The sequence below is a fragment of the Burkholderia pyrrocinia genome, from assembly GCF_018417535.1.
GTDB classification, from domain to species: Bacteria; Pseudomonadota; Gammaproteobacteria; order Burkholderiales; family Burkholderiaceae; genus Burkholderia; species Burkholderia pyrrocinia_E.
In genome coordinates, this window is the sequence record NZ_CP070977.1 from 3,711,285 (window position 1) to 3,766,843 (window position 55,559).

54 protein-coding genes and 1 tRNA gene (2 of these 55 cut by a window edge) are annotated in these 55,559 nt (G+C 67.4%); 30 read left to right on the top strand and 25 right to left on the bottom strand.

Annotated features, from left to right (window positions below):
• Positions 1-1,747 carry the 5' portion of a biosynthetic peptidoglycan transglycosylase gene (locus JYG32_RS17240; protein ID WP_213264189.1) on the bottom strand. The gene continues 1,361 nt to the left of window position 1, outside the view, so only the first 1,747 of its 3,108 coding nucleotides appear in the window; its start codon is at positions 1,745-1,747; its stop codon lies off the left edge, out of view.
• Between the two features lie 420 nt (positions 1,748-2,167).
• Here JYG32_RS17240 and JYG32_RS17245 point away from each other — a divergent pair, with 420 nt between their 5' ends.
• Entirely contained in the window at positions 2,168-2,560 is a 393-nt protein-coding gene (locus tag JYG32_RS17245) for an MAPEG family protein (RefSeq protein ID WP_174382203.1), read from the top strand.
• Between the two features lie 9 nt (positions 2,561-2,569).
• On the opposite strand, the gene JYG32_RS17250 is transcribed toward JYG32_RS17245, so the two are convergent.
• Complete coding sequence (locus tag JYG32_RS17250) at positions 2,570-2,752, bottom strand: hypothetical protein (protein ID WP_249744562.1); 183 nt, start codon at positions 2,750-2,752, stop codon at positions 2,570-2,572.
• Between JYG32_RS17250 and JYG32_RS17255 the strand changes: the two genes are divergently transcribed.
• Positions 2,751-3,125, top strand: coding sequence for a porin (locus JYG32_RS17255; protein ID WP_433960832.1), 375 nt, complete (start codon positions 2,751-2,753; stop codon positions 3,123-3,125). The genes JYG32_RS17250 and JYG32_RS17255 overlap by 2 nt on opposite strands.
• Before the next feature lie 145 nt (positions 3,126-3,270).
• Positions 3,271-3,555 carry a PAAR domain-containing protein gene (locus JYG32_RS17260; RefSeq protein WP_213264190.1) on the top strand — a complete coding sequence of 95 codons (285 nt, stop codon included), beginning with the start codon at positions 3,271-3,273 and terminating at the stop codon, positions 3,553-3,555.
• 37 nt (positions 3,556-3,592) lie between these two features.
• Here JYG32_RS17260 and JYG32_RS17265 read toward each other — a convergent pair whose 3' ends face one another.
• Positions 3,593-3,904 (bottom strand): cupin, encoded by a 312-nt coding sequence (locus tag JYG32_RS17265; RefSeq protein WP_174382205.1) that lies wholly within the window; start codon positions 3,902-3,904, stop codon positions 3,593-3,595.
• A gap of 71 nt (positions 3,905-3,975) precedes the next feature.
• Positions 3,976-4,659 carry a DJ-1/PfpI family protein gene (locus JYG32_RS17270; RefSeq protein ID WP_174382206.1) on the bottom strand — a complete coding sequence of 228 codons (684 nt, stop codon included), beginning with the start codon at positions 4,657-4,659 and terminating at the stop codon, positions 3,976-3,978.
• Positions 4,660-4,776: 117 nt separating this feature from the next.
• On the opposite strand from JYG32_RS17270, the gene JYG32_RS17275 reads away from it, so the two are divergent.
• Together JYG32_RS17275 and JYG32_RS17280 are read left to right on the top strand one after the other, a co-directional pair.
• Entirely contained in the window at positions 4,777-5,748 is a 972-nt protein-coding gene (locus tag JYG32_RS17275; RefSeq protein ID WP_213264191.1) for a GlxA family transcriptional regulator, read from the top strand.
• A 174-nt stretch (positions 5,749-5,922) separates the two neighbouring features.
• On the top strand, positions 5,923-6,897 hold the full coding sequence (locus JYG32_RS17280) for a LysR family transcriptional regulator (protein ID WP_213264192.1): 975 nt from the start codon (positions 5,923-5,925) through the stop codon (positions 6,895-6,897).
• Between the two features lie 169 nt (positions 6,898-7,066).
• On the opposite strand, the gene JYG32_RS17285 is transcribed toward JYG32_RS17280, so the two are convergent.
• From JYG32_RS17285 to JYG32_RS17300, 4 genes are all read right to left on the bottom strand, one after another.
• Positions 7,067-7,143, bottom strand: a tRNA-Met gene (locus tag JYG32_RS17285).
• 156 nt (positions 7,144-7,299) lie between these two features.
• On the bottom strand, positions 7,300-8,958 hold the full coding sequence (locus tag JYG32_RS17290) for an MFS transporter (protein ID WP_213264193.1): 1,659 nt from the start codon (positions 8,956-8,958) through the stop codon (positions 7,300-7,302).
• A 220-nt stretch (positions 8,959-9,178) separates the two neighbouring features.
• Positions 9,179-10,732, bottom strand: coding sequence for a sensor histidine kinase (locus tag JYG32_RS17295; RefSeq protein WP_213264194.1), 1,554 nt, complete (start codon positions 10,730-10,732; stop codon positions 9,179-9,181).
• Positions 10,733-10,749: 17 nt separating this feature from the next.
• Positions 10,750-11,478 (bottom strand): response regulator transcription factor, encoded by a 729-nt coding sequence (locus JYG32_RS17300; protein ID WP_174382211.1) that lies wholly within the window; start codon positions 11,476-11,478, stop codon positions 10,750-10,752.
• Positions 11,479-11,666: 188 nt separating this feature from the next.
• On the opposite strand from JYG32_RS17300, the gene recA reads away from it, so the two are divergent.
• The 9 genes from recA (at position 11,667) to JYG32_RS17345 (ending at position 20,856) form a co-directional block, all read left to right on the top strand.
• The gene (gene recA, locus JYG32_RS17305; protein WP_213264195.1) at positions 11,667-12,737 is read left to right on the top strand and encodes a recombinase RecA; all 1,071 of its coding nucleotides are present in this window, start codon (positions 11,667-11,669) and stop codon (positions 12,735-12,737) included.
• A complete protein-coding gene (gene recX, locus JYG32_RS17310) occupies positions 12,737-13,606 on the top strand; it encodes a recombination regulator RecX (RefSeq protein WP_174382213.1) in 870 nt (289 codons plus the stop codon). Before recA ends, recX begins: the two co-directional genes overlap by 1 nt.
• Before the next feature lie 146 nt (positions 13,607-13,752).
• Positions 13,753-14,391 (top strand): DUF2889 domain-containing protein, encoded by a 639-nt coding sequence (locus JYG32_RS17315; RefSeq protein WP_174382214.1) that lies wholly within the window; start codon positions 13,753-13,755, stop codon positions 14,389-14,391.
• Positions 14,392-14,459: 68 nt separating this feature from the next.
• Positions 14,460-15,626, top strand: coding sequence for an ADP-forming succinate--CoA ligase subunit beta (gene sucC / locus JYG32_RS17320; protein ID WP_034178934.1), 1,167 nt, complete (start codon positions 14,460-14,462; stop codon positions 15,624-15,626).
• Positions 15,627-15,690: 64 nt separating this feature from the next.
• Positions 15,691-16,572 carry a succinate--CoA ligase subunit alpha gene (sucD, locus tag JYG32_RS17325; RefSeq protein WP_034178933.1) on the top strand — a complete coding sequence of 294 codons (882 nt, stop codon included), beginning with the start codon at positions 15,691-15,693 and terminating at the stop codon, positions 16,570-16,572.
• 157 nt (positions 16,573-16,729) lie between these two features.
• Positions 16,730-17,434, top strand: coding sequence for a TerC family protein (locus JYG32_RS17330; protein WP_213264196.1), 705 nt, complete (start codon positions 16,730-16,732; stop codon positions 17,432-17,434).
• Positions 17,435-17,531: 97 nt separating this feature from the next.
• On the top strand, positions 17,532-18,128 hold the full coding sequence (locus JYG32_RS17335; RefSeq protein ID WP_174382216.1) for a pilin: 597 nt from the start codon (positions 17,532-17,534) through the stop codon (positions 18,126-18,128).
• A gap of 144 nt (positions 18,129-18,272) precedes the next feature.
• Entirely contained in the window at positions 18,273-20,051 is a 1,779-nt protein-coding gene (locus JYG32_RS17340; protein WP_213264197.1) for a PglL family O-oligosaccharyltransferase, read from the top strand.
• 454 nt (positions 20,052-20,505) lie between these two features.
• Positions 20,506-20,856 carry a TonB family protein gene (locus JYG32_RS17345; RefSeq protein WP_089446333.1) on the top strand — a complete coding sequence of 117 codons (351 nt, stop codon included), beginning with the start codon at positions 20,506-20,508 and terminating at the stop codon, positions 20,854-20,856.
• A 121-nt stretch (positions 20,857-20,977) separates the two neighbouring features.
• On the opposite strand, the gene JYG32_RS17350 is transcribed toward JYG32_RS17345, so the two are convergent.
• From JYG32_RS17350 to moaC, 6 genes are all read right to left on the bottom strand, one after another.
• A complete protein-coding gene (locus tag JYG32_RS17350; protein ID WP_213264198.1) occupies positions 20,978-22,189 on the bottom strand; it encodes a hypothetical protein in 1,212 nt (403 codons plus the stop codon).
• A 31-nt stretch (positions 22,190-22,220) separates the two neighbouring features.
• On the bottom strand, positions 22,221-23,498 hold the full coding sequence (locus tag JYG32_RS17355) for a WD40/YVTN/BNR-like repeat-containing protein (RefSeq protein ID WP_174382220.1): 1,278 nt from the start codon (positions 23,496-23,498) through the stop codon (positions 22,221-22,223).
• Positions 23,499-23,670: 172 nt separating this feature from the next.
• Positions 23,671-24,822, bottom strand: coding sequence for a WD40/YVTN/BNR-like repeat-containing protein (locus JYG32_RS17360; RefSeq protein WP_174382223.1), 1,152 nt, complete (start codon positions 24,820-24,822; stop codon positions 23,671-23,673).
• A gap of 79 nt (positions 24,823-24,901) precedes the next feature.
• Positions 24,902-25,768, bottom strand: a complete 867-nt coding sequence (locus JYG32_RS17365; RefSeq protein WP_174382221.1) for a hypothetical protein — start codon at positions 25,766-25,768, stop codon at positions 24,902-24,904.
• Complete coding sequence (locus JYG32_RS17370) at positions 25,761-28,448, bottom strand: type VI secretion system Vgr family protein (protein WP_213264199.1); 2,688 nt, start codon at positions 28,446-28,448, stop codon at positions 25,761-25,763. Before JYG32_RS17370 ends, JYG32_RS17365 begins: the two co-directional genes overlap by 8 nt.
• A 114-nt stretch (positions 28,449-28,562) precedes the next feature.
• Positions 28,563-29,051, bottom strand: a complete 489-nt coding sequence (gene moaC, locus JYG32_RS17375; RefSeq protein WP_213264200.1) for a cyclic pyranopterin monophosphate synthase MoaC — start codon at positions 29,049-29,051, stop codon at positions 28,563-28,565.
• 178 nt (positions 29,052-29,229) lie between these two features.
• On the opposite strand from moaC, the gene JYG32_RS17380 reads away from it, so the two are divergent.
• Complete coding sequence (locus JYG32_RS17380; protein ID WP_213264201.1) at positions 29,230-30,924, top strand: M48 family metalloprotease; 1,695 nt, start codon at positions 29,230-29,232, stop codon at positions 30,922-30,924.
• 39 nt (positions 30,925-30,963) lie between these two features.
• Here the strand turns inward: JYG32_RS17380 and JYG32_RS17385 are convergent, their stop codons facing one another.
• From JYG32_RS17385 to JYG32_RS17410, 6 genes are all read right to left on the bottom strand, one after another.
• The gene (locus JYG32_RS17385; protein ID WP_213264202.1) at positions 30,964-31,551 is read right to left on the bottom strand and encodes a DUF2946 family protein; all 588 of its coding nucleotides are present in this window, start codon (positions 31,549-31,551) and stop codon (positions 30,964-30,966) included.
• Positions 31,544-32,581 (bottom strand): hydrolase, encoded by a 1,038-nt coding sequence (locus JYG32_RS17390; protein ID WP_213264203.1) that lies wholly within the window; start codon positions 32,579-32,581, stop codon positions 31,544-31,546. Before JYG32_RS17390 ends, JYG32_RS17385 begins: the two co-directional genes overlap by 8 nt.
• Before the next feature lie 34 nt (positions 32,582-32,615).
• Positions 32,616-33,062: a nuclear transport factor 2 family protein gene (locus JYG32_RS17395; RefSeq protein ID WP_034178922.1), complete on the bottom strand. Its 447-nt coding sequence runs from the start codon at positions 33,060-33,062 to the stop codon at positions 32,616-32,618.
• A 115-nt stretch (positions 33,063-33,177) separates the two neighbouring features.
• Positions 33,178-34,215, bottom strand: coding sequence for a lipopolysaccharide heptosyltransferase II (gene waaF, locus JYG32_RS17400; RefSeq protein WP_174384202.1), 1,038 nt, complete (start codon positions 34,213-34,215; stop codon positions 33,178-33,180).
• A 130-nt stretch (positions 34,216-34,345) separates the two neighbouring features.
• Complete coding sequence (locus tag JYG32_RS17405; RefSeq protein ID WP_006749970.1) at positions 34,346-34,540, bottom strand: zinc-finger domain-containing protein; 195 nt, start codon at positions 34,538-34,540, stop codon at positions 34,346-34,348.
• A 50-nt stretch (positions 34,541-34,590) separates the two neighbouring features.
• Positions 34,591-35,514, bottom strand: a complete 924-nt coding sequence (locus JYG32_RS17410) for a branched-chain amino acid transaminase (RefSeq protein ID WP_047898927.1) — start codon at positions 35,512-35,514, stop codon at positions 34,591-34,593.
• A 194-nt stretch (positions 35,515-35,708) separates the two neighbouring features.
• On the opposite strand from JYG32_RS17410, the gene JYG32_RS17415 reads away from it, so the two are divergent.
• The 3 genes from JYG32_RS17415 (at position 35,709) to JYG32_RS17425 (ending at position 38,261) form a co-directional block, all read left to right on the top strand.
• Positions 35,709-36,464 carry an AzlC family ABC transporter permease gene (locus JYG32_RS17415; protein ID WP_174384203.1) on the top strand — a complete coding sequence of 252 codons (756 nt, stop codon included), beginning with the start codon at positions 35,709-35,711 and terminating at the stop codon, positions 36,462-36,464.
• Entirely contained in the window at positions 36,461-36,784 is a 324-nt protein-coding gene (locus JYG32_RS17420; protein WP_174384204.1) for an AzlD domain-containing protein, read from the top strand. The genes JYG32_RS17415 and JYG32_RS17420 overlap by 4 nt, the downstream gene beginning before the upstream one ends.
• Positions 36,785-37,064: 280 nt before the next feature.
• Positions 37,065-38,261, top strand: coding sequence for a phosphoglycerate kinase (locus JYG32_RS17425; RefSeq protein ID WP_213264204.1), 1,197 nt, complete (start codon positions 37,065-37,067; stop codon positions 38,259-38,261).
• A gap of 157 nt (positions 38,262-38,418) precedes the next feature.
• Here the strand turns inward: JYG32_RS17425 and JYG32_RS39455 are convergent, their stop codons facing one another.
• Positions 38,419-38,547 carry a hypothetical protein gene (locus tag JYG32_RS39455; protein ID WP_283842722.1) on the bottom strand — a complete coding sequence of 43 codons (129 nt, stop codon included), beginning with the start codon at positions 38,545-38,547 and terminating at the stop codon, positions 38,419-38,421.
• Between JYG32_RS39455 and pyk the strand changes: the two genes are divergently transcribed.
• The 6 genes from pyk to JYG32_RS17455 all read left to right on the top strand — a co-directional run bounded on the left by pyk (position 38,546) and on the right by JYG32_RS17455 (position 45,346).
• Complete coding sequence (gene pyk / locus JYG32_RS17430) at positions 38,546-39,982, top strand: pyruvate kinase (RefSeq protein ID WP_174383843.1); 1,437 nt, start codon at positions 38,546-38,548, stop codon at positions 39,980-39,982. The two genes, JYG32_RS39455 and pyk, sit on opposite strands and share 2 nt — an antisense overlap.
• A 319-nt stretch (positions 39,983-40,301) precedes the next feature.
• Positions 40,302-41,366: a class II fructose-bisphosphate aldolase gene (fba, locus tag JYG32_RS17435; RefSeq protein ID WP_047898922.1), complete on the top strand. Its 1,065-nt coding sequence runs from the start codon at positions 40,302-40,304 to the stop codon at positions 41,364-41,366.
• 233 nt (positions 41,367-41,599) lie between these two features.
• Complete coding sequence (locus tag JYG32_RS17440) at positions 41,600-42,490, top strand: phosphoribosylaminoimidazolesuccinocarboxamide synthase (protein WP_213264205.1); 891 nt, start codon at positions 41,600-41,602, stop codon at positions 42,488-42,490.
• 16 nt (positions 42,491-42,506) lie between these two features.
• Positions 42,507-43,028, top strand: a complete 522-nt coding sequence (gene purE / locus JYG32_RS17445; protein WP_006413303.1) for a 5-(carboxyamino)imidazole ribonucleotide mutase — start codon at positions 42,507-42,509, stop codon at positions 43,026-43,028.
• Positions 43,029-43,109: 81 nt separating this feature from the next.
• A complete protein-coding gene (locus tag JYG32_RS17450) occupies positions 43,110-44,306 on the top strand; it encodes a 5-(carboxyamino)imidazole ribonucleotide synthase (protein ID WP_174383845.1) in 1,197 nt (398 codons plus the stop codon).
• 11 nt (positions 44,307-44,317) lie between these two features.
• Complete coding sequence (locus tag JYG32_RS17455; RefSeq protein WP_213264206.1) at positions 44,318-45,346, top strand: L-threonylcarbamoyladenylate synthase; 1,029 nt, start codon at positions 44,318-44,320, stop codon at positions 45,344-45,346.
• Positions 45,347-45,468: 122 nt separating this feature from the next.
• Here the strand turns inward: JYG32_RS17455 and JYG32_RS17460 are convergent, their stop codons facing one another.
• From JYG32_RS17460 to dacB, 3 genes are all read right to left on the bottom strand, one after another.
• Positions 45,469-46,605: an SGNH/GDSL hydrolase family protein gene (locus JYG32_RS17460; RefSeq protein WP_213264207.1), complete on the bottom strand. Its 1,137-nt coding sequence runs from the start codon at positions 46,603-46,605 to the stop codon at positions 45,469-45,471.
• A 94-nt stretch (positions 46,606-46,699) separates the two neighbouring features.
• Complete coding sequence (locus tag JYG32_RS17465; RefSeq protein ID WP_213264208.1) at positions 46,700-47,614, bottom strand: sterol desaturase family protein; 915 nt, start codon at positions 47,612-47,614, stop codon at positions 46,700-46,702.
• Positions 47,615-47,984: 370 nt separating this feature from the next.
• Positions 47,985-49,517, bottom strand: coding sequence for a D-alanyl-D-alanine carboxypeptidase/D-alanyl-D-alanine endopeptidase (gene dacB / locus JYG32_RS17470; protein WP_213264209.1), 1,533 nt, complete (start codon positions 49,515-49,517; stop codon positions 47,985-47,987).
• 201 nt (positions 49,518-49,718) lie between these two features.
• Between dacB and JYG32_RS17475 the strand changes: the two genes are divergently transcribed.
• The 6 genes from JYG32_RS17475 (at position 49,719) to JYG32_RS17500 (ending at position 55,100) form a co-directional block, all read left to right on the top strand.
• Entirely contained in the window at positions 49,719-50,381 is a 663-nt protein-coding gene (locus JYG32_RS17475) for a response regulator (protein WP_041490448.1), read from the top strand.
• A 3-nt stretch (positions 50,382-50,384) separates the two neighbouring features.
• A complete protein-coding gene (locus tag JYG32_RS17480; RefSeq protein ID WP_213264210.1) occupies positions 50,385-51,731 on the top strand; it encodes an ATP-binding protein in 1,347 nt (448 codons plus the stop codon).
• 111 nt (positions 51,732-51,842) lie between these two features.
• A complete protein-coding gene (locus JYG32_RS17485; RefSeq protein ID WP_213264211.1) occupies positions 51,843-53,327 on the top strand; it encodes a DegQ family serine endoprotease in 1,485 nt (494 codons plus the stop codon).
• A gap of 104 nt (positions 53,328-53,431) precedes the next feature.
• Entirely contained in the window at positions 53,432-53,869 is a 438-nt protein-coding gene (locus tag JYG32_RS17490) for a carboxypeptidase-like regulatory domain-containing protein (protein ID WP_213264212.1), read from the top strand.
• A gap of 135 nt (positions 53,870-54,004) precedes the next feature.
• Positions 54,005-54,364: a DUF427 domain-containing protein gene (locus JYG32_RS17495; protein WP_174384404.1), complete on the top strand. Its 360-nt coding sequence runs from the start codon at positions 54,005-54,007 to the stop codon at positions 54,362-54,364.
• A gap of 28 nt (positions 54,365-54,392) precedes the next feature.
• On the top strand, positions 54,393-55,100 hold the full coding sequence (locus tag JYG32_RS17500) for a CoxG family protein (protein WP_174384405.1): 708 nt from the start codon (positions 54,393-54,395) through the stop codon (positions 55,098-55,100).
• A 65-nt stretch (positions 55,101-55,165) separates the two neighbouring features.
• Here the strand turns inward: JYG32_RS17500 and JYG32_RS17505 are convergent, their stop codons facing one another.
• Positions 55,166-55,559, bottom strand: partial view of a helix-turn-helix domain-containing protein gene (locus JYG32_RS17505; protein ID WP_213264213.1) — the 3' end only. 614 nt of this gene lie beyond the right edge of the window; only the last 394 of its 1,008 coding nucleotides appear in the window; the start codon falls outside the window, past its right edge — the gene reads right to left on this strand; it ends in the stop codon at positions 55,166-55,168.

A 55,559-nucleotide genomic window follows, 5' to 3' on the forward strand; every position in this document is an offset into this window, starting at 1 on the left:
CCGTGTAGAACACGTCGGGGCTCGCCGAGTACTTGCGTTCGACGGCCGCGTCGAGCATCGCCTGCAGCGAGCGGTCGCGCGTATGCGACAGGTAGTCGAGCGCCCAGTGCGACAGCGCGTCGACCGGGTCGGGCTTCACGCGGGCCAGCTCCGCGTTCGACAGGTTCGCGTAGCGTGCATGCAGGTCTGAAACGATCTGCAGGTACGTGATCAGCGTGCGTAGTTTCGCGGTCGAGCCGAGGTTGATGCGGCCGCCGCGATTCACGTCGAACGGCTCGTTCACGCTGTCGGTCTGCACGCGCAGCATGTTCGCGCCGTTGCGGCGTTCGTACAGCGTGAAGCTGTACGTGAGGTGCGACGGGTCGTCCTTCGGCGCGAGCATCTCGTAGCCGTACAGGCCGGCGGCCTGCGCGCCGTCGCGCGTCGACGCTTTCGCGAGCCGCTCGGCGACGGCCCGCTGCACGCCGTTGTCGAGCGTGCTGGTCGCTTCCAGGTCGAACTGGTCGAGCTGGTACACGTCGCCGATGCCGAGGGCCGACAGCAGCGACGCGCGCGCCGACGTCACGGCCTTGCGCGACACGAACGACTGCACCTGCGCGGCGGCCGGCGGCGCGCTGCGATCGATCTGCGCGGCGAGCGCGGCATCGCGCAGCGCGGGCGAAATCACGCCGCCGTTCGACAACAGCCGCAGGTAGCTGTCGGTCAGCCGCTGCAGCGTCGGATAGCCGCGGTTGAGGAAGTACGACGGCGCGCGTTGAGCGATGATCAGCGACAGCACCTCGCGGAACGTCTTGCCCTGTTCGTCGACGTTGTCGCCGGTCGTCGGCGCGGACAGGATCCGGTTCACGTCGTTGAAGTCGCGGCCGTACCAGGCGGCGAGACCGTCGCCGATGCCGGTGATTTCGCCGACATGCGGCCGCGCGGCGAGCGGCACCGAGTTCAGATAGCGCACCACGATCGTGCGGCGCGCGAGCATCGTCTGCGGACCGTTCAGGTACGCGCGGATCGACGCGGACGCGATCTGCCGCAGCTTCTCGGGCGGTGTCGCGGTGCGCCCCTCCGGCGAATGGCGGAACTTCTCGATCTGCGTCGCGAGCGTGCTGCCGCCCGGGCGCGCCTGGTGACGGTTGACGACGTGCAGCGCCTGGTCGGCGATCGCGCGGCTGAAGCGCCCCCAGTCGATCGCCGGGTTGCGGTTCGGTTCGTTCGAGTCGAGCAGGTAGCGATCCTCGATGAACAGCAGCGAATCGACGACCACGCGCGGCACGGTATCGAAGTCGGCGTAGACGCGCTGCGGGAACACGGTCTCGAACAGCGGCGCGCCGGTCGAGTCGAACAGCATCAGGCCGGCCTGGTCCTTCTCTTCGTAAGGGAGGAACAAGCCGCGATCGCCGAGCGACAGCATCCGCTGCGAATCGCGCGCCTGCTTGCCGACGACGAAGCCGCGTGCGAGCAGCCGCTCCTGGAACGACGGAATCATCGCGTAGCCGAGGCGCTGGTCGTACGGGCCGTTCGCGGGAAAGCGGATGTGATCGCTCGGGCCCGTTTCGACCGTGTAGCCGACATCGCGGGTGAGCTCGGACAGGTAGTGCGCCTGCAGCCGGGACGTTTCGATCTCGGTCTGCACGAGTCGCGCAACGATCGCCGCCGCGATCACCAGCGCGGCGAGCAAAGACCACTTGACCCACGTCCAGACCGATGCGAGACCGGTCACGCGCGGCAGGATACGATTCAGCGGCCGATTCATGGCGGCGTCTCCCTGAAGGCACGGGCTCCGGCCGCACCCCATTAAGGATTAGTGTAGTCCTCAACCGTGGGCTGCGAAGGCGGTTCTCTACCAAGATGCGCCGACGCAACGCGTGTGCCCGTGACGCGCGGCGACCTGCGTTGCGGTGCGGCGGCGCGCGCCGTCGCTGCGTAACGTTTGCGCGTTCCGTGTTGAAGCGTCCGCGTGACAAGGGTGCCGGCGGGGAGGCTTGGACGGCCGGGCAGGCGGTCGATGCACCGGTTTCGTGCGCTGCGCCATCGCGGCAATTCGGGCCGGATCCTGTTCGTGAAATCGTGGCCGGCGCACGGCGACGCTACGGGTTTCCGCGATAGTCGCGCGCGCCGGCCGCGGGTAGGATCGCCGGATGTGCGGCGCATTTCCGCTTTCGCCGGGAGTCCCATGCCGATCCATCCCGTCGCGCTCGTTTGCACGGCCATCCTCGGGCTGCTGCTGTTCGGGCTCGGGCTCGTCGTGTCCGTCACGCGCTTCCGGCACACCACCGGAACCGGGTGTGCGTCTGATCCGACCAACGGATTGCACAAGATCGTGCGCGCGCACGGCAACACGGCCGAATACGCGCCGTTTCTTGCCGTGCTGTTTCTCTATTTCGGCGCACACGATCCGTCGCGCGCGATCCTGTCGCTGATCGTGGCGGCGACCGCGTGCCGCTGCCTGCTCGTGATCGGATTGCTTGCGTGGCCGACGATGGCCACGCCGAATCCCGTGCGTTTCATCGGTGCGCTCGGCACGTATCTGTGCGGCGCCGCGCTGTGCATCGCGCTGTTCGTCTGAACGGCGCCGCTATCGCCACGGCAGCTTCGCGCGATCGTACCGGCGCACGGCCTCGACGAAGCAGTGGATCAGGTAGTCGCATGCAATCGTGTTCAGCGCATCGCGGCGCGTGCGCATGCCGACCGACACGGCCGGAATCGTTTCCTCGACATCGATCGCGACCATCCGCTCGCGAATCCAGTCGACCTCCATGAAGCTCTTCGGCACGCACGACACGGTGTCGGTATGCACGGACAGCGAAAACGCCGCGCTGAACGACGTGCATTCGACGATCGGCTGCGGCGCCGGATACCAGTTCACGCCCTACCTGTTCGGCGGCGTCGCGTACGACTACACTCGCGGCGGCCGCGTGAGCGGCCGCGACGGCGCGACGTATCACCAGGTCGCGGCAGGGCTCGATTACTTCCTGTCGAAGCGTACCGACGTGTATCTGACCGCCGTTTATCAGCGCGCGTCGGGCAGCGACTCGACGGGGCGGGCGGCGGTCGCCGCGATCAACGGCCCCGGCGCGTCCGCGAACGACCGCCAGTTCGAGGCGCGGATCGGCATGCGGCACACGTTCTGACGGGCGCGGCTGCGGCGAACGGCAGGCGGCCGCCGCGAGCGGTGATATGCTCGCGGGACGCCCGCGACCGACGGGCGGATTCCGATTGCCCGTGCGCGGCCACGCTGCCGCGTGGCGCGGCGTTTCCGAGGGAAGAACCGACATCATGAGCCGCAAATTCATTCTGAAGGGCGACACGACCGACCACGGCGGCGTGGTGCTCGAAGGGATCGCCAATTCGTCGTTCGACGGACGCGAACTCGCTTATCTCGGCGCGCCCGTGTTCTGCGCGGCGTGCAAGACGACGGGCGTGATCGTGTCCGACGGCGGCGAGCGGACGATGACCGTGATGGGCAAGGTCGTCGCGCTCGAACACGATCTGTGCCAGTGCCTGTGCGCGCCGCAGCCGAAACTGATCCCGTCGCAGGGCACGGGGACGATCTCGGGGTAAAACCCGCCGCACGGCATCGGCGCAAGGCCGCCCGCCGTCAGACGCTGCCTTCCGACTCGATCACGAGGATGCGCGCTTCGCCGAGCGGATGCGCGACGTGCTCGGTGCCGATCGTCGCGTGGAATACATCGCCGGTTTCGAGCACCGTTGCGTGCTCGATGCCCGCTACGCGATAACGCATCTCGACGCGGCCGTCGAGCACCGCGAACACTTCCTCGCCGTCGTTCACATGCCATCGATACGGCTGGTCGGTCCAGTGCAGCCGGACCGTGATGCCGTTCAGGTTCGCGATGTCGAGCGCGCCCCACGGGCGGTCCGCGGTGAACGCCGCGCTGCGGATGATGTTCATCGATGTGTTCTCCGGCGCGAATGCGCGTCGTCTTCCAGTCAATTTCCCCACACCTGCACTTCCATCCGCATTCAGTGCGACATCGCGCGCAGCGCCTGCTCGATCGTCTGCTTGCGCTTTGCAAAGCTGGCCGCCGAACGTTCGGTGACACGCTTCACGACCGATGCCGGCGCGGTGTCGGGCGAGCCGGCGTCGAACGGCGGCGCGGGCGCGTATTCGAGCTGAAGCTGGATCGCCTGCGCCTCTTCATCGCCGGCCAGTTCCGCGGCGATCGTCAGCGCGAAGTCGATGCCGGCCGTCACGCCGCCACCCGTGATCAGGTTGCCGTCGCGTACGACACGCTCGCGCACGGGGACCGCACCCAGCGGTTCGAGCAGCGCGTGGAACGCCCAGTGCGTCGTCGCGCGCCGCCCGCGCAACAGGCCGGCCACGCCGAGCAGCAGCGCGCCCGTGCAGACCGACGTCACATAGCGGGCGGTGGCCGCGCGTTGCTGCACGAACGCGATCGTTTCGGCATCGAGCAGCAGGTCGTTGATCCCGGTGCCGCCCGGAATGCAGATCACGTCGAGCGGCGGGCAGTCGTCGAACGTGCAGGTCGGCGCGAGCGCGAGGCCGCTGCTCGACGCGACGGTGTCGCGCGACTTCCAGACCAGGTGGACGGTTGCATCGGGCAGCGACGCGAGCACGTCGTGCGGGCCGGTGAGATCGAGTTGCTGGACGCCGGGAAACACGAGAAGGCCGATATGCAGGGTCATGCGAAGACTCCGGGTGGAAGAGGAGTGCGCCGTTGCCGGCACACGATGGACAGATCGATTCTAGGCGCGTAGTGTTTGGCGAAATCGCCATATCGCCAACGTTTTCAGCCAATCGCCATGCCTGCCGCCCTGCGCTCGATCCTGATCCTCGCGTTCCCCCGCGTGCAATTGCTCGACGTGTCGGGGCCGCTGCAGGTGTTCGCATCCGTCAACGAACTCGCGCTGGAGCGCGGGCAGCCGGCGCCGTATGCGCCGCGCGTCGTCGCGGCCGACGCCGGGCCCATCGAGACATCGTCGGGCCTCGTCGTGATGGCCGAGTCGCTGCGCTCGGCCGCGCGCCATCCCGATACGGTGATCGTTGCCGGCGGCAAGGGCGTGCATGCGGCATCGCAGGATCCGCGACTGGTGCGCTGGGTACGGCAACAAGCCGAGCGTGCGCGACGCGTTGCGTCGGTCTGCACCGGTGCGTTCCTGCTCGCCGAGGCCGGCCTGCTCGACGGACGGCGCGCGGTCACGCACTGGGCGCGCTGCGACGAATTCGCGGCGCGCTACCCGAACGTGCGCGTCGAAGCCGATCCGATCTTCATCCGCGAGGGCGCGCTGTGGACGTCGGCGGGCGTGACGGCCGGTATCGATCTCGCGCTTGCGCTGGTCGAGGAGGATCTCGGACGGGCGACCGCGCTCGACGCCGCGCGCGAACTCGTCGTGTTCCTGAAGCGTCCGGGCGGGCAGGCGCAGTTCAGCGCGATGCTGTCGATGCAGCGCACCGACGACCGCTTCGGCGAGCTGCATGCGTGGATGGCCGAGCACCTGACGGCCGATCTGTCGGTGCCCGCGCTGGCCGAGCGCGTGCGCATGAGCGAGCGCAGCTTCGTGCGCCACTATCGCGCGGGAACCGGCCGCACGCCCGCGCGCGCGGTCGAGCAGATCCGCGTCGAGGCCGCGCAGCGCCTGCTCGGCGAAACGACCTGGCCCGTCAAGCGGATCGCCTCACGGTGCGGATTCGGTTCGGAGGAGACGTTGCGGCGCAGCTTCGTGCGTGTGCTGGGCGTGTCGCCGCAGGTGTATCGGGAGCGGTTCGTGCGGTAACGTGCGGCACGCGATCGGGGCCGAAGCGGTTGTCGCCTGGAACTGAACGAAAACCGATCATTTTCCAGTGCGAAATGCCGAAACTGTTCAGGCTTGAAGAACAATAGGCGGGGACTTGTGCCGCGCCCGCTGCGCGCTCTATTCTGTTCTGTTGGCGATTCGAAGGGGGGCAGCATGGACCGAATCCAGGCAATGGAAGTTTTTACCCGTGTGGTCGACGCGAACAGCTTTACGCGCGCGGCCGACACGCTCGCGATGCCGCGCGCGTCGGTGACGACCATCATCCAGAATCTCGAGGCGCTGCTCGGCGTGCGCCTGATGCACCGGACGACGCGCCGGCTGTCGCTGACGCCGGAAGGCGCCGCGTACTACGAGCACTGCATGAAGATCATCGCGGAGATCGCGGAAGCCGACGCGAGTTTCCAGACCGGCAACCGCAAGCCGAGCGGCGTGCTGCGCGTTCACATGCCGAGCTCGCTCGGGCGGCGCATCGTGTTGCCGTCGCTGTCGATTTTCCGGCAGCGTTATCCGGACATCACGCTCGAGCTGGGGCTTTCCGACCGCTACGTGGATCCGGTCGAGGAGGGCATCGACTGCATGATCCGGGTCGGGCCGCTCGAGGATTCGTCGATGGTCGCGCGGCGAATCGGGATGTTGAAGCGCGTGACCTGCGCGTCGCCCGATTACCTCGCGCGTCACGGCGAGCCGCACGAGATTACCGATCTCGCCGAACATCATGCGGTGAATTTTCGTTCGAGCCACGGTGCGCGTGCGATTCCGTGGGTGTTCATGATCGACGGCAAGCCGGTCGAGGTGCGGATGAGCGGGGACGTCACGGTCAACGATTCGGATGCCTACGTGACGTGCGGGCTCGAAGGGTTCGGGATGATCCAGCCGACGCTGTTCATGGTGCTGCCGAACCTGCTCGACGGGTCGCTGGTCGAGGTGCTGCCGGACTGCAATCCGAAGCCGAAACCGATTTCGATCGTCTATCCGCACAACCGGCATTTGTCGCAGAAGGTGCGCGTGTTTGCCGACTGGATCGCGGAGGTGTTCGAGTCGACTCCGGCGCTGGAGGGTGGGGAGAACTGGCGCGGGAGGGTGCAGGGCAAGGCGCCGGAGACGCGGCGCGGGCCGGTGGCGGCGTAACGAGCCGGGACGCGGCGGTTTCGGCCGTTGTGTCCGATGGCGGGGAGCCGTCGATGTTGGGGTGCGTGAAATGCCGGATGCCGGCGGGGGCAGCGCGGGCGGATCGCGCATCGGATGACGCCAAACGAAAAAGCCGCTGTTCCTTGCGGAACAGCGGCTTTTTTACAACTGGTGGCGAATCAGGGATTCGAACCCCGGACCTGCGGATTATGATTCCGTCGCTCTAACCGACTGAGCTAATTCGCCGAAGAAATAAATTATGCCGATGGGGCTTCTAGCTGTCAACACCTTTTTTCATCTTCCGTGAAAAAAGGTGCCGACGGCCCGCGCTGGCCTCGTCGCGGAGCCGGATGCCGGTCACCGGAACGCACCCGGCAACCGGCATCCGCCCGCGCTTCGACATCAATCCCGTGCGTAGATGTCCGAGTCCTTCGTTTCCTTGACGAACAGCAGGCCGATCACGAACGTGGCCAGCGCGATCACGATCGGATACCAGAGCCCCGAATAGATGTTGCCCTTCGCCGCGACGATCGCGAACGCGGTTGCCGGCAGGAAGCCGCCGAACCAGCCGTTGCCGATGTGGTACGGCAGCGACATCGACGTATAGCGGATCCGCGTCGGGAACATCTCGACCAGCATCGCGGCGATCGGCCCGTAGACCATCGTCACGTAGATCACGAGGATCGTCAGGATCACGATCGTCATCGGCCAGTTGAGCTGCGCGGGATCGGCCTTCGCCGGATAGCCAGCCGACTTCAGCGTGGTCGCGAGCGTCTTGTCGAACGCCGCGCCCTTCGCCTTTGCGTCAGCCCCCTTGGCGTCGTATGCGTCGATCACGGTGTCGCCCACCTTGATCTGCGCGGTCGTGCCGGCCGGCGCCGCGACGTTCTCGTAGTTCAGGCCGGCCTTCGCGAGCGCGCTCTTCGCGATGTCGCACGAGTCGGTGAACTTCGATGTGCCGACCGGGTTGAACTGGAACGAGCAGGTGGCCGGATCGGCGACGACGGTGATCGGCGCCTTCTGCGTGGCGATCTCGAGTTGCGGGTTCGCGTAGTGCGTGAGCGCCTTGAACAGCGGGAAGTAGGTCAGCGCCGCGATCAGGCAGCCCGCGAGGATGATCGGCTTGCGGCCGATCTTGTCCGACAGCGACCCGAAGAACAGGAAGAACGGCGTGCCGATCAAGAGCGCGATCGCGATCAGGATGTTCGCGCTGGCGCCGTCTACCTTCAGCGTCTGCGTGAGGAAGAACAGCGCGTAGAACTGGCCCGTGTACCACACGACGGCCTGGCCCGCCGTCAGGCCGATGAGCGCGAGGATCACGATCTTCAGGTTCTTCCACTGGCCGAACGCTTCGGTCAGCGGCGCCTTCGACGTCTTGCCTTCAGACTTGATGCGCAGGAACACCGGCGATTCGTTCAGCTGCAGCCGGATCCACACCGACACCGCGAGCAGCGCGATCGATGCGACGAATGGCACGCGCCAGCCCCAGTTGCCGAATGCTTCCTCGCCGATGAACGTGCGCACGCCGAGGATCACGAGCAGCGACAGGAACAGCCCGAGCGTCGCGGTCGTCTGGATCCACGCGGTGTAGAAGCCGCGGCGGTTCGCCGGCGCATGCTCGGCGACGTAGGTCGCCGCACCGCCGTACTCGCCGCCGAGCGCGAGGCCCTGCAACAGCCGCATCGCGATGAAGATCACGGGCGCGGCGATGCCGATCGACGCATAGCCGGGCAGGAAGCCGACCACGAACGTCGAGAGGCCCATGATCACGATCGTCACGAGGAACGTGTGCTTGCGTCCGACCATGTCGCCGAGCCGGCCGAACACGATCGCGCCGAACGGGCGTACCGCGAAGCCGGCCGCAAAGCCGAGCAGCGTGAAGATGAACGCGGCGGTCGGATTGACGCCCGAGAAGAAGCTCTTGCTGATGTAGGCCGCGAGTGACCCGGCCAGGTAAAAGTCGTACCACTCGAACACGGTGCCGAGCGACGACGCGAAGATCACCTTCTTCTCTTCGCCCGTCATCGGCGAGTGCGAAATTTGCCCGCCTAACGTTGCCATGAATCGTCTCCAAGTCCCTTGATATAGATGTGCGGCCGCCTTGGGTGGGCGGGCCTGTCGACGATTATTGGCACGGAAACTTACGGCGCACTGACTCGCGCGGATAAAACGACTGCGTGTTAACCCGCGGCGAATCGCGGGCTTTCGGCCTCGATCGTGTCGCGAACGGGCGGTAAAGCGGTGGTTTCGGTGCGATCGCGGCGGTGCGCCGCCGCCCGTGTCAGGGTTGATCCGGGGCGAATTCCGCCAGCGGCAGACTGATGCGCACGAGCGTGCCGGCGAGGCGGGGCGCCTGCTGGTAGACGTGATCGTCGAGCGTCAGCGTGCCGCCATGCTGCGTGGCGATCTCGCGCACGATCGCGAGCCCGAGGCCGCTGCCGTCGCCTTCACGGCCGAGGATCCGGTAGAAGCGCTCGACGACGCGCTCGCGTTCGGCGGCCGGGATGCCGGGCCCGGTGTCCTCGACTTCGAGATGCACGAACCGCGCCGCGGGCTCGGCGCGCACGCGCACCGTGATGCGGCCGCCTTCCGGCGTGTAGCGGATCGCGTTGTCGATCAGGTTGCCGAGCATCTCGCGCAGCATCACCGGATTGCCGTCGACGTCGAGCGGCGCGTCGTCCGGCGGGCCTTCGTAGCCGAGATCCATCCGTTTCGCGAGCGCGGCCTGCACCCAGTCGCGCACCGCGCGCCGCGCGAGCGCGGCGATCTCGACCGGCTCGAACGTGAGCCCGCTCGCGCGGTTCTCGGCGCGCGCGAGCGCAAGCAGTTGCGTGACGAGCCGCGCGGCCTGCTCGGAGCTCGTCGCGATCTGCTCGAGCGAGCGCTGCACGTCGGGCGGGACGGGGTGGCGCAGCGCGAACTCGGCCTGCGTACGCAGGCCCGCGAGCGGCGTCTTCATCTGGTGCGCGGCGTCGGCGATGAAGCGCTTCTGCAGCGCCATGTTCTGTTCGAGGCGCGCGAGCAGGTCGTTGAACGACGTGACGAGCGGTTCGATCTCGGGCGGTGCACGCTGCGCCTCGACGGGCGACAGGTCGTCGGGCCGCCGCGCGCGGATGTGCGCCTGCAGCGCGTTGAGCGGCGCGAGCCCGCGCGACAGCCCGAACCAGACGAGCAGGATCGCGAGCGGCAGGATCACGAACTGCGGCAGGATCACGCCCTTGATGATGTCGTTCGCGAGCGCGTTGCGCTTGTCGAGCGTCTCGCCGACCTGCACGAGCACGGGCTGCGTGCCGCTCGCTTGCGGCAGCGCGACTGTCGTATACGCGACGCGCACGTCGTTGCCGCGCAGCAGGTCGTCGCGAAACACGACGACGCCCGGCGGCGGGCGGTCCTCGTCGCGCGGCAGCGGCATGTCGGCTTCGCCCGCGACCAGCTCGCCGCGCGTGCCGAGCACCTGGAAGTAGACGCTGTCGACGTTGTCCGCACGCAGGAAGTCGCGCGTCTGTTCCGGCAGCGTCAGCTCGGCGACGCCGTTGACCGGGTGGATCTGCCGCGCGAGTACGTAGGCGTTGGTCTCGAGCGTGCGGTCGAACGGGCTGTTCGCGATCGTCTTCGCGACGAGATAGGTGACGGCGATGCTCATCGGCCACAGCAGCAGCAGCGGCGCGAGCATCCAGTCGAGGATTTCGCCGAACAGCGAGCGCGGGCGCGGGGCCTCGGCCGCATCGGTTTCGTCGGGTGGCGCGAACGGGTTCTCGTAGCGCGCGTCGCGTGCCTCGTCGGCGGCTGACGACGGCGCGCCGGTCGGGTGGCGGGAATGGGCCGGCGTGGCCATCGCGGCGACGCCCGGCTTCAGCGCAGCGGCGTGCCGGCCACCGCGGGCTGGGGCGCTGTCTTGTCGGCCGGCGCGGCGGGCGCGGCCTTTTCGAGGCAATAGCCGAGGCCGCGCACGGTCGAGATCCGTACGCCGCTTGGTTCGATCTTCTTGCGCAGCCGGTGCACGTAGACTTCGATCGCGTTGTTGCTGACTTCCTCGCCCCATTCGCACAGATGGTCGACGAGCTGCTCCTTCGACACGAGCCGGCCGATCCGCTGCAGCAGTACCTCGAGCAGGCCGAGCTCGCGCGCGGAGAGATCGAGCACATGATCGTTCGCATACGCGATGCGGCCGACCTGGTCGAACGCGAGCGAGCCGTGGCGCACGACGGTCGGGCCGCCGCCCGCGCCGCGCCGGGTCAGCGCGCGCACGCGCGCCTCGAGCTCGTTGAGCGCGAACGGCTTGGCCATGTAGTCGTCCGCGCCGAGGTCGAGGCCCTTCACGCGTTCGTCGACGCTGTCGGCGGCGGTCAGGATCAGCACGGGGAGGTTGGAATTGCGCGCGCGCAGGCGCTTGAGCACGTCGAGCCCGGACATTTTGGGCAGCCCGAGATCGAGGATCAGCAGGTCGAATGTCTGCATCGACAGCGCCGTATCGGCGTCGACACCGCTCTTCACGTGGTCGACCGCATAGCCCGATTGGCGGAGTGACCGGGTGAGGCCGTCCGCGAGTATGCTGTCGTCTTCGGCGATGAGAATTCGCATGTGGCTGACCGATGGCCGGCAGGGCGTTCGCGCCGGCGCGGCTGTCTCCGAAGTTATTCGTGTACAACGCCCTGCATTGCGGGCTTGCATAAAACACTGTTTTTTTATACAGTGTCTGCATTCGTGGGCGGCGCTTGAAAGCGGGCGCGCCTTTATCAGACGCTGCTCATCATAGCAAAGGACGATTCATGGAAGAAAGCAAGAAGGGCTCCGGGATGACCGCCGAGAAGAGCAAGGCGCTGGCGGCCGCACTCGCGCAGATCGAGAAGCAGTTCGGCAAAGGGTCGATCATGCGCATGGGCGACGGCGAGGTGGCTGAGGACATCCAGGTCGTCTCAACGGGTTCGCTGGGGCTCGACATCGCGCTTGGCGTCGGCGGCCTGCCGCGCGGCCGGGTGGTCGAGATCTACGGTCCGGAATCGTCCGGCAAAACCACGCTCACGCTGCAGGTCATTGCCGAACTGCAGAAGATCGGCGGTACGGCCGCGTTCATCGACGCCGAGCACGCGCTCGACGTCCAGTACGCATCGAAGCTCGGCGTGAACGTGCCGGAGCTGCTGATCTCGCAGCCGGACACCGGCGAGCAGGCACTTGAAATCACCGATGCGCTGGTGCGCTCGGGCTCGATCGACATGATCGTCATCGACTCGGTCGCGGCGCTCGTGCCGAAGGCCGAAATCGAAGGCGAGATGGGCGATTCGCTGCCGGGCCTGCAGGCCCGCCTGATGTCGCAGGCGCTGCGCAAGCTGACCGGCACGATCAAGCGCACGAACTGCCTCGTGATCTTCATCAACCAGATTCGTATGAAGATCGGCGTGATGTTCGGCAACCCGGAAACCACGACGGGCGGCAACGCGCTGAAGTTCTATGCGTCGGTGCGTCTCGACATCCGCCGGATCGGCTCGATCAAGAAGAACGACGAGGTGATCGGCAACGAAACCCGCGTGAAGGTCGTCAAGAACAAGGTGTCGCCGCCGTTCCGCGAAGCGATCTTCGACATCCTGTATGGCGAAGGCATTTCGCGCCAGGGCGAGATCATCGATCTCGGCGTGCAGGCGAAGATCGTCGACAAGGCAGGCGCCTGGTACAGCTACAACGGCGAGAAGATCGGCCAGGGCAAGGACAACGCGCGTGAGTTCCTGCGCGAGAATCCGGAAATCGCACGCGAGATCGAGAACCGAATTCGTGAATCGCTCGGCGTCGTCGCAATGCCCGATGGCGCAGGCAACGAAGCCGAGGCGATGAACGAAGAAGAGTGATGGTCGGGCGCCGAGGTCAGGCTGGCGAGCCGGAGGAGAATGACGCGCCCGAAACGGCGGGTCGCTCCGGCCGGCGAGCCGGATCCTCGGGCGCCGATCGGCGGGGCGCTGGCAGCAACGCCGCGAACCGCACCGCGACGAGGGCATCCGACGATGCCCTCGTTTCGTTTGAGATTGCCGCGCCGGACGATCCGTTCGACGACGATGAATCGTTCGACGCGCACGACCGGTCCCGCCGTCGCGTGTCGGGCGTCAGCTTCCCGGGCGATCGCGCATCCGATGCGTCGGCGCCCGCCAAGGAAGACGTCTATACGCGCAGCAGCCAGCATCCGCGCCGCACGCGCCGTGCGGCCGGCGCTGCATCAAGCGCTGCTTCCGGCGACGATCCGGGCGCCGGCGGGCGCAAGTCGTCGAAGCCGCCGCGTTCGTTGAAGGGCCGAGCGCTCGGCTATCTGTCCCGGCGCGAATACAGCCGCACGGAACTCGCGCGCAAGCTCGCGCCCTACGTCGGCGAAGACGAATCCGTTGAACCGGTGCTCGATGCGCTGGAGAAGGAAGGCTGGCTGTCCGACGCGCGCTTTGCCGAGAGTCTCGTGCATCGCCGCGCGTCGCGCGTCGGCGTCGCACGCATCGTCAGCGAACTGAAGCGCCATGCAGTCGGCGACACCCTCGTCGAGGAAGTGAACGCGCAGTTGCGTGAGACCGAATGGACGCGTGCACAGGCTGTCTGGCGCAAGAAATTCGGTGCACTGCCGCAAACGCCGGCCGAGCGTGCGAAGCAGGCACGCTTTCTCGCCGCGCGCGGCTTCTCGAGCGCGACCATCGTGAAGTTGCTGAAGGTCGGCGACGATTTTTCGATCGACGACTGATCGCTCCGGTCGCGCGCGTGGCGCGCGATTTTGCTGCAATGCAATCGCTTCCGGACAGGCGGGAATACCCGCCGTCGCGTCAAACTGTCTCAAATACCCGATATGCTAAAATCCACGGGTTTTCCTCTTCGGCCTCAACCTCCAGCATGCCGCTATCCGAGCCCGTGCCCCGTCAGTTGCGACATCGACGCGCAATCCGAGCGGAAGCTTACGAGCGCGACGACGGCTTGTGGGATATCGAAGCCTGCCTGACCGACCACAAGCCGCGCGATGTCGCGCTTGCGTCGGGCATCCGGCCCCAAGGCCTGCCGATCCACGAACTCTGGCTGCGCGTGACTATCGATCGTGAACTCAATGTCGTCGACGCCGAAGCGTCTTCGGAATGGGTGCCCTATCCCGGTCAGTGTCAATCCGCCCCTCCCGCCTATCGGGCCCTCATCGGGCTCAATCTCTTCCGACATTTCCGCCGCGATGCGAACCGACTGCTGTCCGGTGTCGCGGGCTGCTCCCATCTCACCGAACTGTGCGCCGTGCTGCCGACGGCAGCGATCCAGGCGTTCGCCGGTGACGTATGGAACGTGCGTGAGGAGGGCGGCGAAGGGCCGGATCACGACGGCGTGCCCGACGAACCGCCTTTTCAGCTCGGCCGCTGCCGTGCGCTGCGGTTCGACGGCGAGGTCGTGCGGCAGTACTACCCGCGCTGGTATGGCGCGAGCCGGCCGGACGTGCCTGCTCGGGACATGCCCGTTCGGGACATGCCCGTCCGGGACGGAACGAAGGAATGAACGGAAATCATTCGAAGAAGCGTCTTAAGCGACTTTTCATCCAACTCTCAGACTGAAGGGAATCACGCATGAAGATTCACGAGTACCAGGGTAAGGAAATCCTGCGGAAATTCGGAGTCGCGGTACCGCGCGGCAAGCCGGCGTTCTCGGTGGACGAGGCCGTCAAGGTGGCGGAAGAGCTGGGCGGCCCGGTTTGGGTCGTGAAGGCTCAGATTCACGCGGGTGGCCGTGGTAAGGGCGGCGGCGTGAAGGTGGCGAAGTCGATCGAGCAGGTTCGCGAATACGCGAACCAGATCCTCGGCATGCAGCTCGTCACGCACCAGACCGGTCCGGAAGGCCAGAAGGTCAACCGTCTGATGATCGAAGAAGGCGCCGACATCAAGCAGGAACTGTATGTCAGCCTCGTCGTTGATCGCGTGTCGCAAAAGATCGTTCTGATGGGTTCGAGCGAAGGCGGCATGGACATCGAAGAAGTTGCCGAAAAGCACCCGGAACTGATCCACAAGGTCATCGTCGAGCCGTCGACCGGCCTGCTCGACGCCCAGGCCGACGACCTCGCCGCGAAGATCGGCGTGCCGGCTGCTTCGATTCCGCAAGCGCGTGCCATCCTGCAAGGCCTGTACAAGGCATTCTGGGAAACCGACGCGTCGCTGGCTGAAATCAACCCGCTGAACGTCTCCGGCGACGGCAAGGTCATCGCACTCGACGCGAAGTTCAACTTCGACTCGAACGCGCTGTTCCGTCATCCGGAAATCGTCGCGTACCGCGATCTGGACGAAGAAGATCCGGCTGAAATCGAAGCCTCGAAGTTCGACCTCGCGTACATCTCGCTCGACGGCAACATCGGCTGTCTCGTGAACGGCGCAGGCCTCGCGATGGCGACGATGGACACCATCAAGCTGTTCGGCGGCGAACCGGCGAACTTCCTGGACGTCGGCGGTGGTGCGACGACCGAGAAGGTCACGGAAGCGTTCAAGCTGATGCTGAAGAACCCGGACCTGAAGGCGATCCTCGTGAACATCTTCGGCGGCATCATGCGCTGCGACGTGATCGCGGAAGGCGTGATCGCCGGTTCGAAGGCCGTGAACCTGAAGGTGCCGCTCGTCGTGCGCATGAAGGGCACGAACGAGGACCTCGGCAAGAAGATGCTGGCCGATTCGGGCCTGCCGATCATCTCGGCGGACAGCATGGAAGAAGCTGCGCAGAAGGTCGTCACGGCTGCCGAAGGCAAGTAACGCTATCGAATACGCATGGCGGCGCGGCAGATACGCGACGCCAATCGAACAGAGGTCAAAATACATGTCGATTCTGATCAACAAGGACACGAAGGTCATCACGCAGGGCATCACCGGCAAAACCGGTCAGTTCCATACGCGCGCCTGCCGTGAATATGCAAACGGCCGCGAAGCATTCGTCGCGGGCGTGAACCCGAAGAAGGCCGGCGAAGATTTCGAAGGCATTCCGATCTACGCAAGCGTCAAGGAAGCGAAGGAAGAAACCGGCGCGACCGTGTCGGTCATCTACGTTCCGCCGGCAGGCGCTGCCGCTGCGATCTGGGAAGCGGTCGAAGCCGATCTGGATCTCGCGATCTGCATCACGGAAGGCATCCCCGTGCGCGACATGATCGAAGTGAAGGACCGCATGCGCCGCGAAGGCCGCAAGACGCTGCTGCTCGGGCCGAACTGCCCGGGCACGATCACGCCGGACGAACTGAAGATCGGCATCATGCCGGGTCACATCCACCGCAAGGGCCGCATCGGCGTCGTGTCGCGTTCGGGCACGCTGACGTATGAAGCCGTTGCGCAGCTGACGGCACTCGGCCTCGGCCAGTCGTCGGCAGTCGGTATCGGCGGCGACCCGATCAACGGTCTGAAGCACATCGACGTGATGAAGATGTTCAACGACGATCCGGATACGGATGCGGTCGTGATGATCGGCGAAATCGGTGGTCCGGACGAAGCCAATGCGGCCGAGTGGATCAAGGCCAACATGAAGAAGCCGGTCGTCGGCTTCATCGCGGGCGTCACGGCGCCTCCGGGCAAGCGCATGGGCCACGCCGGCGCGCTGATCTCGGGCGGTGCGGATACGGCCGAAGCGAAGCTGGAAATCATGGAAGCGTGCGGCATCACCGTCACGCGCAACCCGTCGGAGATGGGCCGCCTGCTGAAGGCAGCGCTGTAATATTTCCGCGTGGGTTCGTCCTGCAGAAAACGCCGGCTTTGCCGGCGTTTTTTGTTATGCTCGCGCAATGAATTCGTAAGCACCGGGCATGCATCGCGCATGTGCCGGCGATGAACCGGGCCGCCCGCCAAGCGGCCACTGTCCTGCACATCACCCCATGCTCGAATTCCTGACGTCGTTGCACTGGGGCGCCGTTCTCCAGATCGTCATCATCGACATCCTGCTCGGCGGCGACAACGCGGTCGTGATCGCGCTCGCTTGCCGCAACCTGCCGGCGAACCAGCGCTTGCGCGGCGTCGTCTGGGGTACCGCGGGGGCGATCCTGCTGCGCGTTGCGCTGATCACGTTCGCGGTCGCGCTGCTCGACGTGCCATTCCTGAAGATCGGCGGCGGGCTGCTGCTGCTGTGGATCGGCGTCAAGCTGATGGCGCCGGCCGCCGACGCGCACGACCACATCAAGCCGGCCGACCGGCTGTGGGAGGCCGTGAAGACGATCGTGATCGCCGATGCGGTGATGAGCCTCGACAACGTGATCGCGATCGCCGGCGCCGCCGAGCAGGCCGACCCGTCGCAGCGGATCGCGCTCGTGATCTTCGGGCTCGTCGTCAGCGTGCCGATCATCGTTTGGGGCAGCACGCTGGTGCTGAAACTCCTCGACCGCTTCCCCATCGTCGTAACACTTGGCGCCGCGCTGCTCGGCTGGATCGCGGGCGGGCTGATCGTGCACGATCCGGTCGGCGACCGCTGGCCGGTGCTCGATACGGCGCCCGCGATCTACGGCGCGAGCATGGCCGGCGCGCTGTTCGTCGTGGCGGCCGGCTACGCGCTCAGGCGCCGCCGCGGCGTACCGGGCGCGCACTGACGCTGGCCGTTCGGCCGACTGCCGGGTTCGCGGCCCGCTGGCTACGATCGAGACGCCTGCCTTTGACGGCAGGCGTTTTTCGTTTCCGGAGCCTGCCATGTTCGAAGCTTTTTCCGTTTCCCTGTTCCGTCGCGTTGCCGCCGATCTGCGGCGCGCGAGCCGGCCGTCGCCGCGCTGGCGGCCGGCCGGCTTCACGTTGATCGAGTTGATGATCGTGCTGGCGATCGTCGGCGTGGTCGCGGCCTATGCGATTCCCGCGTACCAGGACTACCTCGCGCGTTCGCGCGTCGGCGAGGGGCTCGCGCTCGCGTCGTCCGCGCGGCTCGCGGTTGCCGACAACGCGGCGAGCGGCGCGAGCCTCGACGGCGGCTACAGCCCGCCGGCCGCGACCCGCAACGTCGAATCGGTGGTCATCGACGGCGAGACCGGCCAGATCACGGTCGCGTTCACGACCCGCGTCGCCGCGGCCGGCACGAATACGCTGGTGCTCGTGCCGTCCGCGCCCGACAAGGCCGACACACCCACCGCGCGCGTGGCGCTCAAAAAGGGCGCGATGCAAGCCGGTGCGATTGCGTGGGAGTGCTTTGCCGCCGGCAAGGATGCGTCGTCGCTGCCGGCACCGGGGGCCGGGCCGCTGCCGGGCGCCGCCGCGACGCTGCCTGCGAAATATGCGCCCGCGGAGTGCCGCGCATAGCGCCGGCGGAGGAGGAGGGCGGCACGCCGGCCGCCGCTTCGGCCGGCCGGGCCGGTCGCGCGGCGTCGGGTGGCCGTGCGACGGCCCCGCACAGAGGGGGGAAAGTTTTGTATAGTGCGCCGGTTGCTGACATCCGGTTCGCTCATGCCTTCTACTTTTTCCCGTTCGTTGTCGCTCGTTGCGCTGGCTGTCGCCCTGATCGTGCCGTACGCGATCACGAATCACACGTATCCGATCCCGACCTTCTATTCCGAGTTTTCCGCGCTGGTGCTGTATCTGCTGGTGGGGCTGTCGGTCGTTCTGCTCGTGCGGACGAGCGGTTCGGACGAGCCGTTTGCCGCGCCGGCCGCGTTCGTCGTGCCGCTCGGGTTTGCCGCGGTGCTCATCGCGCAGGTCGCGCTGATGCCGCTCAAGGTGCCGTCGATGAACTGGCTGGCGGCCGGCTACCTCGCCGCCGCGCTGGTCGCGATGCAGGCCGGCTACGCGCTCGCGCGCGACGGGTTGGCCGAAACCGTCTCGCGGATGATGGCCGGTGCGCTGCTCGTCGGCGGCGTGTTCGCGGTCGGAACGCAGATCGTGCAGTTGTTCCACCTCGAGTCGGCCGTATCGCCGTTCGTCGTGATGTACAACGTCACGGTCGATCGCCGCCCGTACGGCAACATGGCGCAAGCGAACCATCTGGCCACCTATATCGCGTTCGCGCTCGCGGGCGCGCTGTATCTCGTGCAGACGCGCCGGCTCGCGGTGTGGGCGTGGTTTGTGCTGTCGATCGTGCTGTCGGTCGGTCTCGCGCTGACGGTGTCGCGCGGGCCGTGGCTGCAAGTCGCGGTGATGGTCGTCGCGGGCTTCTGGATGGCGTGGCTCGAATCGCGCCGCGCGCCGGGCAATACGCGTGCGTGGCTGATGCCGGTCGTGCTCGCGGTTGCGTTCATCGCGGTGAACGTCGCGGTGCGCTGGGCCAACCTGCACTATCACCTGAATCTCGCGGAGTCGGCGGCCGACCGGATGCGCGACGCGGGGCAGATCGCGCCGCGCCTCGCACTGTGGAAGTACGGGCTCGCGATGTTCCGCGAGCATCCGCTGCTCGGCGTCGGCTGGGGCGAATTCCCGTCGCACCAGTTTGCGCTCGTGCGCACGCTGGGTGGCGTCGAGATCGCGAACAACTCGCACGACATCTTCATCGACCTGCTCGCGAAGTCCGGTCTCGCCGGCCTTGGCGTGCTCGTCGTCACGCTCGTGATGTGGTTCGTGCGTGCGCTGCGCGCGCCGCAGTCGAGCACGCGCGTGTTCGGCTTCGCGCTGATCGGCATCCTGCTGATGCATGCGCTGGTCGAGTACCCGCAGCAGTACATGTTCTTCCTGCTGCCGGCGATGTTCGTGATCGGGTTGCTCGACGTGAAGCCGCTGCGCATCCTGCCGGGCCGCGCGGCATTCGGGCTGTTCGCGGTGCTGTCGTTCGGCGGCGTGCTGGCGACAGTACCGGTGCTGCGCGACTACCAGCGCGCGGAAGTGCTGTATTACGGCAACGACCCGGCCGCGCAGTACCGCGATGCACCGTCGCTGCTGTTCGGCGCATGGGGCGATTACGGTGCGGCGACGCTGCTGACGATTTCGGCGGCAGACCTGCCGGCCAAGCTTGCCGCGCATGAGCGCGCGATCGCGCTGCTGCCCGGCGAGACGGTGCTGCGCCGCTATGCGGCGCTGCAGGCGCTGGCGGGCCGCGAAGCCGACGCGCTCGATACCGTCGCGCGCCTGCATGTGTTTGCGAAGGAGCTGAAGGACTGGCCGCAACAACTGGCCCTGCTGTACAGGCTATGCGACCAGCAGCCGGCGCTGAAGGCATTCAAGGCGGCCGTCGTCGCGAAGTACGGGGAAGTACCGGCCGATGCGGCCGACGACTCGGACGACGACGATTCGGAGTAAGACGCGCAGCGGCCGCCGGAACGGGGAATTCCGGCGTTTGCCGCATCGCGAGGCATGACAGCGAAAGGCGCCGAGCAGATCGGCCCGTCGTGAACCGCGAATCCGGCCGCGTATCGATTACTTCGCGAATGGCGCGGATTCAGGTCGAAGGCTTGTCGATTCGCGTCAACCATTGTCAAATCGGCGCCGCTGGCCGGACGGCGCGTGCACAATGCGCGAAAGCGCTCGTGTGCCGGCCCGCGTGGGGCACGGGGCCGGCGCGAATACATGCCACGCCCCGGCTATCCGGGAAGCCCGCCAAGCAGGATCGCGGCCGAGCATCGATCGGCCGTGCGGCCGTAACGGGGCGCCGGTCCGATGGCCGCGGCGCAGTGCGACGCGCGTAATGCGAAGGCGATGTCTTCCGGTGAGCGGTGCGTTCGTCCAGAACAGTGCTGAAGAACGATATTCGACCATGGCTATTCGCTCGACCTACCTGATCCTGCCCGCCGTCGCGATGCTGTTTTCCGGCTGCGCGATGCTGTCGTCGTCGCAGGAAAGCAAGCTGACCTGCCACATTCCGCGCGCCGTCTATCCGGACACTGCGAAGCCGCTCACGCGTCCGGCAACCGTGCTCGTGCGTGCGTTGATGACGACGTCCGGCGAAGCGCAGAACGTCACCGTGACGACGAGCAGCCGCAATGCGGCGGCCGATCGTGCGGCCGTCGACGCGATGACGCACGCGAGCTGCGTGCAGACGGGTGCGACCGCGAATCCGTTCCTGCTGACCCAACCGTTCGTATTCGAGCCGCAACGCGGCCAGTGATGCGCGGACGGCGCGCGCTGCGCGCCGCTTTCCGTCGGGTATTGTCTCTGTCCGGCCGCGCCGTTTCGCGCGGCCGTCGAAAGTCGATACGCGCGGTCATCGCGCCGCGCGTGCCCGATGTTCAGTGCTGCGGCATCAGGTTCGCGCCGCGGCAGGCCTGTTCGGCCGAATTGTGCAGCCCGAGCATCGTGAACCCGTTGCGCTCCTGGCGAATCAGCGCATAGCGCCGCGCGACGGTTTCCCCGCTCTTGCCCGTCAGATCGAGTTCGACCTGAAAGCGATCCTTGCTGTCCGAGCAGCCGCGCACGGGGCCGTACGCGAAGCCGGTATCAGGCGCCTTGCTTTCCGTGTTGAACGCCTGCCGGGCTTTCAGCGCGGCCGCTGCGGCGGCGGGCTCGCTCCATTCGCGCGCAAGCGCATCGTCCACCTTCAGCCATTCGTCGACGAAATCGCGGCCGTTGAGCGCCGCGGGCTGCACGCGTTGCACGGTGTCGCCGTCGACGCGGTAGCGGAAGATGCCCAGCCGCGTCATGACTTCGCTGTCGAGCGAGCCGACCGTCGTGCGCAGTTCGAAGCCGTCTGGGCGCACCTTGAAACGGATCGCGTCGTCGTCGATCACGTAGCCGTGTTCGGTATGGAGCAGCGTGCGTTGCGCGGTCGGGCCGTCTGCCGGTGCAAGGACGTCCGCGCCGAACCGGCTCCAGCGCGACGAGCACCACGGCGTGCCGTGGACGACCGCGACCTGCCCGCCGGGCAGCGCCGAGAACCAGAAGCCGCCGCCGTAGGCGCCGCCGATGTCCTTGTAATCGTCGGCCTGCCAGCGCAGCACGCGCCGCCAGCCGCCGTTTTCCCATGCGTACGCGGTGAGCAGGTTGTCGTCGCCGCACGCGATGTCGAAGCTGGCGCGCACGAAGAGGAGCGGGCGGGACGTGCCGCCGCGTTCGACGTCGACTTCCGGATTGCGGCCGAACGCCGATTCGCCGTTTTTCAGCGCGGCCGACTGGGTCGATTGGGCCGGCACGCCGAGCGCGGCCGCGAGTGTGCGTTTCAGTGCAGCCGGTTCGACGTGTTCGTCGCTGCACGCGAGCCGCGCGTCGATCGCGCCGACGAGCGCCTGCTTGTACGCGCGAAGCGCGTCGCGCAGCGGCGGCGAGATATCGACGTTGCCGCCACCGTCGCCTTGCGGATTGCGGACCTGTTGCACGCGGTGCTGCGCGTCGATTGCCGCGAGCGCGGCGGTGTCGGCGGCGGGGCAGGTGCCGGCGGCGAAGGCGGCGGCCGGCAAGGCGGCGACACACAGCGAGAGCGCGGCGTAATGCAGCGTTTTCATCATCGAATGGTTTCTCAGGTTGTAGCGAGGGAGTTTAGTCTTTTGAAACGACGGCATTTCGCATCGGGAACGACAGCTTCTTCAGTCTCGCACCGAGAAGCGAATAGAGCGTGTTCGTATCCGGGTCGAAGTACTTGCTGCGATAGATCGTCTCGTCGTCAAACTGCTTCCAGGTCTTGCCCGCGTCAGTGCTACTGAACATCTGGGCGACCGGTGGATCGTCGATTGCCTGCTTGGGATCGATCGCGTACACGAGCAGCAGGCCATCGCGGCCCACGTCGAGGCCACCCAGAATGAGCTTCTTGTCAAACGTCGCCAATTGCCGGACGTGCTCGGGTTGCGCGTTCGTCCATGAGGAAAGTGCGCCGGTCCGGTGTCCGCGATCCCGTGTGGCGTCGATGTCGCTCTCATTGTCGAGGCGGGACAGCACGTAAAGCGCGTAGCTCCCGGCCGTGGCAGGCGTCGACGCGAGCTGGACGACTGACTGGTTCGGCAGGACGGCATCCGGAACGAACGCCTGCTGATCCGGGGCGAGCCGATATATGACGCTGCGGGCAGGGGCCGTGGCTGATCGATCAACGTGGTAAGCCACTCGCAGTACGCCATCCGGGCCAAGGTTCACGCCTTTGAACTTGCGCCGAGTTTCACCGGGGACAATCGCGCCCGGCGGTGGCGCAATCTGCTTCCAGGATTCGCCGCCGTCCGATGTGCGTCGGACGGTAGGGCCCCAGCCGATCGCGTAGCCGTGCTGCGCATCGATGAAAAGGAATTGTTCGATATCTTCGTGCTCGGGCCATTCGAGCCGTGACCAGTGGTGGCCGCCGTCGAGCGATTTCCAGACCCGGGTTTGCTGCGGGACGAGATCATCTGCAGTCTGCGGAGACGTGTAGCTTATCCAGCCGGCACTGATCAAGTGGATGTTCCCGTCCCGCGAATGCCACCACGCGGTGTGCTGGCCGGGCGCCTGAAAGAAGCGCTGCAGCCCGTGATCGATCGTACCGCGGAAAAAATTCGCGGTTCGTCGATTCAGCGTTTCTCCCGCATTGTTCATCCATGCTTCAGTGGGTTCGGCGACCATCGGGTCTTTCAACTCGCTGGCAGGCTTCAACGTAATCACGGGATCGGAGACCGTGAGCGACATGATCGCGCTGCCATTGAGGTAGAAATCCCCGCCACCCACCGGCGGGTCCGGCCACATGACCTCCGACGAAACGGTTTCCCATCGAGCGCCGGTGCTTTCGTACAGAAAACTCAGCGCGGCGCTGCCGAGCGCGATGGCAGCCAGTCGCTTCAAAATGGACAGATTTCGCATGGGGACCGGCGGAAGTCGACGGAGGAATTCGGATTGGCGCTTGACTGGCCTCGAGCGCGACGGCTTTCTCGATCACTGAAACGTGCCGTTGTGTTTGCTCGTAAGACGGGTCATGTCGCAGGCTTCGTCGAGCTCTTCGGACGCAGCCCGCGCCAAGCACATCGGGCGGCAATCAGAATTGCCGCTTCCTCAGCGTGTAGGCAAACACCGAGTAGAGCGTATTCGATTCCGGGTCAAAGTAGCCGCCCTGCGAAGCCTTGTCGGTGGTCTGCTGCCACGTCTTGCCGTCGTCGGTGCTGCTAATGGTCAGGTCGATGGGCGAGCCACCGCCGTTGGCGGTGTTTGGATCGGTCGCGTGGACAAGCAGGACGCCGTTGCGCCCCGCGCTCAGTCCGTTGAGCGTCAAGCGATCTTCGAATGTGTGCAACTGCCGGATGTGATCGGGGTGCTCGCTGGTCCAGGTTGAAAGGGTACCTGCACCATGGCCGCCACCGGATTCACTACTCGCGCGTGACAGCGCATACAGGGCGTAATCCCGAGAGGGTGCCGGCGGTGATTCGAGGCTGACGACGACTTGTCCGGGCAGCACCGCTTCCTGGGTGAAGTCCTGCTGATCCCAGCCGAGCCGACTGACGATGCCGGCCAGTTGCGGATGCTCGGCGTTGGCGCCCTGATAGGCAACGCGCAATGTGCCGTCCGGGCCGAGGTTGGTACCGTCGAAAGTTCTGCGCGGCTTGCCCTGGACGATCGCGCCTGGAGGCGCCTTGATTGCCTGCCACGATTGGCCGCCGTCTGCCGTTCGCCAGACACGCGGCCCCCAGCCGATCGCGTAGCCACGTTGAGCGTCGATGAACAGCAACCGGCTGATGTTATGGTCCGCCTGCCATTGGAGTTGGGACCAGTGCTGGCCTCCATCGCTCGATTTCCAGAGCTTGGTGGTCTGAGGGACCGCGCCGTCGTCGGGGCGAGGCGCCTTGTAATCCATCCAGCCGGTACTGACGTACAGGACACGCCAGTCGGGCGAGTACCACCATGACGCGGTCTGGCCCGGCTGCCGGAAGTGGAGTGCGACGTTGCCGCCCAAGGTGCCGCGCAGGAAACTGACGGTGGACCGGTTCAGGCGCTCGTTCGAGTCGTCCATCCACGGTTCGGCGAACTCCGCGACGTCAGGGTTCTTCTGCTCGCTTTCCGGCTTGAACGTGAGTTCCGGTCTCGCAACCTTCAATGACATGAAGTCGTTACGTTGCACGCGAAATGCGCCCGCGCCGTACGGCTTGTCGTTGCGCATGAATTCGGTCGATACCGTTTTCCACCCTGAAGTCATTTCCGTATATCCGTAAATAGCGATCGGCAGAACAAGAACGCATCCCGCGATCAAAAGCCATCGTTTGCCTTTTCGCATGTCACTTCACCAGCAGCCTTCCGAGCGCCTTGCCGACCGGATCGTCGACATCCCATTCCTCGGCCTTGTTCCGGAGAACGGGGATGGCCGAATCGCGAGCCTGCCCCCACGTTCTTCCGTCACCCCATTCCTGGATGTTCGGACGCATCCCGATCTTGACGAGATCCATGATCGGCAGGTCCGCCAATCCTCCGTCGAGGTAGGCCATCGGGTGCGTCTTGAACGCGAACTCCTTGAATTTTTCGTTGTTCATTTCCAGTTCGAATTGCGGCCAGGTCATATCGACTCCACCGTTTCCCGGTGTTGGGCTGGCCATCTGGATCGTGTTGCCCATCATGTTCTGGTTCAGGCCGTCTTCCATGTTGGCCTGGAGAAGCTTCCGAGCCTTGTTCAACCACGCTTTTCCCTGGGCGGACAGTCGCGGGAGGAGGTTGGCGCCGTAGTCGGAGCAATAGTAGTAGCCGTAGCTGATGTAGTAATCGGGCGGGTTATGTCCGCATCCGATATGACGCATCATGAAGTTTCCATGCCGCGACCAGTCGGAATCCGAACTGCCGGGCTCGATCAGTTGCTCGCGCCGATGCAGGAGGCGGTGCGCGACATCGGAGTCGGTCCATGGATCCCACGAGAGGGCGAAGCCCTTGATGGTCGACCAAATGCTCGACATACTGACCTTTTCAACCGTTTCAAGATAGGCGCCGTGAAGCGGTCGATAGTAGAACGGGCAGGTGCCGACGATCCATTTCGGCGCCGGCGTTACATGCTTGTCGCAAATGTTGATCTCTACCTTCGGCCGATCCTTGTACCCCGTCGGCGTCAGCATCCCCGAGCCGGTGCCGAGCACCTTGTCCTGTTGTCCGTCAGCCATTCGATTTCCCTAGAAACTTGACGACGACGTCATGCGGCACGTGGCTCTGTGTGAGCCCCGTCTCACCCGCCGCGTTGGTGACGCCTTCCGAGAGCAGCTTGCCGTTCGAGAACATCTGGTACCGCGTGTTCGCGACCGGAATGTCGGTGCCGGCCCAGTGCGCGATGAACGCCTGATCGTAGTTGCCGGTCGAGTTCGGCAGCGTCGGCATGGTTTGCGACAGGTGCGTGGGGCCGCTGAACGCATGCTGCGCACCCTTGATGTCGATCTTGCCGGGCGCGTGCACTTCGATGTTGCCGCCCGCGATGCGGATGTAGGCGCCGCCGGACGTCAGCAGGATTTCCTTCGCCGCGGCGCCTTCGATCGACTCGGTGACCGCCATCAGCTTCAGCGCCTTCTGCGCGGTCAGCTCGATGTTGTCCGCGTGCGCCTGGACTTCGACCTTGCCCTTGCCCGCGAACAGTTTCATCCCCGCGTTCTGCGCGAACAGGCTGATGCGGTCGAGGACGCTCGCGATCAGCGACTTTCCGGCGGCGACGTGCGTGCTTTGCCCGCTGACGAGATTGATGTGCCGGTCCGCGGCAAGCTGCGTGGACTGCTGCGTGGACATCCCGATGCCGGCCGGGCTGCCGAACAGCATCACCGGCTCCTTGAACGCATTGGCGCTGCCGGTTCCGCCGCCGGCAGTTCGGCCGCCCGACGCACTGCCGCTCACGCTGTTCTGCGTCGCGTCGGTGAACTGCTTCAGCGCCGAGTGGCCGGGGTCGAGCGACTCGCCCTGATGCTGTGCGCTGACATCCGACATCGCCTCCATCAGGCCTTCCGCGCGAACGAGTTGCTGTTGCGTCTCCTCGACGTCGAGCGGTTGGCTTGCCGGCTGTTTCGGATGCGTCGTGACGTACAGGCCGCGATTCGCGCGCACGGCGCCAAATGCGTCGGACCGCAGGTCGAAGCCGCTGCCGAGATAGCTGCCGCGGTTGTTGCCCGTGTGGTCGATCAGGTAGCCGAGGTGCAGGTGTGCGTTGGTCTGGCTGCTGTACAGGTGCACGCGGTTCTGCGATGTCGCGTCGTCGAGCACCAGCTGGTTGTAGCCGGCGCCCGCGTATTCCTTGGACCGGTATCCGGACAGGATCCCGTTGGTGTGCCACTGCGGGCTCGTCGCGCCGTTGTACAGCTTGCCGACGATGATCGGGCGATCGCAGTCGCCGCCGAGGAAATCGACCAGCACCTCCTCGCCGCTGCGGTGCGGGTGAACGGCGCCGTAGCCATTGCCCGAATCCGACGTCACGGCACGCAGCCAGCACGATGCCTTCTCGTCGCCGTCGTTGAGGCGGTCCCAATGGAAGCGGACCTTGACCCGGTTGAGTTCGTCGGTATGGACTTCCTCGCCTTGCGGTGCGACGACGATCGCCGATTGCAGGTGCATCGGCGGTTTCGCATGTTCGAGCGGGCTGCGGAACGGCACGGTCGTGCGCTGCGCTTCGACGTTGATCCGGAAAAAGCCCTCGCTGCCGTCAGGATGGCGAACGCGCGACCGGTCGGCACCGCCGGCTTGCACGATGCTGCCGACCTCGGCCTGCAGGCTGTGCGGGAAGGCGGCCTCGCCGTCACCGACGGGCAGGTTGTTGACGATGATCCATGCCGTCTCGATCACGGCGAATTCGCGCTGGCCGGCATCGTCCTTGTCGTGTTCGGGGTGATCCGCGAACTCGAACGTGCGTCCCGCGTCCATGCGCCGCACACCGCCGACGCCGTGAAAGCGCTTCGCGTGCGACTCCTGCTCCTCCATCCAGATCTTCGACAGATGATCGCCGCGGGACTGCTCGGGGTACGTGTAGGCGCCCGTGTATTCGTAGACTTCGAGCTGCTGCGGCAGGTCACCCTGGTTCGCGATCGTCGGCGTATGGGTCGCTTTCGGATTCGACGCGGTGGGCGGCTGCTTGTAGTCGAACGTGCGCGTGGTGCGCTCGACGCTTCGCAGCGTACGCGTACCGGAAAACTGGACGAGCGTGTCGGCTTCGTCGCCCGTGCCTGCATGATGAAAGCGCACGGTTCGCGGCGACAGCGCGGGCAATGCGTCGATGCGGTCGACGATGACGAGCTGATGCGACTTGCCGTCCTTGTCCTGTTCCCAGAAGCCGTACAGGCCTTCCGATTCCATCAGGCGATGCACGAAATTCCAGTCGTCTTCGTATTGCATGCAGAACGAGCGGGACGGCAGCGGCTGGTAGAGCCTGAAGGTGAAGCGACCCTTGGCCTGCGGATGCTGGTTCAGCACGTCGGTGATGATGTCGTCCGCGGACCGGTCCTGCCAGATGCGCTGATCGCGGCGGAACTTCAGGAAGTGCAGGAACGACGCAAAGACGATCTGATAGTGTGTGACGCCGCTGTCCGATCCGAGCCGGCGGGCGGCATGTACGTAGCCGTGGTGAGGCGCGTACGACTGGTCGGCCTGCTGGATCCACAGCGTTACCGGCTGCGCGATCAGTTTCTTGAGTTCGAGGTTGTCGGATACCGAGACGGTATCGACAGTGAACTCGAAATGACGCCCGAGCCGCGAGCGTCCCTTGACGCGATGCGGCAGCAGGACGTCGGGGCCGAGCGGCGTATCCAGTTTGACAAGCCGTTCATGCTGAACCGGTCCGGCCAGCAACGCGCTTCTTAACTCTTGCGAATTCATCACCAGTGCTCGCTCTTTTTGTGCTGGTTCGCACGCTCTCTCGTGCAGAATTCAATAATTGTATGAGATAACCGGTTTTATCTCGAATTTGCCGGCTGGCGGCGTCCCGGCCGGTCAACCCGCGACGTCTTCCGCCTTCCAGTCCCCCGACTTCCCGCCGCGCTTTTCCCGCACGCTCACCTCGGTGATCACCATCCCGCGATCGACCGCCTTGCACATGTCGTAGACGGTCAGCAGCCCGACCTGCACGGCGGTCAGCGCTTCCATCTCGACGCCGGTCCGGCCGAACGTCTCGACCTGCACGACGCAGTGCACGCCCGGCAGCGCATCGTCGAGTTCGAAGTCGACGGCCACGCGCGTCAGCGCGAGCGGGTGGCACAGCGGAATGAGGTCGGCCGTGCGCTTGGCGCCCTGGATGGCCGCGATGCGCGCGACGCCGAGCACGTCGCCTTTCTTTGCCTTGCCGTCGCGGATCAGCGCGAACGTGGCCGGCAGCATCCGGATCGTGCCGCGCGCGATCGCGATGCGTTGGGTTTCCTGCTTGCCGCCGACGTCGACCATGTGCGCATGGCCGGCGGCATCGAAATGGGTGAGTCCTGACATGTCATGCTCCGTCTCAACGGGCGCTTATCATAGCAGCGGCGTTCGCGTCGCCGGGGGCGCAGATGACGCATGCGCGGTACGAGACAGTCGCGCATGCGCCGGTACAATGACCCGAATATTCAGACCAAACGCCGCGATGCGCGCCCGGCGCGCGGGACGGCGTCGTTTTCATCCTGCCATGCGTGTCAAACAGTTGCTTGCCGTGTCGCTGTCGGTAGCGCTCGCATTGCCGCCGAGCGGCCATGCGCAGAGCGCGTCCGCGCCACCGCTCGAGGCGGCGGCCGGCGATTCCCCGTCGATTTCCACCGTGCCGTCAGGCATCGCGACCGGCGTGTTCGGTACGTACGGCGGCGCGGAGAGCCGGTTTGCGGGCACGGGCGGTGCGTCGGCGCCGGCCGCGAGCCTGCGCGCGCCGCTGCGCGCACTCGAGCTGCCCGATCTCGGCGACGGCTCCGGCGGTTCGCTGACGCCGCGGGCCGAGCGCCGGCTCGGCGAGCGCGTGATGCGCGAAGTGCGGCGCGATCCCGACTATCTCGACGACTGGCTCGTGCGCGACTACCTGAACGCGATGGCGGCTCGCCTCGCGGCCGCGGCGGCCGCGCGCTATATCGGCGGATACATGCCGGACTTCGACCTGTTCCCGGTGCGCGACCCGCAGATCAACGCATTCTCGATGCCGGGCGGCTTCATCGGGATCAACAGCGGGCTCGTCGTGACGACGCAGACGGAATCGGAACTCGCGTCAGTGGTCGGCCACGAGATGGGCCACGTGCTGCAGCGGCACATCGCACGGATGATCAGCGCAAGCGAGAAGACCGGCTACACGGCGCTCGCGACGATGCTGCTCGGCGTGCTGGCCGGCGTGCTCGCGAGAAGCGGCGATCTCGGCAGCGCGATCGCGGTGGGCGGGCAGGCGTACGCGGTCGACAACCAGTTGCGCTTCTCGCGTTCGGCCGAGCGCGAGGCCGATCGCGTCGGCTTCCAGTTGCTCGCCGGCGCGGGCTACGACCCGTACGGGATGCCGGGCTTCTTCGAGCGGCTCGACCGCGCGTCGATGGGCGATGCGGGCGTGCCGGCCTATGCGCGCACGCACCCGCTGACCGGCGAGCGGATCGCCGACATGGAGGATCGCGCGCGCCGCGCGCCGTACCGGCAGCCGCGCCAGTCGGCCGAATACGGATTCGTGCGCGCGCGGCTGCGCGTCCTGCAGAACCGCGCGCCAACCGATATCTCGGCCGAAGCGCGCCGGATGCAGCTCGAGATCGATGATCGCACGGCGCCGAACGTCGCGGCGAACGAGTACGGCATCGCGCTCGCGAACATGCTGCTCGGCCAGTACGACGCAGCAGACAAGGCGCTCGCATCGGCGCGCGGCGCGCTCGATGCGCGCGAGCGGCGCGAGGGCGACCCGGCGACCAGTTCGCCGAGCCTCGACGTGCTGGCCGCCGACATCGCGCGCCGTGCGGGCCGGACCGACGATGCGGTGCGGCTCGCGGCGCTCGCGCAGCGGCGCTGGCCGGCGTCGCACGCGGCGATCGTCGCGCACCTGCAGGCGCTGATCGCCGCGCGCCGCTTCGCCGAAGCGCAGGCGCTCGCACGCGCGCAGGCGAAGGCCGATCCCGAGCAGCCGGACTGGTGGGACTACCTCGCGAAGGCGAGCGACGGCAAGGGCGACGTGCTCGCGCGGCGCCGCGCGCTCGCGGAGAAACTCGCGCTCGACGGCGCGTGGCCGTCGGCGATCCGCCAGTTGAAGGAAGCGCGCGACGCGAAGGACGTGTCGTTCTACGAGCAGTCGATCATCGGCGCGCGATTGCTGGAATTCGAGGCGCGCTACAAGGAAGAGCGCGAAGACGACAAGAACGGCCGCGGGTAGCGGCCGGTGCGCCGCGAACGCGAGCGGTGCGGTTGCGGGTCAGTTGCCGCTGTCGGCCGCGTCGCGTGCCTGTCGTGCCGGACTTGCGACGTAGCCGAACCGTGCAGGCACGTCCGCGCACACGATGTGGCCGAGCGGCAGCGTGCGGCCGTCACGCCAGCGCAGCACGGGCGGCGTGGCGTCGAAATCCGCGTGATCGGCGAACAGCCCGAGGTCGTGGTCGTGCAGCGCCGCGACGCGCGGCGGTGTGCCCCCATCGTGAAACAGCACGCCGCCCCCATCGTCGAGCCACGCTTCGCCCGGTTCAAACGGTGCGCCCGTCTGGTCGGTGAGCGTGAGCTTTCCGTCGCGCTCGGCGAGCCGGACGATCCACGGCGTATAGGCGAGCTCGACGTACACGCGCTGCGGCCCGTTCTGGAAGAACCACTGGCCGTGCGCGTCGCATTCGTAGTTGCGGCCGATGAACGCGTTCAGCGCCGCATGCCGGATCGGCGAGCCGAGCTCGCCGGCCGCCTGCGCCGCGTCGTCGCGCAGCCGCCATTCGCCGCGCCGGTCGAGCAGCAGCCAGCCGGTGCAGTGCGGCACGTCCGGCCATTTGGCGAGCGCCTGCCTGACGATGTCATCCATGGTCGACGAATTTCGAGCAATAGCCGAACACCCGCGCCGACAGCCAGTCGAGGCGGCCGGGGAACGGCCCGGTCATGAATCCCGCGTGCCCGCCGGCCGCGGGCTGGTCGAGCTCGACGGCCGGCGATACGTCGGCCGGGCCCGGTAGTGCCGATTCGGGCAGGAACGGGTCGTTGCGGGCGTTGAGGATCAGCGTCGGCACGTCGATCGCGGGCAGCAGCGGCCGCGTCGTCGCCTTCGTCCAGTAGTCGTCGGCGTCCGCGAAACCGTGCAGCGGCGCGGTCACGACCTCGTCGAAGTCGCGCATCGTCACGGCCTGCAGCATCGCGTCGCGGTCGAACAGCCCCGGATACTGGTCGAGCTTCGCGAGCGCCTTGCGCTTGAGCGTCTTCAGGAAGCTGCGCGTATAGATCATCGCGAACCCCTGCGACAGCGCGCGGCCGCCCGCATGCACGTCGATCGGCGTCGAGATCGCGGCGGCCGCCCGGAGGATCGACGTATCGCTGCGATGCTCGCCGAGCCAGCGCAGCAGCACGTTGCCGCCGAGCGATACGCCGGCGGCGACCAGCGGGCCGCGATGCTGCGCGGCGAGCCGGCGCAGGATCCAGTCGACCTCGGCGCTGTCGGCGAGATGGTAGAAGCGCGGCTGGCGGTTGATCTCGCCGCTGCAACTGCGAAAGTGCGGCACGACGGCGTGCCAGCCTTGGGCGCGTGCGGCGGCCATCATCGCGAGCGCGTAGTGCGAACCGGAGCTGCCTTCGAGGCCGTGGAACAGCACGAACAGCGGCGCATCGGGCGGTGGCGCCGCACTATCGAGATAGGCGACCCAGTCGAGATCGATGAAGTCGTGATCGGGGGTTTCCCAGCGCTCGCGCCGGTACGCGACGGCCGGTCGTCGCGCGAACAGCGCGGGCACGATGGTTTGCGCATGGCTGTTCGGCAGCCAGCGTGGCGCGTGATAGCGCAGTGTGTCGTCGTCTGGGGCCGAGGCCCCGGTCAGCGGCGAGGTGGGCGGAGAAGCCGTACTCATGATCGCTCCGCGTATGCGTTGCTTCGTCTTTTCGTCAGTGCAGCGGGCCCTGCCCATGACGGATCTTCGCGGCGAACTGCCCGGCCGCTTGTTCGGGAATCGGGCTCGCGTGGATGTGCGCGATGCGCCACTCGCCGCGTTCGTGAATCATCACGTACGTCGCGAAAACCATGTCGGGTTCGGCCGTCAGGTCGGCCTGCTGATGCGCTTCGGCGATCGTGTAGACGACTGTGCCGAGGCTGTCGTAGACGCGAATGTCGAGCGGTTCGATCGTCACCGGGCGTGTCGCGAGCCGGTTCGCGAGCCCGCTGCGGATCTGGTCGAGGCCATGCAGATGCTCGCCGTCCGCCCACACGCAGCTGGCGAAATCCTCGTCGATCCACAACGCCAGCAGCGCGTCGAGATTGGCATCGGCGACGGCCTGGTAGTAGGCGTTCAGCGTATCGGCAGCGGCTTCGAAGAGGCGGGCAAAACGTGGCATCGGGGTTGTCTCTCGCGCGCGTCGCGCGCCGTATTCAGCACGGCGACCCGGATGGGGCCGCCGCACACCGGTGAATCGGATTGCCCGGCGCGCCGTGCGACGCTGCCGGCCAGGGTCAGCGTTGCCCGACGAGCATGCCGCGCAAATCGCCGAATACCTGCTCGGGACCGAGTTCGCGCAGGCACTTCAGGTGGCCGAGCGGGCACTCGCGTTCGAAGCAGGGACTGCATTCGAGATGCAGCCATTGTACCTTCGCCAGGTCCGACAGCGGAGGGGTGTGGCGCGGATCGGTCGATCCGTACAGCGCGACGAGCGGCCGGCGCAGCGCGGCGGCGACGTGCATCAGCCCCGAATCGTTGGTGACGACCGCGTTCGCGCGCGCGATCAGCGCGCACGCCTCGGACAGCGACGTTTGCCCGCACAGGTTGCGCACGTTCGGCGCGTGGTCGGCGATCGCCTGCGCGGCCGCGGCGTCCTTCTGCGAGCCGAGCGCGACGATCTGCGTGTACGGGAACGACTGGTGCACGATCGTCGCGAGCGACGCGAAGTGCTCGGGCGGCCAGCGCTTGGCCGGGCCGTATTCGGCGCCCGGGCAGAACACGACGAGCGGCTTGCGCGTATCGAGATTGAAGCGCGCGGACACGCGCGCCGTCTCGTTCAGGTCGGCGTCGAGGCGCGGCGCGGGCAGCGTCTTCATCGACTCGGGCAGCTTCGCGCCCGGCGCGTATGCGAGCGCCGCGTAGTGGGTCGTCATCGGCGGCCGCTCGCCCGACTTGTCGGGGTTCGCGTGCCGCACGTTCAACAGCCCGTAGCGGTGCTCGCCCGTATAGCCGATCCGCAGCGGGATGTTCGCGAGCCACGGGATCACCGCGGACTTCAGCGAATTCGGCAGCACGTACGCCGCGTCGTAGCCGACGTCGCGCAGGTCGCTCGCGAGCTGCCAGCGGCGCAGCAACTGCAGCTTGCCGTGCGCGAGATCGGTCGCGTAGACATCGTGGATCTCGGGCATCCGCTCGAGCACGGGCGCGACCCACGAGGGCGCGACGGCATCGATCGCGATGCGGGGATGGAGTTTCGTCAGCAGCGCAAAAAGCGGCTGCGCCATCAATGCGTCACCGATCCAGTTCGGTGCGATAACCAGCGCTCGACGCATCAGGTGGACTTCCGATGTCGTAATGAAGCACGGCGCGCGGGCGCCGCGTTCGGGTTGCCAGAATGGAGAAGGGCGGCGCGCCGGGCATCCGGCTGCGCCGCCTCGCGAGTGGCGGCGCAGCCGCCCGGGCTCAGTGGCCCTTGACGACCTCGCCGTCGCGCAGCTTGTAGCGCGTGCCGCAGTACGGGCAGCGCGCCTCGCCGTGCGAGACGTCGATGAAGACGCGCGGGTGAGCGCTCCAGCGCGCCATGGCCGGGTTCGGGCAGTAGGCGGGAAGATCCTTGGCCGTCAGCTCGACCAGCGGCATTTCCTTGATTTCACTCATGAGACTTTCTCTTATCACTCTTTTGTGGGGCGGTCGGTGGCGCGGCGCGCTCAGACCTTCGTCAGCCAGTGCGCGTACTTCGCGTTCTTGCCCGACACGATATCGAAAAACGCCGACTGGAGCTTTTCCGTGACGGGGCCGCGCGCGCCGCTGCCGATCGTGCGGTTGTCGAGCTCGCGGATCGGCGTGACTTCAGCGGCCGTGCCGGTGAAGAACGCTTCGTCGGCCGTGTAGACCTCGTCGCGCGTGATGCGCTTCTCGATCACCTCGATGCCGGCGTCCTTCGCGAGCGTGATGACCGTGTCGCGCGTGATGCCGTCGAGGCACGACGACAGGTCCGGCGTGTACAGCTTGCCGTTGTTCACGAGGAAGAAGTTCTCGCCGGAACCTTCCGACACGTAGCCGTCGACGTCCAGCAGCAGCGCCTCGTCGTAGCCGTCGGCCGTCGCTTCCTGGTTCGCCAGGATCGAGTTCACGTACCAGCCCGACGCTTTCGCGCGCACCATCGACACGTTCACGTGGTGGCGCGTGAACGACGACGTCTTCACGCGGATGCCCTTAGCGAGGCCCTCCTCGCCGAGGTAAGCGCCCCACGGCCATGCGGCGATCGCGACATGGATCGTGTTGCCCTTCGCCGACACGCCGAGCTTTTCCGAGCCGACCCAGATGATCGGACGCAGGTAGCACGATTCGAGCTTGTTCTCGCGCACGACTTCGAGTTGCGCGGCTTCGAGCGTTTCCCGGTCGAACGGCACGTCCATCTGGAAGATCTTCGCGGAATTCAGCAGACGTTTCGTGTGCTCGCGCAGGCGGAAGATCGCGGTGCTGCCGTCGGCCGTCTTGTACGCGCGCACGCCCTCGAAGACGCCCATGCCGTAGTGCAGCGTATGGGTCAGGACGTGGATCTTGGCGTCGCGCCAGTCGATCAGCTTGCCGTCCATCCAGATCTTGCCGTCGCGGTCGGCCATTGACATAGGATTCTCCTGGGATGCGGTTGTGTGCAGCGTTGAGCCGGAAAGACGGTTATTTTAGCGTCATTTGGCGACGATCCGGTCGGCCGGCGCGGGGCCGGCGCTATAATCGTCTGGCACCGATTCCAATAACGACGGGGCGTGCCGGCAGGAGGCGCCGGCGTCCCGACGAACCGCCCGCTGCGGCCCGCTTTCCCATGCTCGCTCGATTGTCCGCCACCGACCGCTTCGCGCTGATCCAGGGCGCGCGCGACTATTCCCCGACACTGATGGCCATCCTGTCCTGGGGGCTCGTTACCGGCATCGCGATGAGCAAGTCGGTCATGACGCTCGGGCAGGCGAGCGCGATGTCGCTGTTCGTCTACGCGGGCTCGTCGCAGCTCGCGGTACTGCCGCTCCTCGCGGCGAAGCTGCCGATCTGGACCGTGCTGCTCACGGCCGCGATGGTCAACACTCGCTTCGTGATCTTCAGCGCCGGGCTTGCTCCCCATTTTTCCTACCTGCCGCTGTGGCGGCGCCTCGCGATCGGCTATTTCAACGGCGACGTGATCTACCTGCTGTTCCAGAAACAGGGCTTCGCGAACGGCCACGTGCCGGGCAAGGAAGCGTATTTCTGGGGGATGGCGCTCGCGAGCTGGGTGTCGTGGCAGGTGTCGTCGCTCGCCGGCATCCTGCTCGCGAGCTTCTTTCCGGCGAGCTGGGGGCTGGAACTGGCCGGCACGCTCGCGCTGATCCCGATCATGGTGTCGGCGGTCGCGAACCGCTCGACGCTCGCGGCCGTCGCGGTCGCGGGCATCGTGTCGCTCGTCGCGTTCGACCTGCCGTACCGGCTCGCGCTGCCGCTCGCGGTGCTCGCCGCGCTCGCGGCCGGCAGCATGGCCGATTTCTTCGTCGAACGGGCCGACTGGCGGCGCATCCGCACCGAAACCGTGCACGAAAAGGAAATCGAATGAGCGCGACGGAGATCTGGATCGTCATCATCGGGATGACGATCGTCACGGCCGTCACGCGCGCGCTGTTCCTGATCGGCGGCGAGCGTACCGTGCTGCCCGAACGCGTGCAGCGCGCGCTGCGCTACGCGCCGGCCGCCGCGCTCATCGCCGTCGTGCTGCCCGACGTGCTCGAAACGCCGGCCGGATTGTCGTTCGCGCTGTCCAACCATCCGTTCTACGCGGCGCTCGCCGGCCTCGGCTGGTTCTTGTGGCGGCGCAGCATGCTCGGCACGATCGTCGTCGGGATGCTCGTGTTCACCGCGCTGCGCCTGATCTTCTGATGGGCCGCCGTTCCGGCCCGCCGGGCGCGGGCCGTTCGCACGCGGGTATTGTTGCATTGCGGCAATGTGTCCGTTGCCGCGCGCGATCCCAAATAGGCGGAATTCGCCGCCGCACGGGTCAGTCTGCCGGGTGGATCGGCTAGAATGCCCGTTCGAGATTTTTTACCCGTGCGCGTCATGCGAACCGCCAGCCACGGCCGCATCCGGCGCCCTTTCGCGGCAGCCCGCGCACGTCCAGCGTGAACCCCCTTTCCCCATCCACTACTTCAATCTGTTCAACATGAGCCAAGTCAAGCGTCTTACCGACCTGATCGCCGCCGGCCAGCTCGCCGGCAAGCGGGTGTTCATCCGCGCCGACCTGAACGTCCCGCAGGACGATCACGGCAACATCACCGAAGACACGCGCGTGCGCGCGTCCGTGCCGGCCATCCAGGCCGCGCTCGACGCCGGCGCGGCCGTGATGGTCACGTCGCACCTCGGCCGTCCGACCGAAGGCGAATTCAAGCCGGAAGACTCGCTCGCACCGGTCGCGAAGCGGCTTGCCGAACTGCTCGGCCGCGACGTGCCGCTCGTGTCGAACTGGGTCGAGAACGGTGTGAACGTCGCGCCGGGCCAGGTCGTGCTGCTCGAAAACTGCCGCGTGAACAAGGGCGAGAAGAAGAATTCGGACGAGCTCGCGCAAAAGATGGCGAAGCTCTGCGACGTGTACGTGAACGACGCGTTCGGCACCGCGCACCGCGCGGAAGCGACCACGCACGGGATCGCGAAGTACGCGCCGGTCGCGTGCGCGGGCCCGCTGCTGGCGGCCGAACTCGACGCGCTCGGCAAGGCGCTCGGCAACCCGGCGCGCCCGCTGGTGGCGATCGTCGCCGGCTCGAAGGTGTCGACCAAGCTGACCATCCTGAAGTCGCTGGCCGGCAAGGTCGACCAGTTGATCGTCGGCGGCGGCATCGCGAACACGTTCATGCTCGCGGCCGGTCTGCCGATCGGCAAGTCGCTCGCGGAAGCCGATCTCGTCAACGAGGCGAAGGCGATCATCGACGAAGCGCGCGAGCGCGGCGCGTCGGTGCCGATCCCGACCGACGTCGTCACCGCCAAGGAATTCTCGCCGACGGCCGCGGCCACGGTGAAGCAGGTCGCCGACATCGAAGCGGACGACATGATCCTCGACATCGGCCCCGATACGGCCAAGGCGCTCGCGAGCCAGCTCGAGAAGGCCGGCACGATCGTGTGGAACGGCCCGGTCGGCGTGTTCGAGTTCGACCAGTTCGGCAACGGCACCAGGACGCTCGCCGACGCGATCGCCAAATCGTCCGCGTTCTCGATCGCGGGCGGCGGCGACACGCTCGCGGCCATCGCGAAGTACGGCATCCACGACCAGGTCAGCTACATCTCGACGGGCGGCGGCGCCTTCCTCGAGTTCCTCGAGGGGAAGAAGCTGCCGGCGGTGGAAGTGCTCGAAACGCGGGCGGCCTGAGCGTGGCGGCGCGCGCAGGGGTGACGAAGGCCGCGCGCTCCGCGAAAGCGGAGCAGCCGGCCGGCGCGGGCAAGCGCAAACGCGCGCCCGCGCGGGCGAACACCGCCCCGCGCGCACCGGCGGCCGCCGGCGACGCGGCCGTGCAGCACCACGAGATTCAGAACAAAGCGATGCCGGGCGCAAGCACCGGCACGCTCCCCGGAACGGCGGCCGCTGGGCCTGCCGTTTCCGGCTCTCGCAGCGTTTCACCCAGCGCATCCACCTTGATCCAGAAGAGGAGTTTCATGCAGCGCGCCACCAAGATAGTCGCCACGATCGGCCCGGCTTCCAGTTCGCCGGAGATTCTGCTGCAGATGATGCAGGCGGGCCTCGACGTCGTGCGGCTCAATTTTTCGCACGGCACGGCCGACGATCACCGCCAGCGCGCCGAGATGGTGCGCGAGGCCGCCCGCAAGGTTGGCCGCGAGATCGCGATCATGGCCGACCTCCAGGGCCCGAAGATCCGCGTCGGCAAGTTCGAGAACGGCAAGACCACGCTCGTGCCGGGTCAGCCGTTCATCCTCGACGCGGGCTGCGAGCTCGGCAACGACGAGCGGGTCGGCCTCGATTACAAGGAACTGCCGCGTGACCTGAAGCCGGGCGATCTGCTGCTGCTGAACGACGGCCTGATCGTGCTGACCGTCGAGCGCGTGCTCGGCGACGAGATCCACACGACCGTCAAGGTGGGCGGCGAGCTGTCGAACAACAAGGGGATCAACCGTCAGGGCGGCGGCCTGTCGGCGCCCGCGCTGACCGCGAAGGACATGGAAGACATCCGCACCGCGATGTCGCTCGGCGCGGATCTGGTGGCGGTGTCGTTCCCGAAGAATGCGACCGACATGGAAATGGCGCGCCAGCTCGCGAACATCGCGGGCGCGCCGTATGGCATCAAGCCGAAGATGATCGCGAAGATCGAGCGCGCGGAGGCGATTCCGGCGCTGCAGAGCATCCTCGACGCGTCCGACGGCATCATGGTCGCGCGCGGCGACCTCGCGGTGGAAGTGGGCAACGCGGCCGTGCCGGCGCTGCAGAAGCGGATGATCCGGATGGCGCGCGAGTCGAACAAGCTCGTGATCACCGCGACGCAGATGATGGAGTCGATGATCTACGCGCCCGTGCCGACCCGCGCCGAAGTGTCGGACGTCGCGAACGCGGTGCTCGACGGCACCGACGCGGTGATGCTGTCGGCCGAGACGGCTGCCGGCAAGTACCCGGTCGTCACGATCGAGACGATGGCGGCCGTGTGCGTCGAGGCGGAAAAATCGGAACACGTCGAGCTGGACAAGGATTTCCTCGACCGCACGTTCACGCGGATCGACCAGTCGATCGCGATGGGCGCGCTGTTCACCGCGTACCACCTGGGCGCGAAGGCGATCATCGCGCTGACCGAATCGGGCGCGACCGCGCTGTGGATGTCGCGCCACTACACGCACGTGCCGATCTTCGCGCTGACGCCGCGCGTCGGCAGCGAGCGCACGATGGCGCTGTACCGCAACGTGACGCCGCTGCACGTCGACTTCAACAGCGACCGCGACTCGGCGCTGCAGGCGGCGCTCGAGATCGTCGTCAAGCAGGGCTACGTGCAGCACGGCGACATGGTCGTGCTGACCGTCGGCGAGCCGATGGGGCAGGCGGGCGGCACCAACACGCTGAAGATCGTGCGGGTCGGCGAGCACTACTGAGTCGAGCGTTCGCCGGGCACCTGGCCGGCCTGCGAGCCGGCGGCCCGGGTCGATCGAATTCGATCCGGCACCGTTTTTCACGCAAAAGCCGCGCGGGGTCCGAAGCCCCGCGCGGCTTTTTTTCTCTTTTTTGCCCGCATTGTGCCGTGCGAACGTAACAAATTGCGAGCGGGCGCCACCGGGCGGTCGGAATCGGAGGCGCTTCGCGATAAAATGCAGCTATTCGACGCTCAGCCGCGCCGCGCCACCCTGGTTTGAACGGGGGCGAGTGCCGCGCCGGCGTCAGGGCGCACCGGTTTTCATTCCAAGGAGTTCCACAATGCCTCTCGTATCAATGCGTCAATTGCTGGATCACGCGGCAGAGCACGGTTACGGCCTGCCGGCCTTCAACGTGAACAACCTGGAGCAGGTCCAGGCGATCATGGCGGCGGCGGACCAGGTCGGCGCGCCCGTGATCATGCAGGCATCGGCCGGCGCGCGTAAGTACGCGGGCGAGCCGTTCCTGCGCCACCTGATCGAAGCGGCGGTCGAGTCGTACCCGCACATCCCGGTCGTGATGCACCAGGATCACGGCCAGTCGCCGGCGGTCTGCATGGGCGCGATCCGCAGCGGCTTCACGAGCGTGATGATGGACGGCTCGCTCGAAGCCGACGGCAAGACGGTCGCGTCGTACGAGTACAACGTCGACGTGTCGCGCAAGGTCGTCGAGATGGCGCACTCGATCGGCGTGACGGTCGAAGCCGAACTCGGCGTGCTCGGCTCGCTCGAGACGATGAAGGGCGACAAGGAAGACGGCCACGGCGCGGAAGGCACGATGACCCGCGAGCAACTGCTGACCGATCCGGAGCAGGCGGCCGACTTCGTGAAGCTCACGCAGTGCGATGCGCTCGCGATCGCGATCGGCACGTCGCACGGCGCGTACAAGTTCTCGAAGAAGCCGACGGGCGATATCCTGTCGATCCAGCGCATCAAGGAAATCCACGCGCGCATCCCGAACACGCACCTCGTGATGCACGGTTCGTCGTCGGTGCCGCAGGAACTGCTGGCCGAGATCCGCGAATTCGGCGGCGACATGAAGGAAACCTACGGCGTGCCGGTCGAGGAAATCCAGGAAGGCATCAAGCACGGCGTGCGCAAGATCAACATCGACACCGACCTGCGTCTCGCGATCACCGGCGCGATCCGCCGCTACCTGTTCGAGAACCCGGGCAAGTTCGATCCGCGCGACTACCTGAAGCCCGCGCGCGAAGCGGCGAAGCAGGTGTGCGTCGACCGCTACCTCGCGTTCGGCTGCGAAGGCCAGGCCGGCAAGATCAAGCCGGTGTCGCTCGACAAGATCGCCGAGCAGTACAAGTCCGGCGCGCTCGCGCAGGTCGTACGCTGAGACTGTAGTACGATTGCCCCGCCCGATTCTGCCGCAAGGCAGGGGCGGGCCGCCCGACCGGATCCGATCCGGCCCCGGGCAGCCGTTCCGTCCGGCCGAACGAGGGCCGGCCGGCAATCGCCCCGGGCGCTGTCGCCCGGCCGGTTCGCCGACGTATTGCAAGACCGCCGTTCCCGCCTGCCGCGGGGAACGGCGTTTCCCTTTTTGTTTGGCTCCTTATCTGCGAAAAGACGATGTCTACCCTTTACGAATCCACGCTCCGCTCGCTGCCGCTCCTCGGTCGCGGCAAGGTCCGCGATAACTACGCGGTCGGCAACGACAAGCTCCTGATCGTCACGACCGATCGCCTGTCGGCATTCGACGTGGTGATGGGCGAGCCGATTCCGAACAAGGGCCGCGTGCTGAACCAGATGGCGAATTTCTGGTTCGACAAGCTCGCGCACATCGTGCCGAACCACCTGACGGGCGACGCGCCGGAAGCGGTCGTCGCGGCCGACGAGGTCGAGCAGGTGAAGGGTCGCGGCGTGGTCGTCAAGCGCCTCGAGCCGATCATGATCGAAGCGGTCGTGCGCGGCTACCTGGCCGGCAGCGGCTGGAAGGAATACCAGGCGTCGCGCGCCGTGTGCGGCGTGCAGTTGCCGGAAGGCCTGCAGAACGCGCAGAAGCTGCCCGAGCCGATCTTCACGCCGGCCGCGAAGGCCGAGATGGGCGAGCACGACGAGAACATCACGTTCGAGGAAACCGAGCGCCGCATCGGCACCGAGCTGGCCGCGACGATCCGCGACATCTCGATCAGGCTGTACAAGGAAGCGGCCGACTACGCGGCCACGCGCGGCATCATCATCGCCGATACGAAGTTCGAATTCGGCCTCGACAACCACGGCAGGCTGTACCTGATGGACGAAGTGCTGACGGCCGATTCGTCGCGCTTCTGGCCGGCTGACCAGTACGAAGTCGGCACGAACCCGCCGTCGTTCGACAAGCAGTTCGTGCGCGACTGGCTCGAGGCGCAGCCGTGGGGCAAGACGGCGCCGGCGCCGGCGCTGCCGGCCGACGTCGTCGACAAGACGGCCGCGAAATACCAGGAAGCGCTCGAGCGCATCACGGGCCAGTCGCTCGCCTGAGCAAGGAAATGACGAAATGAGCGAAGTCCAAACCGCCCACACGCACAGCGCGCCGCTCGTCGGTGTGCTGATGGGTTCGAGTTCCGATTGGGACGTGATGAAGCACGCGGTAGCGATCCTGCAGGAATTCGGCGTGCCGTACGAAGCGAAGGTCGTGTCCGCGCACCGGATGCCCGACGAGATGTTCGATTATGCGGAGAAGGCGCGCGAGCGCGGGCTGCGCGCGATCATCGCGGGCGCCGGCGGCGCCGCGCACCTGCCCGGCATGCTGGCCGCGAAAACCACGGTGCCGGTGCTCGGCGTGCCGGTCGCGAGCAAGTATCTGAAGGGTGTCGATTCGCTGCACTCGATCGTGCAGATGCCGAAGGGCGTGCCCGTCGCGACGTTCGCGATCGGCGAGGCCGGTGCCGCGAATGCCGCGCTGTTCGCGGTGTCGATCCTGTCCGGCACGTCGGTCGATTACGCGAACCGGCTCGCCGCGTTCCGCGTGCGCCAGAATGAAGCCGCGCACGCGATGGTGCTGCCGCCGCTGGAATGACGGCGCACCGGCGGCCGCGCGTCGCGGCTGCCTGACCCACCCCACTGCGGCGGGCAGCGCCCGCCGCGACCGACCACTGACATGACCGCAACTCCTGATTCCGTTTCCCCGATCCTGCCCGGCGCGTGGCTGGGCATGGTCGGCGGTGGCCAGCTCGGCCGCATGTTCTGCTTTGCCGCCCAGGCGATGGGCTATCGCGTCGCCGTGCTCGATCCCGATCCGACGAGCCCCGCCGGCGCGGTCGCCGACCGCCACCTGCGCGCGGCCTACGACGACGAAGCCGCGCTTGCCGAGCTGGCCGACCTGTGCGACGCGGTGTCGACGGAGTTCGAGAACGTGCCGGCCGCGAGCCTCGATTTCCTCGCGCGCACGACGTTCGTCGCGCCGGCCGGCCGCTGCGTCGCGGTCGCGCAGGACCGGATCGCGGAGAAGCGCTTCATCGAGGCATCGGGCGTACCGGTCGCGCCGCACGTCGTGATCGAATCGTCGGCGGCGCTCGCCGCGCTCGACGATGCCGCGCTCGACGCGGTGCTGCCGGGCATCCTGAAGACGGCGCGCCTCGGCTACGACGGCAAGGGCCAGGTGCGCGTGAGCACCGCGCAGGAAGCGCGCGACGCGCACGCGGCGCTCGGCGGCGTGCCGTGCGTGCTCGAGAAGCGCCTGCCGCTGAAATACGAAGTGTCGGCGCTGATCGCGCGCGGCGCGGACGGCCGCTCGGCCGCGTTCCCGCTCGCGCAGAACGCGCACCACAACGGTATCCTCGCGCTGACGGTCGTGCCCGCGCCGGCCGCCGATGCGTCACGCGTCGAAGAGGCGCAGCAGGCTGCCGTGCGGATCGCCGATACGCTCGGCTACGTCGGCGTGCTGTGCGTCGAATTCTTCGTGCTGGAAGACGGCTCGTTCGTCGCGAACGAGATGGCGCCGCGCCCGCACAACTCCGGCCACTACACGGTCGATGCGTGCGCAACGAGCCAGTTCGAGCAGCAGGTGCGGGCGATGACGCGCATGCCGCTCGGCAACCCGCGCCAGCATTCGCCGGCCGCGATGCTGAACATCCTCGGCGACGTGTGGTTCCCGAACGGTGCGGCGGCCGATGCCGTCACGCCGCCGTGGGACACGGTCGCGGCGATGCCGGCTGCGCACCTGCACCTGTACGGCAAAGAAGACGCGCGTGTCGGCCGCAAGATGGGCCACGTGAATTTCACGGCCGAGACGCGCGACGAAGCGCTCGCCGCGGCCACCGCGTGCGCGCAGCTGTTGCGCGTGCCGCTCGACTGAGGCGCCAGCCGATGTCCATCGATCTCCCGAACGCCGTGATGCCCGCGCAGATCGACGCGGCCGCCGCGCTGCTCGACGCGGGGCAACTGGTCGCGTTCCCGACCGAAACCGTATACGGGCTCGGCGGCGACGCGGCGAATCCCGAGGCCGTCGCGCGCATTTACGCGGCGAAAGGGCGGCCCGCGAACCATCCGGTGATCGTGCACCTGCCGCCGGGCGGCGATCCGGGTTACTGGGCCGACGCGCTGCCGGCCGATGCGCAGGCGCTGATCGATGCATTCTGGCCGGGCCCGCTGACACTGATCCTGAAGCGTCATGCGCGCATTCCGGACGCCGTGAGCGGCGGGCAGGATTCGGTCGGGCTGCGCTGCCCGTCGCATCCGGTCGCGCAGGCGCTGCTGGCCGCATTCAGCACGCGGCGCGGCGGGCACGGCGGCGTTGCCGCGCCGTCTGCGAACCGGTTCGGCCATGTGAGCCCGACGACCGCGCAGCACGTGCGTGACGAATTCGGCGACACCGTGCACGTGCTCGACGGCGGCGCATCCGAAGTCGGCATCGAATCGACGATTGTCGACCTGTCGCGCGGCTTCCCGGCGCTGCTGCGCCCGGGCCACGTGACGCCGCAGCAGATCGCCGACGTGCTCGGCCGCGCGCCGCGGCTGCCGGACGGCAGCGACGCGACCGCGCCGCGCGCGTCGGGCACGCTGAAAGCCCATTACGCGCCGCGCACGCCGCTCGCGCTGCTGCCGTTCGATGCGCTCGAGCTGCTGCTCGCGGCCGCGCAAACCGACGGCGAGCGTGTTGCGCTCGTCGCACGCGCGTCGCGCGCGGGACGCTGGGCGCAGGCCGACGGCGTGCATTTTGTCGCGGCGCCGGAAGATCCGCAGGCCTATGCGCGCGACCTGTACGGGATGCTGCGAGCGCTCGACCGCGCGCAGGTCGCGCGCATTCTCGTCGAGAAACTGCCGGAGACCGTCGAATGGATCGCCGTCAACGATCGCCTTGGTCGTGCGGCGGCCGCGTTCGAAGCACGCGACTGACGCAAGCCGCGGTCCACGAATGAAAAACGCCCGACCGGCGAACCGGTCGGGCGTTTTTTTTGGGAGATCGCGCCGGCCGCGCGTCGCGCGTGCCGGCCGGTAGCGGTCCGTTTATGTACCGCTTACTTGCCGACGCCCGAGGCCGCGATCTGCTTCTCCACGAACTGTGCGAACAGCGCGTGCAGGCGCGTCGTCGGGTGCACCGTGTCGGCGAACATGTAGGTCTGGTCCGCGTTCGCGACCGTGTAGGTCTGCGGCGAGCAGAACAGCGACGAGCCGAATGCGGTCGCGTTCGCGACGCCGTACTGCGTCGCCGCTGCGACCATCGCCTTCAGGTTACAGGCGGTGTCGGTGTTCGACACCGAGAAGCCGTTCGCCTGGTAGTTGGCTGCGATGCCGTCCTGCCACGTGAACGTGTCGAGCAGCGCGGCCTTCGTCGTGTCGACCTTCAGCGCGGCCAGCGTGCCGGCGAGCGCCTGGTTGAACAGCCCCGACAGTTGCGTGAACGCGGCCTGCGTGCCGCCCTGCAGCGCGAGCGGCGTGCTGCCGATGTCCGGCACGTTCGACACGAACACGTGCGTTGCACCCGCCGCGACGATCTGCTGGACGATCCCGCCGAGCTGCTGAGCGGCCAGGCCGATCGCCTGCGCCGCCGCGAGTTGCGCGGCCGGCGTGTTGCCCTGTGCCTGCGCGACCTGCGCCTGGTAGAAGATGTCGTTCGCGCCGCCGTTGATCAGCACGATCTGGCCTGCGTTGAAGCTGCCGTGCTGCGTCAGGTACTGCTTGACCTGGTCGGCGATCGGCGTCGTCGTCGCCTGCGCGTAGTCGGCGTTCGGCACGCTCGCGTCGGCATGGCCGATGCCCGGCTGCAGCGTCACGCGCGCGCCGCCCTGAGCGTAGCCGAGGCCGCCCGTTGCCTGCAGCGGAATGCCGAAGCCGCCCTGGTTCGCGGGCTGCAGCGTGTCGCCGTAGTACTGCGCGACGTCTTGCGCCCACACCTGGCCGGGGTTGGTCGTGAAGCGGCCGCCGCCGAAACCGAGCTTGATCTGCGAATAGGTGCCGGCGTCGGACAGGCTGTCGCCGAACGATACGATCTGCATCTTCACGCCCGACGGCGGCGTATTCGACGCGCTGCTGCTGTTGTCGTCACCGCCGCCGCACGCGGCGAGCAGTGCGAGCGCGGCGCCCGCGATCGCGACCTGTGCGGTGCGCAGCAGGCGTTGCCGGGTGCGCGACGGGAATTGTTGTTGTGACTGCATCGTTCGATCTCCTCGTAGATATGGCCTGATGTGTTTCCCATCTGCCGCGTGCCTGCTCGGAACCGGGCTGCGCGGCGGCCGTTGGCTGAAACGGTTATTGATCACGCGCAGTCGCAAGTGGCACGGTACGCGGATCCTGGTTAGCGGCCTCGGCGATCTGCGCATGATAAGCGCTCGCCCACTCGGGCGGGCCGAAAATCGCGCGCAGCTTGTTGCGCCATCCGTCGACGCGCAACGCGTCGGCCGCCATCGACACCCACTCGTGAAACGTCGCGACGAGCGGGTTGTTCGAGCCGAGCCGCTCGACGATCCCGTACTGCGGCGGGTCGTTCGGCGTTTCCTCGACATAGCTGCCGAACAGGCGATCCCAGATCACAAGGACGCCTGCGTAATTGCGGTCGATGTAGCGCGCGTTGCGTGCATGGTGCGCGCGGTGGATCGACGGCGTGTTGAGCACGTACTCGAGCCAGCCGAGCTTGCCGATCGCCTGCGTGTGCACGAAGAACTGGAACGCGAGGTTGATCAGCACGATGCCGACGACCTGTTGCGGCGGAAAGCCGGCGAACGCGAGCGGCAGCCAGAACGCCCACATGCCCGCGACCGGGTACATCAGGCTCTGGCGGAACGCGGTCGAGAAATTCATCCGCTCGGACGAGTGGTGCACGACGTGTGCGGCCCACAGCCAGCGCACGCGATGGCTCGCGCGATGGAACACGTAGTAGAGGAAGTCCTGCGCGACGAACAGCACCGCGAACGACAGCCAGCTGTCGTGCCAGGTGAACAGGCGATAGTGCTGGTAACAGTACGCGTAGACGGGGATCACGACGAGCCACGCGATCTTGTCGGCGCCCTGATGCATCAACGCGAGCGCCGCATTGCACAGCGTGTCGCGCCACGCATAGACATGGTCCTGCGCACGTGTGCGGGCGAGGTGCCAGGCCTCCCACGCGATGCAGAGCAGGAAGACGGGCGCCAGCGCGAGCAGAAGCAATTCGACGTCGAATCGCATGGGCGTGTCTCCTCCTTTCCCCTGCAAGCCGTGAGGCCGGGCGCGTGGCCCGTTGTAGATATCAGTCAGGCCAACAGCCTACGCAATCGCCACGCGCTAGGCGAGGGGGCAGCGTAGAGGGTTCCCTCTGAGGACAGGGTTTCTACGGAACCGCGCGGCGCGGGGCCGGGCGGTGCGGCCCCGTTTTATGAGCATGGCTGGCTTGCGGTGCGTTGCGCGCCGGTGGCGGCGGCCGTTTCAAACCGCGCAGGGCGAGAATCCGTGTGCGAGGCGGCGGCTGCCCGCCAGGGCAAGCCGATGCGCGGGCCGCCGCGTGGCCGATGTAGCCGACAGTGGGGCGGGGATGCGCCGCATCGCGGCGCGCGGGCCGTCAGTGCGCGCCTGCGTAGATCCATTCGAGCAGCGAGTCGTGCGCGGCGCGCGCGCCTTCCGCGTGATCGTTGTTGATGAAGCTGACGACGATGTAGCTCTGGCCGTCGGTGCCGGCGACATAGCCGGCGATCGCGCGCACGTCGCGCAGCGTGCCGGTCTTGATGTGCGCGTTGCCGAGCACGCCGGCGTTGGTGAGGCGGTTCTTCATCGTGCCGTCGATGCCGGCGATCGGCAGCGAATCGATGAACGCCTGCGCGACAGGGCTCGCATTCGCAGCCTGCAACAGCGCGGCGAGCGACAGCGCGCTCACGTGCTCTTCGCGCGACAGCCCCGAGCCGTTTTCGAGCACGAGGTCCGGCATCGCGATCCCGTTTTTCTGCAGGAACGCCTGGATCGCGCGGCTCGACTGTTCGGGCGTCGCGGGCGGCTTGCCGCTGACCGCGCCGATCGTCAGGAACAGGTTGCGCGCCATCACGTTGTTGCTGAACTTGTTGATGTCGTAGACGATGCTGCCGAGCACCGGGCTGTGATGCACGGCGAGCGGCCGCGCGGTGGTCGGCACCTTGCCTTCGCTCACCGGCCCCGCGATCGTGCCGCCGTCCTGCCGCCACAGCGCAAGGAAGCCGCGCGCGAAGAACGTCGTGTGATCGAGGATCGCGAGGTTGGTCGTGTGCGCGCCGCAACGCAGCGGATAGTCGCCGGCGAACGACGCGGTCATCATCCCGGCGCCGGCCGTCAGCGTCGGGCGCGCGGCCGCGGCGGCCGCGCTGCACGAGCCCGTGCCTTCGACTAGTTGGTTGTCGATCGACAGGTCCGCGAGCGGCGGCAGCACGTCGACGGCCACCTTGCCGTCGTCGCCCGGCGTGACCGTGAACGACACGGCCTTGAACGCGTACAGCAGCGGGTCGGGGCCGACGTTGTACGGCGCGCTTGCGTCGTCGTCGAACGACGGCAGGTCGCGCGTCGACGCCGCGAAATAGCTCTTGTCGAGCACGAGGCCGCCGGCCACGCGCTTGACGCCAGCCTTGCGGAGCTTGTCGACGAGGTCGATCAGCTCTTCCGGCACGAGCTTCGGATCGCCGGTGCCCTTGATGTACAGGTTGCCCTGCAGCGTGCCGTCGGGGTCGACCGTGCCGTCCGTGTAGGCGGTCGTGCGCCAGCGGAAGTCGGGGCCGAGGATCGACAGGCCCGAGAAGGTCGTGACGAGCTTCATCGTCGACGCCGGCAGCATCGGCCGGCTCGCATTCCACGCGATCAGCGGTTCCGGGTCGCCGACACGCTCGACGACGACGCTCATCGCCGACGCCGGCACCTTCGCGCGCTGCAGCGCGACGAGCACCGACGCCGGCAGGCCGGCCGCGCGCGCGGCGGGCGACACGACGGCGGTCTTGCGCGCTTCCTTGCGGGCGTGCTTGCGGGCTTGCGCGGCCGGCGCGAAGGCGAGGGCCGTGCAGGTGGCGATGACGGCGGCTGCGCGCAGGCAGACGCGGGAACGGGGGGCGAACCGGGCGGAAAGGACGGAAATCGGCATGAACGAATACGGGTAAGCAGGGGCTCGGGCGGCGCGCGTGTCGCGCGCAAGCGCACATTGTAGAGACAAGTGGGCAAATGCCCGCTGAAATCGCGTGTCGTGCCGTATTGCGGCATCACTTTGTTGCGGGCATGCCGCGCACGCGATTCGCGGCGCTACAATGATCGGCGTGTTTCACCCGACCCATGGATGCCTGTCCCGATGCGGATTCTGCTTGTCGAAGACGACCGAATGATTGCCGAGGGCGTGCGCAAGGCGCTGCGCTCGGACGGCTTTGCGGTCGACTGGGTGCAGGACGGCGACGCAGCGCTCACGGCGCTCGGCGGCGAGACTTACGACCTGCTGCTGCTCGACCTCGGCCTGCCGAAGCGCGACGGCATCGACGTGCTGCGCACGCTGCGCGCACGCGGGCTGTCGCTGCCGGTGCTGATCGTCACCGCGCGCGACGCGGTCGCCGATCGCGTGAAGGGGCTCGACGCCGGCGCCGACGACTACCTCGTCAAGCCGTTCGACCTCGACGAGCTGGGCGCGCGGATGCGCGCGCTGATTCGCCGCCAGGCCGGGCGCAGCGAGTCGCTGATCCGCCACGGCGCGCTGACGCTCGATCCCGCGTCGCACCAGGTGACGCTCGACGGCGCGCCCGTCGCGCTGTCCGCGCGCGAGTTCGCGCTGCTCGAGGCGCTGCTCGCGCGGCCCGGCGCGGTGCTGTCGAAGAGCCAGCTCGAGGAGAAGATGTACGGCTGGGGTGAGGAGATCGGCAGCAACACGGTCGAGGTCTACATCCACGCACTGCGCAAGAAGCTCGGCTCGGACCTGATCCGCAACGTGCGCGGGCTCGGCTACATGGTCGTCAAGGAAAGCTGACGCGTGAGGTCGATTCGTCATCAATTGCTGATCTGGCTGCTCGCGATCGTCGTCGCGGGCGTGGGCGCTGCGGGCTGGCTCATCTATCGGCAGGCGCTCGCCGAGGCGAACGAGCTGTTCGACTACCAGCTTCAGGAAATCGCCGCGGCGCTGCCGTCCGAGCCGTTCTCGCAGGTGTTCGGTTCGCGCACCAACGGCGACGAAGGCATCGTGATCCAGATCTGGAACCGCAACGGCGTGCTGATGTACTTCTCGCATCCGCGCGCACCGATCGCGCCGCGCGCGGAGCTCGGCTTCTCGACCGAGCGCACCGATCGCGGCGAATGGCGCGTGTACGGCGCGATCGTCGGCGACAACGTCGTGCAGCTCGCGCAGCCGCTGTCGGTGCGCAACCGGCTCGCGGCGAACGTCGCGCTGCGCACGCTGTGGCCGCTGATCGTGCTGCTGCCGTTCCTCGGCGCGGCCGTGTGGGTGATCGTCGGGCGCGGGCTCGCGCCGCTCGGCCGCGTGACGCGCGCGGTCGAGGCGCGCCGGCCGGAGGCGCTCGATCCGCTGCCCGACGAGCGCCTGCCGCTCGAGGTGCAGCCGCTCGTGCGGGCGCTGAACGGGCTGCTCGCGCGGCTGTCGGCCGCGCTCGACACGCAGAAGGCGTTCGTGGCCGACGCCGCGCACGAACTGCGCACGCCGCTCGCGGCCGTGCAGATCCAGGCGCAGCTCGTCGCCCGCGCGAAGGACGACGCGTCGCGTCGCGAGGCGGTCGCGGATCTCCAGGACGGCGTCACGCGTGCAACGCGCCTCGCGGAGCAGTTGCTCGCGCTGGCACGCGCCGAGCCGGACGGCGCGACGATGCGCGAACCGGTCGACCTGCAGGCGCTGCTTGCCGAATGCGTGGCCGCGCATGCGCCGCTCGCGCAGCGGCGCGGCATCGATCTCGGTTTCGAGGAGACGCGCGCGGCGAGCGTCGTCGCGGACGTCGGCGCGCTGCGCGTGATGTTCGGCAACCTGCTCGACAACGCGGTGAAGTACACGCCGGACGGCGGCCGCATCGACGTGTCGCTGACCTCCGACGCGGCCGGCCGCGCGTGCGTCCAGATCGGCGACAGCGGGCCCGGCATCCCGGCCGACGAGCGCGAGCGCGTGTTCGACCGCTTCTACCGCGACAGCTCCGCGCGGGCGCGCACCGACCTGTCGGGTAGCGGGCTCGGGCTGGCGATCGTCAAGCGCGTGGCGGCGCAGCAGGGCGCGACGGTGTCGCTCGGCGACGCGGCCGCGGGCGGCCTGCTCGTCAGCGTCGTGTTTCGCAACGCCGAGATGCCGGCCGAGGCGCCGCGGCAGTCCGAATCCGTGTGAAGATCGGCGCCGGACGGGTACTGGCGGCTGCTTGGGCCCCACTTAAGGCTGATTAAGCCTCCTTTAAGTCAGGGTCGTTACGCTGCGTCCTAACAAAGAGGAGGTCCTACGATGAACACCCGATTCCTTGCGCGCGGCGCCGTCGCGGTCGCCGTGGCGGCCGCCCTTTCGGCCGGTTACTTCGCCGGCACCCGCCGCGCCGATCCGCAGATCATCACGCCTGCGCAGGCGGCCGCGCTGATGCCGGCCGAAGCGGCCGCGAAGACCGGCATCCCCGATTTCTCGGGGCTGGTCGAGACCTACGGCCCGGCGGTCGTGAACATCAGCGCGAAGCACGTCGTGAAGCAGGTGGCGCGGCGCGTGCCGCAGCCGCAACTGCCGATCGACCCGAGCGACCCGTTCTACCAGTTCTTCAAGCACTTCTACGGCCAGGTGCCGGGGATGGGCGGCGACGCGCAGCCGGACGACCAGCCGAGCGCGAGTCTCGGTTCCGGGTTCGTTGTCAGCTCCGACGGGTACATCCTCACCAATGCGCACGTGATCGACGGCGCGAACGTCGTCACGGTCAGGCTGACCGACAAGCGCGAATACAAGGCGAAGGTCGTCGGATCGGACAAGCAGTCCGACGTCGCGGTGCTGAAGATCGACGCGAGCGGCCTGCCGACCGTGAAGATCGGCGATCCGGCGCAGAGCAAGGTCGGCCAGTGGGTCGTCGCGATCGGTTCGCCGTACGGCTTCGACAACACGGTCACGTCGGGCATCATCAGCGCGAAGTCGCGCGCGCTGCCGGACGAGAACTACACGCCGTTCATCCAGACCGACGTGCCGGTGAACCCCGGCAACTCGGGGGGTCCGCTGTTCAACCTGCAGGGCGAGGTGATCGGCATCAACTCGATGATCTACTCGCAGACGGGCGGCTTCCAGGGCCTGTCGTTCGCGATCCCGATCAACGAGGCGATCAAGGTGAAGGACGAGCTCGTGAAGACGGGCCACGTGAGCCGCGGCCGCCTCGGCGTCGCCGTGCAGGGGCTGAACCAGACGCTGGCGAGCTCGTTCGGGCTGCAGAAGCCGGACGGCGCGCTCGTCAGTTCGGTCGACTCGAACGGCCCGGCCGCGAAGGCGGGCCTGCAGCCGGGCGACGTGATCCTGTCGGTCAACGGCTCGCCGGTTGCCGATTCGACGTCGCTGCCCGCGCAGATCGCGAACCTGAAGCCGGGTTCGAAGGCCGACCTGCAGATCTGGCGCGACAAGTCGAAGAAGTCGATCAGCGTGACGCTCGGCGCGATGGCCGATGCGAAACTCGCGTCGAACGACAGCGGGCCGGTCGAGCAGGGCCGCCTGGGCGTCGCGGTGCGTCCGCTGTCGCCGCAGGAGCGCAGTGCCGACAACCTGTCGCACGGGCTGATCGTGCAGCAGGCTGGCGGGCCGGCCGCCAATGCGGGCATCCAGCCCGGCGACGTGATCCTCGCGGTCAACGGCCGCCCGGTCACGAGCCCCGAGCAGTTGCGCGACGCGGTCAAGGGCGCGGGCAACAGTCTTGCGCTGCTGATCCAGCGCGATAATGCACAGATATTCGTGCCGGTCGACCTGAGCTGACCGGCGACGACCGACGGCCGGCCAGGCCGGCCGCGGCGGGCGCCGCCGCCGTCCGACCCCGTGGCGTGGCGCCCCGTATGTGTTCCGACCCCAAGGAGAGAGCCATGCAATATCTACGCAACGTGTCCCGATTTGCCGTTGCCGCGGCGTTGGCCGCCGGCTTCGCAGCCGGCGCGACCGGCGCGTACGCGCAGTCGGACGGCTTGCCCGCCGCGCGCCAGGAGGGCGACGTCACCTTCGTGTCCGGCGGCGTCGGGCAGGACGAATCGACGGCGTTCCAGCGCAACGAGGCGAAGTGGCCGCTGGCGCTGCGCTTCACCGGCAAGGGCGGCGAGTTCCTGGCCGACGTCCATGTGCGGATCGTCGACGGCAAGGGTGCCGAAGTGCTGAAAACCGACGCGCGCGGGCCGTACATGCTCGTGCAGGTGCCGCCGGGGCGCTATACGGTGTATGCGACGTACCAGGGCAACGAAGAATCCCGCGCCGTCACGGTCGGCGCGAAGGGCGGCGCGAAAACCGCATTCCAGTGGAGCGCGCAGTAGCCCGCCGAGCGCGGCCTCGGCCCGGGTTGCGCATTCGGACGAAGTTTCGCCCATAATGAAAGCCACGGCACCCGTGCCGTGGCTTTTTCGTTTCCTGCGCCCGGTGTGCCAGCCGGGCCGCCCGAAGGAGAAACGATGTCCGATGCTGCCGACCCTCGTCCCGAAATCGTGCCGAACCGCCATCGCGTGCGGGTGATCCATCGCGGCATCACCTACGCCGATTCGCACGGCGCGCTGACCGTGCGCGAAGCCGGGCAGCCGGACACTCATTACCTGCCGCGCGGCGACGTCAACATGCGCAGGCTCGTGAAATCGGGCGTCACGACGGCCTGCCCGTTCAGGGGACAGGCCGTGCATTTCGATTTGCAGACGGAAGACGGCGTGATCGAGAACGCCGCATGGAGTTACGAGGAACCGAAGGAGGCGGCGGCTGCGCTCGCGCACTACGTCGCCTTCGATGCCGCACGGATCGACAGTCTCGTCGAGACGTCCTGATGCGGCGCGCGTTCATCGGGGAGGCACCATGGAACTGAACGACACGTTACGCGTCCCGCTCGCGCCGCCTGTCGTGCGGGAGGCCTTCGAGGATCCCGCATTGCTGCGGGCGAGCTTCGACCATTGCGAATCGTTCGTGAAGCTCGCGCACGGCGAGTTCGCGCTGACGATCACGGTGCCGCTCGGCCCGCTGCGTGCGCGCTACGACGTGCGTGCGCGTGCGGCCGGCGAGCAGGGCGACGCGGAAGGGCAGCCGCGCCGCGTGATCAATTTCAAGGCGCGGGCCGATGGCCTGGGCGCGCTGCGCGGCCAGGTCGAACTCGTGCTGCTGCCCGATGACGACGCGAACGCCACGTGCATCGAGTACGTGGTCTGGGCGACGGCAAGCGGGCCGCTCGCCGAGTTGCCGGCGCGGCAGATCGAGAACGCGCTGCGCGAGTGGACCGACGATTTCTTCCGCGAGTTCTGCGCGGTCGTGCAGGCGAAGCACGGTCTCGCGCCGAATCGTGCGAACCCGGCCGCGCAGCGGCGCCAGCACGTATTCCTGCGGCCGGCATCGCTGTTGGCCGCGACGAAGCGCCCGCTGCCGCCGCACCTCGGCGGCGCGCTGACCGGGCGTGCCGCCGGCGCGCTGCATCATCGCAGTTCCGGCCCGGTGCCTGTCTGGGCATGGGCGGCGATGATCGTGTTCGTCGCGCTGCTGCTTTATGCGGCGCGCTGGATCAACGGCGGCTGAGCGGCCGAGCGGCCGAACACCGCCGGTTTCGCTTCACGGCCCGCCCGCTTCCCGCGCGGCGGGCGTTACTGCCCCGCATCGGCACCGGCTCCGGCGCCGCGGAATTCCCTTCGATACGCAGACGGCGACGTGCCGAGCGCGCCCGCGAAATGCTGGCGCAGCGACACGCTCGACCCGTAGCCGGCCGCCTGTGCGATCGCGTCGATCGATTGTCCGGTGGTTTCCAGCAGATGCTGCGCGCGCGCGAGCCGCTCGGCCTGCAGCCACGCGGTGACGGTCGTGCCCGTCGCCTGGCGGAAGTGGCGGGTGAACGTGCGCCGGCTCATCAGCACGCGTTCGGCAAGCGAATCGACGCTGTGCGCGTCGTCGAGGTGCGCGCGCACCCAGTCGAGCAGGCCCGCGAGCCGCGCATCGCGCGGGTGCGCGGCGACGGGCTGCGGCACGTACTGGGCCTGCCCG

Bases quoted from the DNA above. Each gene is read 5' to 3' on its own strand.
- JYG32_RS17245 (WP_174382203.1), top strand. From the start codon at position 2,168: ATGCCGATCCATCCCGTCGCGCTCGTTTGCACGGCCATCCTCGGGCTG.
- JYG32_RS17255 (WP_433960832.1), top strand. From the start codon at position 2,751: ATGAAGCTCTTCGGCACGCACGACACGGTGTCGGTATGCACGGACAGC.
- JYG32_RS17250 (WP_249744562.1), bottom strand. From the start codon at position 2,752: ATGGAGGTCGACTGGATTCGCGAGCGGATGGTCGCGATCGATGTCGAG.
- JYG32_RS17260 (WP_213264190.1), top strand. From the start codon at position 3,271: ATGAGCCGCAAATTCATTCTGAAGGGCGACACGACCGACCACGGCGGC.
- JYG32_RS17265 (WP_174382205.1), bottom strand. From the start codon at position 3,904: ATGAACATCATCCGCAGCGCGGCGTTCACCGCGGACCGCCCGTGGGGC.
- JYG32_RS17270 (WP_174382206.1), bottom strand. From the start codon at position 4,659: ATGACCCTGCATATCGGCCTTCTCGTGTTTCCCGGCGTCCAGCAACTC.
- JYG32_RS17275 (WP_213264191.1), top strand. From the start codon at position 4,777: ATGCCTGCCGCCCTGCGCTCGATCCTGATCCTCGCGTTCCCCCGCGTG.
- JYG32_RS17280 (WP_213264192.1), top strand. From the start codon at position 5,923: ATGGACCGAATCCAGGCAATGGAAGTTTTTACCCGTGTGGTCGACGCG.
- JYG32_RS17290 (WP_213264193.1), bottom strand. From the start codon at position 8,958: ATGGCAACGTTAGGCGGGCAAATTTCGCACTCGCCGATGACGGGCGAA.
- JYG32_RS17295 (WP_213264194.1), bottom strand. From the start codon at position 10,732: ATGGCCACGCCGGCCCATTCCCGCCACCCGACCGGCGCGCCGTCGTCA.
- JYG32_RS17300 (WP_174382211.1), bottom strand. From the start codon at position 11,478: ATGCGAATTCTCATCGCCGAAGACGACAGCATACTCGCGGACGGCCTC.
- recA (WP_213264195.1), top strand. From the start codon at position 11,667: ATGGAAGAAAGCAAGAAGGGCTCCGGGATGACCGCCGAGAAGAGCAAG.
- recX (WP_174382213.1), top strand. From the start codon at position 12,737: ATGGTCGGGCGCCGAGGTCAGGCTGGCGAGCCGGAGGAGAATGACGCG.
- JYG32_RS17315 (WP_174382214.1), top strand. From the start codon at position 13,753: ATGCCGCTATCCGAGCCCGTGCCCCGTCAGTTGCGACATCGACGCGCA.
- sucC (WP_034178934.1), top strand. From the start codon at position 14,460: ATGAAGATTCACGAGTACCAGGGTAAGGAAATCCTGCGGAAATTCGGA.
- sucD (WP_034178933.1), top strand. From the start codon at position 15,691: ATGTCGATTCTGATCAACAAGGACACGAAGGTCATCACGCAGGGCATC.
- JYG32_RS17330 (WP_213264196.1), top strand. From the start codon at position 16,730: ATGCTCGAATTCCTGACGTCGTTGCACTGGGGCGCCGTTCTCCAGATC.
- JYG32_RS17335 (WP_174382216.1), top strand. From the start codon at position 17,532: ATGTTCGAAGCTTTTTCCGTTTCCCTGTTCCGTCGCGTTGCCGCCGAT.
- JYG32_RS17340 (WP_213264197.1), top strand. From the start codon at position 18,273: ATGCCTTCTACTTTTTCCCGTTCGTTGTCGCTCGTTGCGCTGGCTGTC.
- JYG32_RS17345 (WP_089446333.1), top strand. From the start codon at position 20,506: ATGGCTATTCGCTCGACCTACCTGATCCTGCCCGCCGTCGCGATGCTG.
- JYG32_RS17350 (WP_213264198.1), bottom strand. From the start codon at position 22,189: ATGATGAAAACGCTGCATTACGCCGCGCTCTCGCTGTGTGTCGCCGCC.
- JYG32_RS17355 (WP_174382220.1), bottom strand. From the start codon at position 23,498: ATGCGAAATCTGTCCATTTTGAAGCGACTGGCTGCCATCGCGCTCGGC.
- JYG32_RS17360 (WP_174382223.1), bottom strand. From the start codon at position 24,822: ATGACTTCAGGGTGGAAAACGGTATCGACCGAATTCATGCGCAACGAC.
- JYG32_RS17365 (WP_174382221.1), bottom strand. From the start codon at position 25,768: ATGGCTGACGGACAACAGGACAAGGTGCTCGGCACCGGCTCGGGGATG.
- JYG32_RS17370 (WP_213264199.1), bottom strand. From the start codon at position 28,448: ATGAATTCGCAAGAGTTAAGAAGCGCGTTGCTGGCCGGACCGGTTCAG.
- moaC (WP_213264200.1), bottom strand. From the start codon at position 29,051: ATGTCAGGACTCACCCATTTCGATGCCGCCGGCCATGCGCACATGGTC.
- JYG32_RS17380 (WP_213264201.1), top strand. From the start codon at position 29,230: ATGCGTGTCAAACAGTTGCTTGCCGTGTCGCTGTCGGTAGCGCTCGCA.
- JYG32_RS17385 (WP_213264202.1), bottom strand. From the start codon at position 31,551: ATGGATGACATCGTCAGGCAGGCGCTCGCCAAATGGCCGGACGTGCCG.
- JYG32_RS17390 (WP_213264203.1), bottom strand. From the start codon at position 32,581: ATGAGTACGGCTTCTCCGCCCACCTCGCCGCTGACCGGGGCCTCGGCC.
- JYG32_RS17395 (WP_034178922.1), bottom strand. From the start codon at position 33,062: ATGCCACGTTTTGCCCGCCTCTTCGAAGCCGCTGCCGATACGCTGAAC.
- waaF (WP_174384202.1), bottom strand. From the start codon at position 34,215: ATGCGTCGAGCGCTGGTTATCGCACCGAACTGGATCGGTGACGCATTG.
- JYG32_RS17405 (WP_006749970.1), bottom strand. From the start codon at position 34,540: ATGAGTGAAATCAAGGAAATGCCGCTGGTCGAGCTGACGGCCAAGGAT.
- JYG32_RS17410 (WP_047898927.1), bottom strand. From the start codon at position 35,514: ATGTCAATGGCCGACCGCGACGGCAAGATCTGGATGGACGGCAAGCTG.
- JYG32_RS17415 (WP_174384203.1), top strand. From the start codon at position 35,709: ATGCTCGCTCGATTGTCCGCCACCGACCGCTTCGCGCTGATCCAGGGC.
- JYG32_RS17420 (WP_174384204.1), top strand. From the start codon at position 36,461: ATGAGCGCGACGGAGATCTGGATCGTCATCATCGGGATGACGATCGTC.
- JYG32_RS17425 (WP_213264204.1), top strand. From the start codon at position 37,065: ATGAGCCAAGTCAAGCGTCTTACCGACCTGATCGCCGCCGGCCAGCTC.
- pyk (WP_174383843.1), top strand. From the start codon at position 38,546: ATGCAGCGCGCCACCAAGATAGTCGCCACGATCGGCCCGGCTTCCAGT.
- JYG32_RS39455 (WP_283842722.1), bottom strand. From the start codon at position 38,547: ATGAAACTCCTCTTCTGGATCAAGGTGGATGCGCTGGGTGAAACGCTG.
- fba (WP_047898922.1), top strand. From the start codon at position 40,302: ATGCCTCTCGTATCAATGCGTCAATTGCTGGATCACGCGGCAGAGCAC.
- JYG32_RS17440 (WP_213264205.1), top strand. From the start codon at position 41,600: ATGTCTACCCTTTACGAATCCACGCTCCGCTCGCTGCCGCTCCTCGGT.
- purE (WP_006413303.1), top strand. From the start codon at position 42,507: ATGAGCGAAGTCCAAACCGCCCACACGCACAGCGCGCCGCTCGTCGGT.
- JYG32_RS17450 (WP_174383845.1), top strand. From the start codon at position 43,110: ATGACCGCAACTCCTGATTCCGTTTCCCCGATCCTGCCCGGCGCGTGG.
- JYG32_RS17455 (WP_213264206.1), top strand. From the start codon at position 44,318: ATGTCCATCGATCTCCCGAACGCCGTGATGCCCGCGCAGATCGACGCG.
- JYG32_RS17460 (WP_213264207.1), bottom strand. From the start codon at position 46,605: ATGCAGTCACAACAACAATTCCCGTCGCGCACCCGGCAACGCCTGCTG.
- JYG32_RS17465 (WP_213264208.1), bottom strand. From the start codon at position 47,614: ATGCGATTCGACGTCGAATTGCTTCTGCTCGCGCTGGCGCCCGTCTTC.
- dacB (WP_213264209.1), bottom strand. From the start codon at position 49,517: ATGCCGATTTCCGTCCTTTCCGCCCGGTTCGCCCCCCGTTCCCGCGTC.
- JYG32_RS17475 (WP_041490448.1), top strand. From the start codon at position 49,719: ATGCGGATTCTGCTTGTCGAAGACGACCGAATGATTGCCGAGGGCGTG.
- JYG32_RS17485 (WP_213264211.1), top strand. From the start codon at position 51,843: ATGAACACCCGATTCCTTGCGCGCGGCGCCGTCGCGGTCGCCGTGGCG.
- JYG32_RS17490 (WP_213264212.1), top strand. From the start codon at position 53,432: ATGCAATATCTACGCAACGTGTCCCGATTTGCCGTTGCCGCGGCGTTG.
- JYG32_RS17495 (WP_174384404.1), top strand. From the start codon at position 54,005: ATGTCCGATGCTGCCGACCCTCGTCCCGAAATCGTGCCGAACCGCCAT.
- JYG32_RS17500 (WP_174384405.1), top strand. From the start codon at position 54,393: ATGGAACTGAACGACACGTTACGCGTCCCGCTCGCGCCGCCTGTCGTG.